The 57,318-nt window shown below is 68.5% G+C and carries 50 protein-coding genes and 3 pseudogenes (1 of these 53 only partly in view); 25 read left to right on the plus strand and 28 right to left on the minus strand.

Annotated features, from left to right (window positions below; genetic code table 11):
• The first annotated feature begins 2 nt into the window (after positions 1-2).
• The gene (locus tag DY245_RS01735; RefSeq protein WP_128502674.1) at positions 3-794 is read left to right on the plus strand and encodes an alpha/beta fold hydrolase; all 792 of its coding nucleotides are present in this window, start codon (positions 3-5) and stop codon (positions 792-794) included.
• A 75-nt stretch (positions 795-869) separates the two neighbouring features.
• Here the strand turns inward: DY245_RS01735 and DY245_RS01740 are convergent, their stop codons facing one another.
• The 8 genes from DY245_RS01740 to DY245_RS01775 form a co-directional block, all read right to left on the minus strand.
• Positions 870-1,604: a transposase gene (locus tag DY245_RS01740; RefSeq protein WP_128502676.1), complete on the minus strand. Its 735-nt coding sequence runs from the start codon at positions 1,602-1,604 to the stop codon at positions 870-872.
• Positions 1,605-1,856: 252 nt separating this feature from the next.
• A complete protein-coding gene (locus DY245_RS01745; protein WP_181923470.1) occupies positions 1,857-2,477 on the minus strand; it encodes a GNAT family N-acetyltransferase in 621 nt (206 codons plus the stop codon).
• Positions 2,477-5,500: a non-ribosomal peptide synthetase gene (locus tag DY245_RS01750; RefSeq protein ID WP_128502681.1), complete on the minus strand. Its 3,024-nt coding sequence runs from the start codon at positions 5,498-5,500 to the stop codon at positions 2,477-2,479. Before DY245_RS01750 ends, DY245_RS01745 begins: the two co-directional genes overlap by 1 nt.
• 8 nt (positions 5,501-5,508) lie before the next feature.
• The gene (locus DY245_RS01755; RefSeq protein WP_128502683.1) at positions 5,509-6,552 is read right to left on the minus strand and encodes an NAD-dependent epimerase/dehydratase family protein; all 1,044 of its coding nucleotides are present in this window, start codon (positions 6,550-6,552) and stop codon (positions 5,509-5,511) included.
• Complete coding sequence (locus DY245_RS01760; protein WP_244942763.1) at positions 6,549-8,537, minus strand: fatty acid CoA ligase family protein; 1,989 nt, start codon at positions 8,535-8,537, stop codon at positions 6,549-6,551. Before DY245_RS01760 ends, DY245_RS01755 begins: the two co-directional genes overlap by 4 nt.
• A 10-nt stretch (positions 8,538-8,547) precedes the next feature.
• Complete coding sequence (locus DY245_RS01765; protein WP_181923471.1) at positions 8,548-9,462, minus strand: beta-ketoacyl-[acyl-carrier-protein] synthase family protein; 915 nt, start codon at positions 9,460-9,462, stop codon at positions 8,548-8,550.
• A 17-nt stretch (positions 9,463-9,479) separates the two neighbouring features.
• The gene (locus DY245_RS01770) at positions 9,480-10,541 is read right to left on the minus strand and encodes a 3-oxoacyl-ACP synthase III family protein (RefSeq protein WP_181923472.1); all 1,062 of its coding nucleotides are present in this window, start codon (positions 10,539-10,541) and stop codon (positions 9,480-9,482) included.
• A gap of 941 nt (positions 10,542-11,482) precedes the next feature.
• On the minus strand, positions 11,483-12,052 hold the full coding sequence (locus tag DY245_RS01775; protein ID WP_128502689.1) for a PadR family transcriptional regulator: 570 nt from the start codon (positions 12,050-12,052) through the stop codon (positions 11,483-11,485).
• Between the two features lie 208 nt (positions 12,053-12,260).
• Between DY245_RS01775 and DY245_RS01780 the strand changes: the two genes are divergently transcribed.
• The 3 genes from DY245_RS01780 (at position 12,261) to DY245_RS01790 (ending at position 16,250) form a co-directional block, all read left to right on the plus strand.
• Entirely contained in the window at positions 12,261-13,631 is a 1,371-nt protein-coding gene (locus tag DY245_RS01780; RefSeq protein ID WP_128502692.1) for a carotenoid oxygenase family protein, read from the plus strand.
• Positions 13,632-13,739: 108 nt separating this feature from the next.
• Positions 13,740-15,065: an aldehyde dehydrogenase family protein gene (locus DY245_RS01785; protein ID WP_128502695.1), complete on the plus strand. Its 1,326-nt coding sequence runs from the start codon at positions 13,740-13,742 to the stop codon at positions 15,063-15,065.
• Between the two features lie 201 nt (positions 15,066-15,266).
• On the plus strand, positions 15,267-16,250 hold the full coding sequence (locus DY245_RS01790) for a hypothetical protein (RefSeq protein ID WP_128502956.1): 984 nt from the start codon (positions 15,267-15,269) through the stop codon (positions 16,248-16,250).
• Positions 16,251-16,399: 149 nt separating this feature from the next.
• Here the strand turns inward: DY245_RS01790 and DY245_RS01795 are convergent, their stop codons facing one another.
• A complete protein-coding gene (locus DY245_RS01795) occupies positions 16,400-16,963 on the minus strand; it encodes a PadR family transcriptional regulator (protein ID WP_128502698.1) in 564 nt (187 codons plus the stop codon).
• 125 nt (positions 16,964-17,088) lie between these two features.
• On the opposite strand from DY245_RS01795, the gene DY245_RS01800 reads away from it, so the two are divergent.
• The 4 genes from DY245_RS01800 to DY245_RS01815 all read left to right on the plus strand — a co-directional run bounded on the left by DY245_RS01800 (position 17,089) and on the right by DY245_RS01815 (position 21,847).
• A complete protein-coding gene (locus DY245_RS01800; protein WP_128502701.1) occupies positions 17,089-17,481 on the plus strand; it encodes a nuclear transport factor 2 family protein in 393 nt (130 codons plus the stop codon).
• Entirely contained in the window at positions 17,478-18,962 is a 1,485-nt protein-coding gene (locus DY245_RS01805; RefSeq protein ID WP_128502703.1) for a phytoene desaturase family protein, read from the plus strand. Before DY245_RS01800 ends, DY245_RS01805 begins: the two co-directional genes overlap by 4 nt.
• Positions 18,963-18,979: 17 nt before the next feature.
• Positions 18,980-20,116, plus strand: a complete 1,137-nt coding sequence (locus DY245_RS01810) for a 2Fe-2S iron-sulfur cluster-binding protein (protein ID WP_128502707.1) — start codon at positions 18,980-18,982, stop codon at positions 20,114-20,116.
• Between the two features lie 105 nt (positions 20,117-20,221).
• Positions 20,222-21,847 (plus strand): AMP-dependent synthetase/ligase, encoded by a 1,626-nt coding sequence (locus DY245_RS01815; protein WP_128502710.1) that lies wholly within the window; start codon positions 20,222-20,224, stop codon positions 21,845-21,847.
• A gap of 41 nt (positions 21,848-21,888) precedes the next feature.
• Here DY245_RS01815 and DY245_RS01825 read toward each other — a convergent pair.
• Together DY245_RS01825 and DY245_RS01830 are read right to left on the minus strand one after the other, a co-directional pair.
• Positions 21,889-22,612: pseudogene (locus DY245_RS01825) on the minus strand (IS5 family transposase); the annotation flags it as partial.
• Between the two features lie 182 nt (positions 22,613-22,794).
• Positions 22,795-24,270, minus strand: coding sequence for an MFS transporter (locus DY245_RS01830; RefSeq protein WP_128502713.1), 1,476 nt, complete (start codon positions 24,268-24,270; stop codon positions 22,795-22,797).
• 86 nt (positions 24,271-24,356) lie between these two features.
• Here DY245_RS01830 and DY245_RS01835 point away from each other — a divergent pair, with 86 nt between their 5' ends.
• Positions 24,357-24,743 carry a MarR family winged helix-turn-helix transcriptional regulator gene (locus DY245_RS01835; RefSeq protein ID WP_128502715.1) on the plus strand — a complete coding sequence of 129 codons (387 nt, stop codon included), beginning with the start codon at positions 24,357-24,359 and terminating at the stop codon, positions 24,741-24,743.
• Between the two features lie 217 nt (positions 24,744-24,960).
• On the opposite strand, the pseudogene DY245_RS45085 reads toward DY245_RS01835, so the two are convergent.
• The 4 genes and pseudogenes from DY245_RS45085 to DY245_RS01845 form a co-directional block, all read right to left on the minus strand.
• A pseudogene (locus tag DY245_RS45085) lies at positions 24,961-25,113 on the minus strand (IS5/IS1182 family transposase); the annotation flags it as partial.
• 45 nt (positions 25,114-25,158) lie between these two features.
• Positions 25,159-25,641, minus strand: coding sequence for a DUF5722 domain-containing protein (locus tag DY245_RS44060; protein ID WP_220377846.1), 483 nt, complete (start codon positions 25,639-25,641; stop codon positions 25,159-25,161).
• A 363-nt stretch (positions 25,642-26,004) separates the two neighbouring features.
• Positions 26,005-26,562 (minus strand): hypothetical protein, encoded by a 558-nt coding sequence (locus tag DY245_RS44065; protein WP_181923474.1) that lies wholly within the window; start codon positions 26,560-26,562, stop codon positions 26,005-26,007.
• Positions 26,563-26,699: 137 nt separating this feature from the next.
• Positions 26,700-27,989: an alpha/beta hydrolase family protein gene (locus DY245_RS01845; RefSeq protein ID WP_128502719.1), complete on the minus strand. Its 1,290-nt coding sequence runs from the start codon at positions 27,987-27,989 to the stop codon at positions 26,700-26,702.
• Between the two features lie 988 nt (positions 27,990-28,977).
• Here DY245_RS01845 and DY245_RS01850 point away from each other — a divergent pair.
• The 6 genes from DY245_RS01850 (at position 28,978) to DY245_RS01875 (ending at position 36,800) form a co-directional block, all read left to right on the plus strand.
• Complete coding sequence (locus tag DY245_RS01850; protein WP_128502722.1) at positions 28,978-31,314, plus strand: HAMP domain-containing protein; 2,337 nt, start codon at positions 28,978-28,980, stop codon at positions 31,312-31,314.
• A gap of 13 nt (positions 31,315-31,327) precedes the next feature.
• The gene (gene pgsB / locus DY245_RS01855) at positions 31,328-32,662 is read left to right on the plus strand and encodes a poly-gamma-glutamate synthase PgsB (protein ID WP_128502726.1); all 1,335 of its coding nucleotides are present in this window, start codon (positions 31,328-31,330) and stop codon (positions 32,660-32,662) included.
• Entirely contained in the window at positions 32,659-33,141 is a 483-nt protein-coding gene (locus tag DY245_RS01860; RefSeq protein ID WP_128502730.1) for a poly-gamma-glutamate biosynthesis protein PgsC/CapC, read from the plus strand. Before pgsB ends, DY245_RS01860 begins: the two co-directional genes overlap by 4 nt.
• Before the next feature lie 205 nt (positions 33,142-33,346).
• A complete protein-coding gene (locus tag DY245_RS01865) occupies positions 33,347-33,589 on the plus strand; it encodes a hypothetical protein (RefSeq protein WP_128502733.1) in 243 nt (80 codons plus the stop codon).
• A gap of 79 nt (positions 33,590-33,668) precedes the next feature.
• Positions 33,669-35,567, plus strand: a complete 1,899-nt coding sequence (locus DY245_RS01870; RefSeq protein WP_128502735.1) for an ArnT family glycosyltransferase — start codon at positions 33,669-33,671, stop codon at positions 35,565-35,567.
• Between the two features lie 666 nt (positions 35,568-36,233).
• On the plus strand, positions 36,234-36,800 hold the full coding sequence (locus tag DY245_RS01875) for a GNAT family N-acetyltransferase (RefSeq protein WP_128502738.1): 567 nt from the start codon (positions 36,234-36,236) through the stop codon (positions 36,798-36,800).
• A gap of 122 nt (positions 36,801-36,922) precedes the next feature.
• On the opposite strand, the gene DY245_RS01880 is transcribed toward DY245_RS01875, so the two are convergent.
• The 3 genes from DY245_RS01880 to DY245_RS01890 form a co-directional block, all read right to left on the minus strand.
• Positions 36,923-37,426, minus strand: a complete 504-nt coding sequence (locus DY245_RS01880; RefSeq protein WP_128502741.1) for a C40 family peptidase — start codon at positions 37,424-37,426, stop codon at positions 36,923-36,925.
• A 238-nt stretch (positions 37,427-37,664) separates the two neighbouring features.
• A complete protein-coding gene (locus tag DY245_RS01885; protein WP_128502745.1) occupies positions 37,665-39,947 on the minus strand; it encodes a trehalose-6-phosphate synthase in 2,283 nt (760 codons plus the stop codon).
• A 303-nt stretch (positions 39,948-40,250) separates the two neighbouring features.
• Positions 40,251-41,174, minus strand: coding sequence for a carbohydrate kinase family protein (locus DY245_RS01890; RefSeq protein ID WP_128502747.1), 924 nt, complete (start codon positions 41,172-41,174; stop codon positions 40,251-40,253).
• Positions 41,175-41,951: 777 nt separating this feature from the next.
• Here DY245_RS01890 and DY245_RS01895 point away from each other — a divergent pair.
• Positions 41,952-42,149: a response regulator transcription factor gene (locus DY245_RS01895; RefSeq protein WP_128502750.1), complete on the plus strand. Its 198-nt coding sequence runs from the start codon at positions 41,952-41,954 to the stop codon at positions 42,147-42,149.
• 232 nt (positions 42,150-42,381) lie between these two features.
• On the opposite strand, the gene DY245_RS01900 is transcribed toward DY245_RS01895, so the two are convergent.
• Complete coding sequence (locus DY245_RS01900; protein WP_128502752.1) at positions 42,382-43,212, minus strand: alpha/beta fold hydrolase; 831 nt, start codon at positions 43,210-43,212, stop codon at positions 42,382-42,384.
• A 57-nt stretch (positions 43,213-43,269) separates the two neighbouring features.
• On the opposite strand from DY245_RS01900, the gene DY245_RS01905 reads away from it, so the two are divergent.
• Complete coding sequence (locus DY245_RS01905) at positions 43,270-43,746, plus strand: MarR family winged helix-turn-helix transcriptional regulator (RefSeq protein ID WP_128502755.1); 477 nt, start codon at positions 43,270-43,272, stop codon at positions 43,744-43,746.
• A 142-nt stretch (positions 43,747-43,888) separates the two neighbouring features.
• On the opposite strand, the gene DY245_RS01910 is transcribed toward DY245_RS01905, so the two are convergent.
• Positions 43,889-44,656: a transposase gene (locus DY245_RS01910; protein WP_128502758.1), complete on the minus strand. Its 768-nt coding sequence runs from the start codon at positions 44,654-44,656 to the stop codon at positions 43,889-43,891.
• A gap of 279 nt (positions 44,657-44,935) precedes the next feature.
• On the opposite strand from DY245_RS01910, the gene DY245_RS01915 reads away from it, so the two are divergent.
• On the plus strand, positions 44,936-45,448 hold the full coding sequence (locus DY245_RS01915; protein ID WP_220377838.1) for a hypothetical protein: 513 nt from the start codon (positions 44,936-44,938) through the stop codon (positions 45,446-45,448).
• 433 nt (positions 45,449-45,881) lie between these two features.
• Here DY245_RS01915 and DY245_RS47440 read toward each other — a convergent pair whose 3' ends face one another.
• Positions 45,882-46,010 carry a hypothetical protein gene (locus DY245_RS47440; protein ID WP_280524940.1) on the minus strand — a complete coding sequence of 43 codons (129 nt, stop codon included), beginning with the start codon at positions 46,008-46,010 and terminating at the stop codon, positions 45,882-45,884.
• Positions 46,011-46,250: 240 nt separating this feature from the next.
• On the opposite strand from DY245_RS47440, the gene DY245_RS01920 reads away from it, so the two are divergent.
• Both DY245_RS01920 and DY245_RS01925 read left to right on the plus strand, forming a co-directional pair.
• Positions 46,251-46,586: a hypothetical protein gene (locus DY245_RS01920; protein WP_128502764.1), complete on the plus strand. Its 336-nt coding sequence runs from the start codon at positions 46,251-46,253 to the stop codon at positions 46,584-46,586.
• 164 nt (positions 46,587-46,750) lie between these two features.
• Positions 46,751-47,038 carry a VOC family protein gene (locus DY245_RS01925; RefSeq protein ID WP_128502767.1) on the plus strand — a complete coding sequence of 96 codons (288 nt, stop codon included), beginning with the start codon at positions 46,751-46,753 and terminating at the stop codon, positions 47,036-47,038.
• 61 nt (positions 47,039-47,099) lie between these two features.
• Here DY245_RS01925 and DY245_RS01930 read toward each other — a convergent pair whose 3' ends face one another.
• Positions 47,100-47,774, minus strand: coding sequence for a hypothetical protein (locus DY245_RS01930; protein ID WP_128502770.1), 675 nt, complete (start codon positions 47,772-47,774; stop codon positions 47,100-47,102).
• Between the two features lie 415 nt (positions 47,775-48,189).
• The gene (locus DY245_RS01935; RefSeq protein WP_342354160.1) at positions 48,190-48,486 is read right to left on the minus strand and encodes a cupin domain-containing protein; all 297 of its coding nucleotides are present in this window, start codon (positions 48,484-48,486) and stop codon (positions 48,190-48,192) included.
• 189 nt (positions 48,487-48,675) lie between these two features.
• Here DY245_RS01935 and DY245_RS01940 point away from each other — a divergent pair, with 189 nt between their 5' ends.
• Positions 48,676-49,500: a helix-turn-helix domain-containing protein gene (locus DY245_RS01940; protein ID WP_128502776.1), complete on the plus strand. Its 825-nt coding sequence runs from the start codon at positions 48,676-48,678 to the stop codon at positions 49,498-49,500.
• 61 nt (positions 49,501-49,561) lie between these two features.
• Here DY245_RS01940 and DY245_RS01945 read toward each other — a convergent pair whose 3' ends face one another.
• Positions 49,562-50,401 carry a class I SAM-dependent methyltransferase gene (locus DY245_RS01945; protein WP_128502779.1) on the minus strand — a complete coding sequence of 280 codons (840 nt, stop codon included), beginning with the start codon at positions 50,399-50,401 and terminating at the stop codon, positions 49,562-49,564.
• A gap of 425 nt (positions 50,402-50,826) precedes the next feature.
• On the opposite strand from DY245_RS01945, the gene rho reads away from it, so the two are divergent.
• Both rho and DY245_RS48085 read left to right on the plus strand, forming a co-directional pair.
• Entirely contained in the window at positions 50,827-52,008 is a 1,182-nt protein-coding gene (gene rho / locus DY245_RS01950; protein ID WP_425329336.1) for a transcription termination factor Rho, read from the plus strand.
• 226 nt (positions 52,009-52,234) lie between these two features.
• Positions 52,235-53,155 carry an RNA-binding protein gene (locus DY245_RS48085; protein ID WP_181923476.1) on the plus strand — a complete coding sequence of 307 codons (921 nt, stop codon included), beginning with the start codon at positions 52,235-52,237 and terminating at the stop codon, positions 53,153-53,155.
• A 106-nt stretch (positions 53,156-53,261) separates the two neighbouring features.
• Here DY245_RS48085 and DY245_RS45090 read toward each other — a convergent pair whose 3' ends face one another.
• Positions 53,262-54,020, minus strand: a complete 759-nt coding sequence (locus DY245_RS45090) for an alpha/beta hydrolase family protein (RefSeq protein ID WP_220377839.1) — start codon at positions 54,018-54,020, stop codon at positions 53,262-53,264.
• Positions 54,017-54,478 (minus strand): hypothetical protein, encoded by a 462-nt coding sequence (locus tag DY245_RS45095; protein ID WP_220377840.1) that lies wholly within the window; start codon positions 54,476-54,478, stop codon positions 54,017-54,019. Before DY245_RS45095 ends, DY245_RS45090 begins: the two co-directional genes overlap by 4 nt.
• A 282-nt stretch (positions 54,479-54,760) precedes the next feature.
• Between DY245_RS45095 and DY245_RS01965 the strand changes: the two genes are divergently transcribed.
• Together DY245_RS01965 and DY245_RS01970 are read left to right on the plus strand one after the other, a co-directional pair.
• On the plus strand, positions 54,761-55,504 hold the full coding sequence (locus DY245_RS01965) for a ribonuclease H family protein (RefSeq protein WP_128502781.1): 744 nt from the start codon (positions 54,761-54,763) through the stop codon (positions 55,502-55,504).
• 374 nt (positions 55,505-55,878) lie between these two features.
• Positions 55,879-56,400 carry a hypothetical protein gene (locus tag DY245_RS01970; protein WP_128502783.1) on the plus strand — a complete coding sequence of 174 codons (522 nt, stop codon included), beginning with the start codon at positions 55,879-55,881 and terminating at the stop codon, positions 56,398-56,400.
• Between the two features lie 45 nt (positions 56,401-56,445).
• Here the strand turns inward: DY245_RS01970 and DY245_RS45665 are convergent.
• Both DY245_RS45665 and DY245_RS01980 read right to left on the minus strand, forming a co-directional pair.
• Positions 56,446-56,589 (minus strand): annotated as a pseudogene (locus tag DY245_RS45665) (MerR family transcriptional regulator); the annotation flags it as partial.
• Positions 56,590-56,801: 212 nt separating this feature from the next.
• Positions 56,802-57,318, minus strand: partial view of a helix-turn-helix domain-containing protein gene (locus DY245_RS01980; RefSeq protein WP_128502786.1) — the 3' portion only. The gene runs 338 nt beyond the window's last position; only the last 517 of its 855 coding nucleotides appear in the window; the start codon falls outside the window, past its right edge; it ends in the stop codon at positions 56,802-56,804.

A 57,318-nucleotide genomic window follows, 5' to 3' on the forward strand; every position in this document is an offset into this window, starting at 1 on the left:
CCCTGCACTACGAGGTGCGCGGCCAGGGCCCGCTCCTGCTGCTGATCCCCGGAGGGGCGGGCGACGCGGCCTCCTACGACGGCGTCGCCGACGACCTGGCCGCCGAATACACGGTCGCGACCTACGACCCGCGCGGCATGTCCCGCAGCACGCTGGACGACCCTGAGGCCGAGCAGCACGTGGCCGAGCACGCCGACGACGCGTTCCGGATACTGGAACTGCTGTCGCCCGGTGAGCCTGCCCGGGTGTTCGGCGCCAGCTCGGGCGCGATCGCCGCCCTGCACCTGCTCACCGCCCACCCCGAACGCGTCGAACGCGTCGTGGCGCACGAGCCGCCGATGGTGGAGGTCCTGCCGGATGCCTCCGAACATCGCGCGCTCATCGCGCGCGTGCAGGAGACGTTCCGTACCCAGGGGCTCATGCCGGCGATGGCCGTGTTCGCCGCGGGGCTGAAGAAGGACGGTGACACCACCGAACCGGAGGCCGAGCTCAAGCTTCCGCCGCAAGCCGCGGCGCGGGCCGAGCGGACAATGGCCAACCTGCCGTACTTCGTCGGGCGTATCGTGCCCAGCTTCATGTCCTACGCCCCGGACATCCACCGGCTGGAGGCGCTGTCGGACCGGCTCGTGCTCGCCTGCGGTCACGACTCACGCGGCGAGCTGCCCTACCGTCCGGCCGCTCTCCTGGCCGAGCGTCTCGGCACGGAACTTCTGCACTTCCCCGGCGGGCACACCGGCCTGACCATGCACCCCGTCGAGTTCGGCGAACTCCTTCGGAAGGCATTCCTCGCCTAGACCCGGATCCGACTTGCCCTAAGGGCTGTCCCGTAAATGACCTACGACGTGTCCGTTGACCTGACTGTTCCTTCGTCACCCGGCGAGGGTGAGGTTGTGCAGGCGGGCGATGCCGAGCATGGCGTGGTGGACGCCGTCGCCCTTGAGACGGCAGTCGCGGAGGATCTTCCAGGTCTTCATGCGGGCGAGGGTGTGCTCGACGCGGGCTCGGACCTTGCGGTGGGAAGTGTTGTGTTCCTCTTTCCAGGCCGGCTGTTCGCTCTGGCCGGGTTCGCGGCGGTGCGGGATGACCAGGCCGGTGCCCCGGGAGCCGCCGTCCGCGATGACCGTGGTCTTGCCGATGGCGGCCTTGGCACCGGAGCGACCCCATGCCTTGCAGTCGTTGCGGTTGCCGGGCACCGGCCGGCCGATGGCCACGACGAGCCGGGTGTCGGCGTCGATGACGACCTGGTGGTTGGTGGAGTAGCGGTAGTTCTTCGACTGCTCGGCCACCTGGTGGTCGCGGGTGGGAACCAAGGTGCCGTCGGCGATCAGCACGGTGTCTTTGCGGAAACGCTTGCGTTGCTGGAGGGCGAGCGATGGCCCGAGGTGGTCGATGATGCGGTCGGCTGCGGACTTGGACACCCCGAACAGCGGCGCCAGTTGGCGCAGGGTCAGGTTCGTTGGCCAGTAGGCGGCGACCAGAAGCACGCGGTCCTCCAGCGACAGGCTCCACGGTCGGCCCTTGCGCACCGGATCTGCACCCTCGCGCCGCAGCGCGGTGATCAGCTTGCCGAACTGACGCGGGCTCAGCCCGGTAAACGGGGCTATTCAGGACGGCTCCGAAGTCGAGATCACACCAGAACAGCAAGATCATCTCGCCCGTGACCAGCAGTTACGGGACAGCGCTTAGGCCGCACCCCCTCCGCGGCCTGTCCTTCGACTACATCCGCATCAGCTACGGGTGCCGAGGCGGTGGATCACGGCGATCGCGTCCTGCGTGCGCCGGTTGACCGGAAGACGTAACTGCATGCCCAAAGTCCGCCTCGGAGATCTTCTTCAGGGGCGGATTCTCCTCGGGGCCTACGATCGAATTGCGGCAGGTGCGCGCATTCGCTCAAAGGCTGGCAGGCGACCGCTTCGGTCTTCGCGGCGTGAGATCATTTCGAAGCCGATCCGTTCGTACAGGCGTCGAGCGCCTATGTTCGTTGCGGAGACGTCGAGTTCTGCGGTGTCGAGCCCGCAGGAGCGTGTGTGGTCGATCAAGTGGCGAACGATTTTGGTGCCCACACCCTGGTTGCGGTGTTCTGGGGACACGCAGATATTCGCGAGGAAGAGTCCGCCCCGATCTGGCGTGGCGAAAAGGTCGCCCACTGCGGTTGAGCGTCGGCAGACCTCGGCCAATTCCCGTAATCGGTAATGCGCGACTACTGAGCCCAGGCTGTGGAGAGTGATCCTGTGCCAGCGGCGTCCCGGGTAGTGGGTCGCGGTGGCTACCACGGCGCCATTGGGCTCTATGGCGACCTTTTGGTTGCGCCAGCCGAACAGGCCCTCTCCTCTGAGGAAGTCGCGGCGCAGGAAGTCTTGCGCGGGCCGTCCATCGACGGAGAATACGGTGTCGATCAGTTCCCGGGATGACTCGTGAATCAGCGGCACGAGAGCATCGGCATCTGCCGGTCCGGCACGGCGGAAGTCCAGCTCCATCAGTTGTCCTCTCCCTTCGAGGTGGCACCGCGCACTACTGCGCATACTCGGTCGAATCGGGGCTGGTGAGCGATGCTCCGCAGCTCGGCCATGAGGCCGTGTTGGTGCTGTTCGCCGACCAGGTGGGTTACGCCGGCGAACATCGCCAGCAGGGACAGGGAGTCGCCTCCCATGAGGTAGAAGTCCGCCGTCTCATCGATTCGGGCTGCGTCCAGTGGGAGTACCTCGCTCCAGATACGTGCTATCTGCCGCTCGATTTCGTCCTGTGCTTCATACAGCGGTTGCTTCCCCTCAGCGTCGCCGTGTTGGGAGAAGGGGTCGGGCAGAGCGGCCGCATCGATCTTGCCGTTCATCGTGCAGGGGAACTCAGACATTTTGATGATCGCGGTGGGCACCAGATACCGGGGGAGATGTTCGGCCAGGTGTCGGGTGAGTGCCGCTGCGGTGACGTCGGCTCGGGTGGTGACATACGCGCACAGTGCGTGGTGGGTCTGCCCCGGTGGTCGGCGGGCAACGACGAACGCGCGGGCCACCGCTGGATGCAGCTCTAGTGGGTATGCGACTTCGGCCGGCTCGATGCGGTGTCCATGGATCTTGATCTGGTCGTCGACTCGTCCGATGTACTCCAGGACCCCCGAGGGCAGAAGGCGGGCCAGATCGCCGGTTCGATACGCGCGGGTACCGTCGGCGAGCCTGACGAAGCGTTCGCTGCTCAGCCGTGGCTGCAGCCGGTAGCCGCGGGCGAGTTGATCGCCGACGAGGTAGATCTCGCCCGTCTCTCCCGCTGGAACGAACCCGCGGTCGGCGTCGAGCAGGTGCACCTTGGTGTTGTCGACCGGGAGCCCGATGGGCACAACTGGCGATTCCGCGTCCCTGTGGGGGTCGAATTGGTGAACGACGCAGCCGATGGTGGCCTCGGTCGGGCCGTACTCGTTGATCACGGCGCATCCGGGACCGAAGAGCCGCTGGGTGCCGGCGGCCAGCGGGCCGGTGAGCTGCTCGCCTCCGACGATCAGCGTGCGGAAGCCCGATGGGTGAAGACCGAGGCGTGCGATCAGGTCCAGGTGGGTGGGTGTCAGCTTGAGCGCCGTGGCTTTGCATTCCTCCAGTGCATACCGCAGCGTCAGATGGTCGAGCGGACCGGGTACCAGCGCGACGGAGCCACCAGTGAGCAGGGGGAGGAATATCGAGGTGCCGGTGAGGTCGAAGGCGAGTGAGGTGAACAGTGCGAAGCGGGAGGTGCGGTCCACCTGGTAGCGCCTGGTGGCCCATGCGACGTAGTTGAGCAGGTTCCGGTGCTCGACCTCGACTCCCTTCGGACGTCCGGTCGATCCCGAGGTGTAGAGGACGTAGGCCACGTCGTCGGGACGCGGTGAGGCGTCCGCGGCGGGCACTCGGCCTGGCTGCTGCGGCAGTTCGTCGAGGAGCAGTGTCCCGTAGGGGACGATCCGGTCGGCGTGGCGTTTGTGGGTCAGGCACACGGTTGCCCCGGCGTCGTGGAGTATCTGGCGTATCCGGGTGTCCGGGTAGGCCGGGTCGAGTGGCAGGTAGGCAGCACCGGACTTCAGGACGGCCCACAGGGCGGTGATGGCGTCGGCCGAGTGGTCCATGAGCAGCCCGACCACCGAGCCGCGGCCGGCTCCGAGATCCTGCAGTTCGCAAGCGATCGTGTCGGAGCGCCGGTCGAGTTCGGCGTAGGTCAGCTCGCCCTGCGGATCAGCGAGTGCCACGGCGTCGGGGGTATGTGCGGCCTGTCTGCGGAACAGGTCGACGAGGCTTTCAGCGCTCTCCTGTGCGGCGGTCGGGCGCGCGGTGCGGTTTCCCTCCCAAAGGCGGGCTTGGCGGGGTGAGAGTGTTTCCTCGATCGCGTCGAGGAGTTCCTCGGCGTGATCAGCCGCTTGTGGGCCGTTGGGGTGGCACAGCGTGATCTCGGTGCGTCCGAGGCACTCGACGGCGACGAGGGAGAGGGGCACAAGCGGGGACTGCACGGGCAGGGAGTACACGGTGGAGGCGGTGAATTCACCGCTGGAGAAGGATTCCAGGTCTGTCCGGCCGAGGTGGGAGATGAGCGCGGTGCACAGGTAGCGGTCCCGGCGTTCACTCGCCGCCGTTACGGTACGAAGCACGTGGCGCAGTGCGCTCAGCGGAACGCGTGAGGCCAGTTGCTGCGGACCGGACGCCAGTTCCGCGTTGGCGGCCAGGGCGTCGAGTAGCTGTCGTTGCAGCTCTTCCCATCGTGTTCCGGGCCGGGTGTCCAGGAAGATCGGCAGCGTCAGGTTCGCGGTTGAGCTGAGCTCCGGGGCGTGGCGGCGCAGGTCCACGGGGACCATGGCGCGCTGTTGGGGCAGGCCGCAGGTCTCGGTGACGGCCGAGGCCAGCTTGGCGACCAGGGCCGGGTGAGTGCCGGCGATGGTGCGTTTTCGCCAGAGGAAGCCGTGCGACTGGCTCGTCGCGGTCGGCCAGGGTGCTTTGGCCGCCAGTGTGGTGCGGATCGGGTGGGTGTGGTGTGCGGGCTGATTCAGCTCCTTCAGCAGGGTGTGGTCGGTCATGGTGGAGCGGGCGGGGTGCGGCGTCTCGCCGCGCAGCGCGCGGAAGACTTCGCCGGCCCACCGCAGGACTCCCCGGCCGTCCATCACCGCGTGGTGGGCTCGGAAGACGACTGTGCCGGGCCTGGTGCCGTCGGCTGGGTGGAGCAGGACTTCACAGGTGGGGCCCTCGGGCGGCAGGGTGTGGCGTAGGAATCCGGGTGGGTCGGTGAATCGCTGTGCGTCGAGCGTGCCGGGTTCCAGTAGGTGCACGGTGGGGGCTCGGCCGCTGTCCGTCCAGAACTTGGCCTGGTGGATCAGCCGGGAGCCGGGGCAGGCTTGTGCTGCCTCGGCGACGGCTCGCTGCAGTGTGGCGAGTGGGAGGTCTCCGTAGCCTTCCACGGCCAGGTGAATGACCAGCGGGGATGTGGGTGAGGTGGCGGCCAGGTACAGCCGTTCCGTGGGTGAGATCGGCCGGCGGAAATGTTCTGGTGTCATACCTTGTGTCACTTCGCCTTCTTGGTGAACCGCTCTACACCGCCGGTCGACTCGATCCAGGCCAACAGTTCCCGCAGACCGGTGTCCTGGGTCTTGTGCGGTGTGAAGCCGAAGTCACGTTCGGCCGCCCCCGTGTTGTAGGTGCTGGACCGGGTGAGCAGCGCCATCGCGTACCGGCTCAGTGGCGGGGCGGCCCGGGCCGTCAGTGGGGGGAGCCGCCATATCAGCTCCACGGCTTGTGCCAAGGCGTTGGTGAGGGGCAGCGGGACGGTGCGGGTCGGCGGGCGGAGTTCGAGGATGTCGGCCAGCGTGGCCAGGAACGCCCACAGGTCGGTCCGCTCCCGGTCGGCGATGAAGTACGCCTTGCCGCCGACCCGGTCCGGTGGCGCCGCTGCCGCCCGAAGGCATGCGGCCACCGCGTTGTCGCAGTGGCACAGCGAGACCTGCACCTGCTTGCCTCCGGAGAGGTCGGGGAGTCGGCCGTCCCTCATCTTCGCGACCAGTTTGGGCAGGAAGCCGGAGTGGTCGCGTGGGCCCCAGACGCCGCGCGGGCGCAGTGCGCAGGTGGTGAAGGCGGGTTCGTTCGCGGCCAGGACCAGTTGTTCGGCGGCGGCCTTGGTCTGGGAGTAGTGGTTGAACCAGCGGTTGGGGTAGGGGGTGCTTTCGTCGATGTCGAGCCGGTCGCCGTCGCCCGGGCGCATCAGGGCGCTGGGGCTGCTGATGAAGACGAAGCGGTGTGCTCCGGCCGTGCGGGCGGCTTCCAGGAGGCGGCGGGTGCCGTCGACGTTGGTGTCCCGGAACTGGGTGTGGCTGCCGTAGTCGACCACCCGGGCGGCGCTGTGGTGCACGATGTCGATGTCCTGTGTGGCGCGGCGCAACGACTCGGCGTCGCGCAGGTCGCCGCGGACCACTTCCAGACCAGGTATGGCGCGCAGTCTTTCGTGGTTGCTGTTCTCCCGTACCAGGGCCCGAACGTGGTGGCCTTCGCGTAGGCAACCGTCCACGATATGGCCCCCGAGGAATCCGGAGGCGCCGGTCACCAGGACCTTCATGCGGCGGCCTCCTGGCGGGGTCGTGCCGGGGCAGGCTTGGGGAGTTGGCGCCACCAGGTGGCTCCGTAGAGCATGGTGAGCGCCACCGTGCCGGCGGTTTTACGGCCGGCGGCCCGGGCGCGCGGCAGGGCGTGGGGTATTTGGGCGGCGTGCACCACGATGCTCAGGAAGGCGTCGATCCACCACAGGCTCGCCGGCAGTGGCGAGTGGAACGGGTGGATCACTGCGGCTGCCAGGTAGGCCCACCCTGCCAAGGGGATCGCGCGTGGTGCCCACCGGTGGCGGCGGGGTACGCCGGTGGCGGCGAGTTGCTGCTCGGCCCAGTGGGCCAACTGCTCGCGTCCGATCTTCGCGTTGTGCCGCACGTCCACGGGGAAAGCCGGGTGGTGCAGGAAATCCCGCAGGTGCTCGGAGAGCGGCTGCGCAGCGGCCAGTTGGCGCAGTTCGGGAAGCATGGTCGCGAACTGCTGGGCGTCTATGCCCGGTTCGGTTTCGACGCACAGGACCGGCCGCTGGCTGCCTGGCTCTCCGATGCCGACCAGGGCGGTACGGCGGATGAGCGGGTGAGCGTTGAAGACGCCCTCGCACCGTACGGTGTGCAGGTCGCCGTGGGTGGTGCGTACCCGTTGGGCCTTGCGTCCGCAGAACCACAGTCGGCCGGTCGCGTCCAGGTAGCCCAGGTCGCCGGTGCGGTGCCACAGCCGCGGGGGGCCGTCTCCCGTGTCTTCGTGGATCTTGAAGGCGGTGTCCGCGCCCGGGGTGGCGTGGTAGTGGCGGCTGACGGACTCTCCCGCGACGACGATCTCTCCGACCTGCCCGGGAGGGGAGGGAAGCGAGGCATTCCAGCGTGGTAGCGGATCGTCGGTGACCTGGATGATCCGCACCTTGGTGCCGGGGATCGGGCGGCCGACGCAGGTGCCGTCGCCGAGCGCCGCGCGTGCCGCTGTCTCCTGCAGGATCTCGGCGGATTCGATCGAGGAGATCGGCAGTACCTCTGTGGAGCCGTATCCGACCTTGATCTCCACCTGCTCGCCCAGGGGGGTGCGCAGCGTGGTGAGGAGGTCGGGTGGCACCGGGGCGCCCCCGGAGACGAGGCAGCGCAGTGCCGGCAGGTGGGTGGGGTGCCGGGTCAGGTGCTCGCCGAGGACCCGCAGGAGTGCGGGGGAGGCGAACATGGTGGATACCTTGAACCGTTTCAGTGCCGCCACTACAGGTGCCGGATCTGCGGCGGCCACCTTGGCGGGGGCGACGGGTGCGAGGACCAGGGTGGAGCCGAAGACCAGGTCGAGCATGCCGTAGAGGGGCAGCGTGATGAGCGAGACCTCGTCCTGGTTGCGACTGTGGGCGGTCTTGACCTGGCGAGCCATGGCGGCGGCCATCCGGTGGGTGTACTCCACCCCCTTGGCCGGTCCGGTGCTGCCGGTGGTGAATCCGATCATCATCAGATCGTCAGGGGTCGGGCCTTCTTCCCCGGGTTGCGCTGAGGCCGGGGGCAGGCGATCCAGGGTGTGGCCGCCCCAGAACCAGCGGCGTCCCAACGTGACGCGGATCCGGATGCGGGCGAAGGTGCGGGGGCTGAATACCCGCACGGCGTGGGCGAGGGAAGGCCCGATGAACGCCTCCGCGCCCACCGCCCGATAGCAGTGGAGCATCCTTTTGACGCCCATGCCGGGATCGACGACGACGGGGACGGCGCCGATCCTGAACAGGGCGAAGGCGAGCGCGAACAGCTCCGGGCCGGGGGGCGCCATCAACACCGTCTTGGTGCCCTTGGCGACGCCGATCGCCAGGAGGCCGGCCGCCAGGTCCTCCACCCACGATTGGAGTGCGTCGTAACTGAGTTCGCTGTAGTGGACGTCTCCCGCGGCACCGCAGCCGTCCGGGTAGATGATGGCGGTCTTGGTGGCGAGGAGACGCGCGTTGCGTTCCAAATAGTCGGCGAGAGTGCGCCCTTGGGGCACTTCATGGTCCGTTATGGACATCATGGCGGCTCGGTCACCGCCCCTGCGGGTGGTAGCTCACGCAGGCGGTGCTGGGACCGGCGCCCGCGGCGACGAACAACATCTGCCCATAAGCCTCGGCAAGGCCACCCTCGACCGCCTGCAGGTAGCCGAGGACGGGCGCTGCGGTGTGCGGCTCACCCGAGTGAGGGCTCTGGCCACCCGGGAGGTCGGGCGCGACGACCGCCTCCGGGTCAAGAGCGAGGCGCTGCGCGAGTCGGGCCGCGAAGTCGGGAGTGGGACGGGAACAGACCACAAGGGTGCGGTTCAGGTCCACGTCCTGCGTGCGGGCGTACTCGGTGACCGTCGCGGCGGTCAGGTCGAGCAGGTGCTCGGCCCAGTCGGCGTCCCGCTGGACGGTGATCTGGTGCCGACCTCGCGGTCCCGCGGCCGAGATGTCCAGGTAACCGGCGGTGGTGGCACCGCAGTTGTCGGAGCCCCGCAGGAGGACCTGTCCGAACCCGGTGTCCGGTTCGGTGCCCTTCGCCAGCAGCCAGGCCGCGCCCAGGTCCGCGTACGGGTACGCGTCGTCCCGGCCGGCCCGCCCACCGGGATGAACGTCCGCTGCGGTCACCAACACCCGCTTGGTGCTGTTGGTTTCCAGCAGTGCCCGCGCGACCTGCACCGCGTTCAGCACTCCGCAGGCGCCGTTCATCAAATCGAAGGAGAATCCCCCACCGGGAACCGGGTGGGCAAGGTAGTCCAGGTTGATGCCCACCTCCTTCTGTACCAAGGCTGCCATGGCAGGTTCGAAGGTGTTGGACTCTCGGTAGACGCCCGTGTTGATCAGCACACCGACGGCCTCGGGTAACAGGCCGGCAGTGGCCAGGCAGTCCTGGGCGGCCTTCGCCGCGAGAGCCACCGACGAGGCGTCGGCGTCGGACTGCGGCACCGCGGTTGATGCTGCCATGATGATCATGCCCATGGTCAGACTCCCAGATTCGAGATCGTTGCGGACAGTGCGCCGGTCACGACGCCGGACGCTGCGGGAACCAGCAGGAACTTGGCGCCCTGGCGGGCGGTTCCGGCCTTCAGGTGCTGGTGCAGCACTAGAAAGTGGGAGGTGGTGGCGGTGTTGCCGAGCTCTTCCACCACCGCCAGCGACTCAGGCATTTGCGTGCCGAACTCCGATTCGGCCATCCGGTCGACGAACTCGATGAACCGGGTGCCGACCTGGTGCTGGACGATGTAATCGAAGCGCTCGTCGGCGAAGGTGCGGCCGTTCTTGGCCAGCAGGTCCCCGTGGAAGCTCGGCCACATCCTCAGCCGATCCTCCTTGTGCATCTGCCTGTTGTCCGTGTACAGGGCGATGCCCTGCGTCCGGTCGCTGGGCATGCCCATACACAGGTGCGAGTACTCGGCGCAGGTCATCAACTCCACGTAGTGGATCCGATCGGCCTCGTCCACCGACTCGTCGAGGATCACCGCGGCGGCAGAGTCGCCCACCGACAGGGACGCGAACTGCGGATCGTAGGAGTCAGCGATCTCCCGCGCCGCCGTCTGGGCCACCCTCGTGGTCTGCTCGCCGCTCACCACCAGACCGTTGCGCACCACGCCGGCTCTGATCAGCCGGTCCAGCAGGTACACGCCGGTCATCATCCCCGCGCACGCGTTGGACACGTCGAAGTGGATCGCTGAGCGAGCACCCAGCTCCCGCGCCAGCATGCGGGCGAACGAGGGCTCGAAGTACATGCAATCGCCGTCCTTGAAGCGTCCGATGGACGTCGAGATGACCACATCCAAGTCGCCGGCCGTGTAGCGGGAGTTGCCGAGACAGTCCTGCGCCGCCTTCAGCGCCATGCCTAAGGAGTCCTCGCCGGATCCCGGACTCGGGTTGTAGACCCTGCGCTCAGCTACCCCCGTGATCCGCTCCAGATCGAATTCCGGCGCACCGGTCATCTGCGCGACCAGATCAGTCGTGGCGAGCACAGTGCTCGGCAGATACGCCCCCAGCGCCTCGAAGCGACTGCTTGGTGTTGTTCGCATCATGAGCCCTCTCTCTGTTTTGGCCTTATCAGCGGTTTTCTTGCATTGCAGAACCCCCGTGCTGGTCAGTAGGCATGCATGGCCAACCGGAACCAGGAAGTTCGAAGACGCGATATGGCCGATTGCGCGGCAGGATCCCTGCTCGGATCTGCGGGGCGGGCGCCAGAGCAGCCCGTCGCATAACACCGCCCCAATTCTCCCGAGTTCACCATCGGGTGCGGGGCGACTACGTGAATCACGTTATCCCATGACCTGTCATGCCCTCGCCATTCTGTTGGGTGATGGCGGTCACTCAGTCACATTCCGGCCTATGCATCCCTCGGTCCAACGGGCGGCGCACAGCGGAGATCGGGATCGTTGGGGCAGCCCACAATGAACGCAACCTGCAGTGACGGCTATCCGGCCGCCAATAGGCATGCCTGCCAACGCCAATGGGCCACACAAGGAGGGCCATTCGGTACTGCATCGCCAGGGGCGGAGAGCGTCTTCCTCGGCGCGCTCGACACGGCACATTGCGCAGGCTCAAGGTCGTCGGCCGGGGGAAGCGAACTTACCGACGTCCCCGCCCGCCACGCCGGTCGATATTGGTCAAGCGTCAACATTTCGACCGTCAGGCCAAATTCCGCCGACCGAATCGTGATTGGACCCCACCCCAAGGCACGCAAACCGAGGTCAGGACTTGTGAGGGGCGTGAAAGGCGGTCGAAGATGGCGAAGGTGCCCTCTCTCCTTTTCATCCGGGAGAAACAATCCGGTTCAGGTCGCGACAGGCCCTCACCGCACCCGGAGTAATCCGCGGGCGCACACCCACGTGTCAATGACGGGAACAGCTGACTCGTCACGCTCGCGGATTCCGCCGACACGAGGATGCGTCGATCAAGAAGCGGCCCATGCCCGCACTGAAGCCGGTGCCGCCGCACTACTGCCGGGGCGCCGGCATCACGGTCACGCGTCGGCGCCGACGCCGTACCGGACACGGAGGATCTGAGCGGTCTGTCCGCACCAGTCGGCCGTCTCCTGCTCGAAGCGAAGGCCGCGCATACAGGTCAGATATGGCCCGATCCGGTCGCCGGAGCTCAGGAATGCCTGCTCATCGACGTCGCCGCGCTGACGATGCAAGTACCGCTCAAAGATATCGATCTTGGCAGCGGCAATGAGTGCCCGCTCCTCAAGCTGTTCGATCACCGCCTTCGCGGACAAGCTGTCCACGGCCCGCACCTTGACCAGAAGGTCGTCGCGGATGAAGGCCGGCTTGGCGCTGGATTCGGCGAACCGCTCCAGCTCGGCAAGGCCGGCGTCTGTCACCGAAAAAAGCCGCTTGTTCGGGCGGGTCTCCTGAATCACGGCCCGGCCCTGGATCAGGCCGTCCTTCTCCAGTTTGGTCAGCTCCAGGTACAGCTGCTGAGGCAGCGCATGCCAGAAGTTGGCCATGCCCGCGTCAAACGCCTTGGCCAGTTCGTAGCCGCTGGACTCGCCGTCCAGCAGTGCGGCCAGCACCGCATGTCGCAGAGCCATGATCGTCGGTCTCCTGTCCGTGTCGCGCCGGTGGGTCCGTGGGGTGCCGGTGGGGGTGCCGGCCTTCTCACTCTACTCTTCTTCGTGATTACTCATAATGTTGAGTATGCTCAGTGTGGCGCAGACCCCGGCGCTCCTCGTGACCGGGCCTGCCGTAGAAAGCCCGGCTCGCCAGCGCCGGACGGAACGCCATCGTGAGAGGACTGCGATGAACCCCGAGAACCCCTTCAAGGGCGCCTTCACACCGGTCACCGAGGAGGTCACCTCCTTCGACCTGCCGGTCACCGGCACCATCCCCGCCGAGCTCAACGGCCGCTACCTGCGCAACGGCCCCAACCCCATGGACCTCGACGAGCCCCGGCTTCACCTGTTCACAGGTACCGGCATGGTGCATGGCGTACGACTGCGCGAGGGCAAGGCCGAGTGGTACCGCAACCGCTGGGTGCGCTCGGCCCGCGTCGCCGAGGCACTTGGCGAACAACCCCGCCCCGGCGCCTCCGTGCGCCGCGCAGACACCGGCCCCAACACCCATGTCATCGGCCATGCCGACCGCACCTTCGCCCTGGTCGAAGGCGGCTTCCGGCCCTACGAACTCACCTACGACCTGGATACCGTGGGAGCCTGCGACTTCGACGGGACCCTGCGCGACGGCTTCGTCGCCCATCCCAAGCTGGACCCCGCCACCGGAGAACTGCATGCCGTGACCTATGTCAGCGGCGGCGACACGCTGACCTACCTGGTTGTCTCTCCGCTCGGCAAGGTCGTGCGCAGCGTGGACATCTCCGCCCCGCACGCGCCGATGATGCATGACTTCGCGCTGACCCAGAAGTACGCGGTGCTGTACGACCTCCCGGTCACCTTCAGTCAGGCCGCCGAAGATGCCGAAAAGGCATTCGCGATGGGCTGGAACGAGGCCCGCGGCGGCCGCATCGGCTTGCTGCCCCGAGGCGGCACCGAGGTGCGCTGGTTCGACGTCAATCCATGCTGGGTCTTCCACACCCTCAACGCCTATGACCAGGGCGACATGGTTGTGGTCGATGTCGTGCGCTACCCGCGGATGTTCGCGGGGGCCGAGCTGATGGGGAACAGCCTGCCCACACTCGACCGCTGGGTCATCGACACGGTCACCGGGAAGGTCACCGAGACCCGCCTCGACGACCACCCGCAGGAGTTCCCCGTGGTCAGTCCGGCCGTCGTCACCGGCGCCCACCGCTACGGATACTCCGCGGTCACCCCGGACCTGCTCCGCTACGTGGGTCCGGCCGGCACCCTGGACGGTCTGCCCGTCGACGCGTTCAGTGACTCGCTGATCAAACACGACCTCGACAAGCAGACCACCACGGTCCGCGCCTTCGGCACCGGCCACTACACCAGCGAGGCGTACTTCGTGCCCGCGCAGAACGTGCAGGCCGAGGATGACGGATACGTCCTCGCTTACGTCTTCAATGCCGACCGCGGCGCCACCGATCTGGTGATCCTCTCCGGACAGGACTTCACCGGCGACCCGATCGCCACCGTGCACCTGCCCGCGCGCGTGCCGCTCGGCTTCCACGGCAGCTGGATACCCGACCCCGCCTGACCTCCCCGGCCTCCATCAGACATCCCCGCCGACCCGATCACCACCCCGGGGCGGGCCCCTCATCCGCGTGGTCCCGCCCCGGTTCCTGAAGGGAAACGGAAACACCCCATGTCCATACCCGGCACCCCCGAGCAGCCCGCCGACCTGGTGGCCAGGCTGCGGTCCACCTTCCGGACCGGCCGTACCCGACCCCTGGAGTGGCGCATCCGGCAACTGCGGCAGCTGCAGGCCCTCCTCACCGACCACGGCGGGGAGATCGCTGACGCGCTCCACACCGACCTGCGCAGGAACGAAGCAGACGCCCGCAGCGGGGACATCGACAACACCCTGCGCGAGATCGGCCACACCTTGGCGCACCTGGAAGAGTGGCTGCGGCCGCGGCCGGTCGACGTCTCCGGGATCTTCGGCCCGACCGCCACCGCCGCCACCCAGTACGACCCGCTCGGCGTCGTCCTGATCATCGGGCCCTGGAACTACCCGGTGCAGCTCACCCTCGTCCCCCTGGCCGGGGCGCTCGCAGCCGGCAACACCGCCGTCGTCAAGCCCAGCGAACTGGCGCCGGCCGCCTCCGCGATCCTGGCCCGTCTGTTGCCTGCCTATCTGGACACCGACGCGGTCGCGGTGGTCGAAGGTGGCGTCGAAGAGACCACCGCCCTGCTGGCCGAACGCTTCGACCACATCTTCTACACCGGCAACGGGACGGTCGGCCGCATCGTCATGAAGGCCGCCGCCGAGCACCTGACACCCGTAACCCTCGAACTGGGCGGCAAGTCACCGGTGTTCGTGGACCGCGACTGCGACCTGTCCGCGATCGCGGCACGGCTGGCCCGCACCAAGTTCCTGAACGCCGGGCAGACCTGCGTGGCACCCGACTATGTACTGACCGACCCCGACACCGCCCGAGCCCTTGAGCCCGCACTCATCGAGGCCATCGCCGACCTCTACGGGCCGGACCCGGCGGCCTCCCCCTCGTACAGCCGCATCATCAACCAGCGCCACTTCGACCGCCTCGCGGCCCTGCTCGACTCCGGGCGCCTGGTCACCGGCGGGCAGCGGGACCGGGAGGACAAGTACATCGCCCCGACCGTGCTGGCCGCCGTGAAGCCGGACGCCCCCGTCATGCAGGAGGAGATCTTCGGACCCATCCTGCCGATCGTGACCGTACCCGGGCTCGACGAGGCAATCGACTTCATCAACAAGCGCGACAAGCCCCTGGCCCTGTACGCCTTCACCGAGAACGAGACCACCAAGCAGCGGCTCGCCGCCGAGACCTCCTCCGGAGCCCTGGGGTTCGGCCAGCCCATAGCCCATCTTCGCGTCCCCGAGCTGCCGTTCGGCGGCGTCGGAGAGAGCGGCTTGGGCGCCTACCACGGTCAGTACTCGGTCACCACGTTCAGCCACCGCAAAGCGCGCCTCGACGTGCCTCTGGGCTGACAACCCGCGCCTTCGGACGACAGGCGGGAGCGCCGCTGCCCCCGCAGGTCAGGACCTGCCCCCTGTTCCAGATGAGGGATAGCACGGACCATGCCCACTTCCCACGGGGCCCACGCGGCCCTACCTGAGCGATCGCACACCGACCCCGACCCGCGTCGCTCCCTCAAGCACGTCTGCGTGCACCTGCTCACCCCGCTGCTGATGTGCCTCGGCATGGCCCTGGCCTACCTGGGCGCCTTCCACCAGCCGGAGCCCCACCACCTCAAGGTCGCCGTGGTCGGCACCGGTCCGCAGGCCAAGGTGCTCGCCCAGACCGTCAAGGACGCAGCAGGTGACCGCCTCGACGTCACCACCCTCCGGTCCAGCCACGACGCGCAACGGCAACTACTGGACCGAGACCTGGTCGGCGCGTTCCTCCCGGACGCCACGAGTCCCGAACTACTCGTCGCCACGGCGAACTCCGACACCTCCACGACGGCTGCCGAGGCCGTCTTCCAGCAGGTCACCGCCGAACAGGGCACACGGCTGAAGGTCTCCGACCTCGCCCCGTCGGCCCCTGGCGACCCGACCGGTCAGGGACTGTTCTTCCTCCTGATCGCGCTGAGCATCGGCTCCTACGCCGGCGTCGCGGTGATCGGCGGGGCGGGCGCCGTGCTGCCGATGCGAGTGCGCGCCCTGGTCGCCCTGGCCGCCTCGCTGGCCATCAGCGCCATCGGCATCGTGGTCGCCGGACCGGTCTTCCACATCGTCGACCACGACCGCCCTGCCATGTGGGCGATCAGCTGGCTCTACTCGGCGGGCATCCTCGCCATCGGTACCGGGCTTCACACCTTCGTCAAGCGCTGGACGACGCTGACGATGATGGTGCTGTTCGTGATGGTGAACTTCACCAGCTCCGGCGGCGTCTTCCGGCCGGACCTGCAGAACGGATTCTTCGGCGCACTCCACGCCTTCTGGAACGGCGCCGGCTTCGTGGAGGGTGCCCGCAGCCTGCTCTACTTCGACGGCCGGGCGGGCCTCAGCGGCAACCTACTGGCCCTCGCGCTATGGCTGGCAGCAGGTCTGGCCCTGCTCATCGCCGCGGGCCGCTCCGAGCAGCGACATCGCGGTGCGGAACTCGTCAGCACGGACGACGACATCGAGGAGGAGGTCGAGGAGAATATGGAGGAAGCCGTCGGAGTCTGACGAACCTTCTGGCTGACGCACCAACAGGACCGGCGGCATCGCTTTGCCGACCCACCGCTCTCAGGGGCTCCCGGACCTGGGGGGCGAAGGGCCGGCTATTGCCGGCAGATAGCGGATCAGAGCAGGTCGGAGCTCTGTGGTCCCCTCTGTCAGGTCACCGAGGCCGAGCGTCGCTCCAGGATGGCCAGCACCTGCTCGCTCCAGCGGATGTTCTCCTGCTCGAACGCCAGGCCGCGCATCAGCGTGAGGTAGGGACCGACCCGCTGCGCGTGGGCAAGGTGCTCGGCCTCGGTGCGCCCCTCCAACAGCCGATCGCGCAGCCGTTCGTACCGGGCCAGCTTCGCTCTGGACCATTCCAGCCGCTCGGCGACGGCCTCCCGCACGGCCTCGGTGTCGCCGCCATCGACCGCTTGGACCTTCACCAGCAGCTCGTCGCGGATCGCGGTCGGCTTCGGCGGTTCGGAGGTGAAGTCGTGCAGCGCCGCCCGCCCGGCCTCGGTCAGCGAGAACAGCCGCTTGTTCGGCCGACGCTCCTGAATGACGACGCGCGCTGAGATCAGGCCCGCCGTCTCCATCCGGTCGAGCTCCCGGTAGAGCTGCTGCGGGGTGGTCATCCAGAAGTTCGCCACCGACGCGTCGAAGTCCTTGGCCAGGTCGTACCCCGACGCCTCACCCTCCAGGAGGGCCGCAAGAACCGCATTGCGCAATGCCATGGGCGTCAAGCTACCACTCAGTGATTACTCAGAAAATTGAGTAACCGACCTCTGGACACTCGCGCGACATCGTCACTAGTCTCCAGGACACCTATTCGTGAAGTTGAGTAGTCATGGAGGAGACCATGCACCCCTTCCGTCGGGCCGTGGAGGCCAACGACCACGACGCGATCGAGGCGCTGCTCGCCGACGACGTCGTTTTCACCAGCCCGGTGGCGTTCAAGCCGTACCCGGGCAAGGCGATCACCGCCGCGATCCTGCGCGGTGTCACGCGAGTGTTCACCGACTTCCACTACGTCCGGGAGATCGCCGGCGCGGACGGCCGCGACCACGCGTTCGTCTTCAAGGCGAAGGTCGGCGACAAGGAGGTCAACGGCTGCGACTTCCTGCACTTCGACGAGGACGGCCGGATCGACGACTTCACGGTGATGGTCCGGCCGCTGTCGGGCGCGAAGGCGCTTGCCGAGGCCATGGGCGCGCAGTTCGACCGGATCACTCGCGAGGCAACCCAAGGATGAACGACTACGACGCGGTCGTCATCGGCGCGGGCAACGCCGGGCTGACCGCCGCGGCCACCCTGCAGCGGGCGGGCATTCGGACGCTGCTGGTGGAGCGGCACAACGTGCCGGGCGGTTGCGCGACCTCCTTCCGGCGCGGTCGGTTCGAGTTCGAGGTGGCCCTGCATCAGCTGTCCGGGCTCGGTGTGGAGGGCCAGGCGTTCTCGCTGCGCGCCCTGTTCGAGGGTCTGGGTGTCGCCGACGAGCTGGAGTTCGTCCAGGAGCATGACCTGTACCGGGCCGTGGTGCCCGGCGTCGTGGACGTCACGCTGCCCGCGGACTGGTCGGGCGCGGCCGATGCCCTGGAGGCGGCCTTTCCCGGCAACCGGTCCAGGGTCGAGAGGTTCTTCCAGCTGATCCGGGATGTCACCTTCTGGCAGATCGCCGCGATGCGCGGCCTGCCTGCGGAGCAGATCGACCCGGTGCTGTTCCAGCAGGGGCTGCGCTCGCTCAAGGACGTGCTGGATGACCACTTCGACGACGAGGGCCTCAAGTGCGCGCTCGGCACCTACTGGTGCTACGTCGGCCAGCCGCCGTCCCGCCTCCGGTTCCAGGATCTCGCGCTTACGCTGTTCGCCTACTTGGAGTTCAAGCCCTGGCACGTCCGCGGCGGTTCCCAGGCCATGTCCACCGCCATCCTCGGTTCCTTCTTGAAGGCCGGCGGTGAGGCCCGGTTCAACACTGCGGTGGAGCGGATCCTCACCCGCCGGGGGAAGGTGGTCGGCGTCCGGCTGGACGACGGCCAGGAGGTCAGCGCCGGCGACGTCGTCTCCAACGCCTCGTTGCCGCTCACGTACGGGATGCTCGACGCCGGCACCGTCCCGGCAGCCGTCCGTGACGACTTGGCGACCCGCCGGATCGGCGTGTCGGGGTTCGTCTTGCACATGGGGCTGGACGCCACGCCCGCCGAGCTCGGGTTCACCACCAGTACGACCTTCGTCAACGTCGACACCGACGACGACCGCACCTTCGCCTCGATGCGCTCCCTGGAGCCGGCCCGCGGAATCTGCGTGTCCTCCTACGACATCGCTCCGATCGGTTTCGCGCCCACCGGAGCCACGCACGTCAGCCTGATGACCCTTCAGTACGCCGACGCGTGGGACAAGGTCGCTCCGGCCGACTACGCGCGAACGAAGTTCGCCTACGCCGAGACCCTGCTCGATCTGGTCGAGCACATTGCCCCGGGCATCCGCGACGCGATCGAGGAAGTCGACGTCGCCACGCCGCTCACCATGGCCCGCTACCTCGGCCACCCCGGCGGCGCCATCTACGGCTATGACCAAGACGCCACCGAGAGCTGGCTGTTCCGCAACAGCGAGCGGCAGACCCACGTACCCGGCCTGCACCTGGCCGGCTCCTGGGCGGGCATCGGCGGCTTCCAGCCCACCCTGGAGGCCGGCACCCGCGTCGCCCGCCGTCTGCTGCGGTCCAAGGCCGCCTGAACTCCGAGGGAGAGCCCGTGAAACACCCCATCGCCGACCTGTTCGCCGGTGCCGAGCAGATTCAGGCCGAGATCGCCGCCCGCCCCGCCGACACCACCGACCACACCGCCTGGACCCGCCGCACCATCGACGCCCACCACCCCAGGCGCCTTACCCTGACGGTTTCCCAGATGATCGCGGAGACCTCAACCACCCGCACCCTGCGGCTGCGCCGACCGGACGGCGGCGACCTGCCACCGTTCCTGGCCGGCCAGTACGTGACCGTCTTCACCGATGGCACCAGCCGCCCGTACGCGATCTCCTCCGGCCCCGCCCGCCTCGACCACTACGACCTGACGGTGCGCCGGGTACCGGGCGGCCGGGTCAGCAACCACCTGATCGACGCCCTCGCCGCCGGTGACACCCTGACCACCACCGGACCGATGGGCACGTTCCACCACAACCCGCTGTTCCACGGCGAGGACGTGGTGTTCCTGGCAGGCGGCTCCGGCGTCGCCCCGGCGATGAGCATGATCCGCGACATCCTCGCCCGCAGCCTCGAACGCCGCTTCCACCTGATCTACGGATCGCGCACTGCCAAAGACGTCATCTTCCGCGACGAACTCAACGACATCGCAATCGCTCACGCGCAGGTCCGGGTCGACCACGTCATTCTCGATCCCGACCCCAGCTGGAGCGGCCCCACCGGACTGCTCACCGCCGAACTCATCGACACCCTCGCCGGCCCACTCGACAACCGGATGGTCTACGTCTGCGGCCCGCAGGCCCTCTACCCGTACGCCCTCGACCAGCTCACCCGACTCCGGCACCCCGGACGACGGATCCGCTTCGAGGCCAACGGCGCCCCCGCCGACCCCACCACCCAATCGCACTGGCCCACGGACAAGGCCCCGGACGAGGAGGTCACCGTCACCGTACGGGGCACCAGCTTCCGCACGCCCCGCAACCGGCCGCTGCTGGATGCCCTGGAGGACCAGGGCATCCGCCCCGAGGTCGCCTGCCGCTCCGGCGAGTGCAGCCTGTGCCGCGTCCGCGTACTCACGGGCGAGGTGCACAACGCCGAGGAGGCCAGGCTCCGCCTGTCCGACCCGGGCGCCGGCTACACCCACTCCTGCGTCGCCTATCCGCTCACCGATCTCGAACTCGACCTGTGACCGGCTGATCGATCTCTGACCAAGGTGAGGGCCGCCGGTCCGGTCGAGGAGCGGCGGGCCTGGCCATGTCCCACCACCTCGGACATTCCAAGGAGAGCCCCCACCATGACCTCGCTCAACTCTCCGACCGTCGCCCAGCTCCCCGTCCTGGCCGCGCAGGCGTACGGCGACCGCCGCGCGCTGCGCTTCAAGCGCGACGGGGCCTGGCACACCCTCAGCTACCGCCAACTCGGTGCCGCTGTCGAGCAGATCGCGGCCGGCCTGCACCGGATCGGCGTCCGACCTGGCGACCGGGTCGGCCTGCTCTCGGAGACCCGCCACGAGTGGACGCTGTGCGACCTGGCGATTGCCCGCACCGGCGCGGTCTGCGTCCCCGTCTACCCGACGAGTTCACCGGAGGAGTGCGCCTGGGTACTCGGCCACAGCGGCGCGAGGACCGTCATCGCGGAGAACGCTGCCAAGGCCGCCGTCGCCGCCGCACTGCCCGGTGTGGAGGCCGTCGTCGTGATCGAGGCCGCCGAACCGTACCTGGCGCTGGAGGAGCTGCGGCGCGGGTCCACGCCGCAGGAGCTGGCGGCCGTCGAGGCGGCCACCGCCGCAGTCGAGCCCGACTCGCTCGCGACAGTCGTATATACCTCGGGGACGACTGGGCAGCCCAAGGGCTGCATGATCACCCACGGCAACTGGCGGGCCGCTTTCACCGCCATCGGGGCCCTGCTGAAGGGGCTGGACGCCGACGAGGAGGTGTTCGTGCACCTGCCGCTCGCCCACGTCATGTCGCGCTCAGTACAGCTGGTCGCGCTGGAGCACGGCGCCGGCCTCGCCTACTTCGGCGGCGACATGCGCAATGTCGTCGCCGAACTCTCCGAGGTCCGCCCCACCATCCTGCCGTCCGTCCCCCGGCTGTTCGAGAAGGCGTACGCGGTCGCCCGCGACCTGCCGCCCGAGACCGTGGCGCAGGCCTTCGGCGGACGGCTGCGCCTCGCGGTCACCGGAGCCGCCCCGATCGCCCCCGAGATCCAGGAGTTCTTCGCCTCCTGCGGCATCCCGATCCACGACACCTACGGCATGACCGAGTCCACCGCCCTGGTGGCCGCCAACCTCCCCGGCGCTGTCCGACCCGGCACCGTCGGCAGGCCCCTGCCCGGCGCGCAGATCCGCATTGCACCGGACGGCGAAATCCTCGCCCGCGGCGCGGGCATCTTCGCCGGCTACCTCGACAACCCAAAGGCCACCGCGCAGACGGTCGTCGACGGCTGGCTGCACACCGGCGACCTCGGCCGCCTCGACGCCGACGGCTACCTCACTGTCACCGGCCGCAAGAAGGACATCATCATTACCGCGACCGGCAAGAACGTCACCCCCGCGCACCTGGAGAACAACCTGCGCCGCCTCCCCTGGATTTCCCAGGCCGTCCTGCTCGGCGACCGACGCCCCTACCCGGTCCTTCTGCTCACCTTCGACGCCGAGGCGGTCCTGTCCTGGGCCGCCCAGCGGGGCCTGCCCCCCGACCTCACCGAACTGGCCCGCCACCGCGAGGTGCGGGCCGCCGTCCAACGCGAACTGGACGCCGCCAACGAGCGATATGCACCACCCGCCCGCGCCCGCCGGTTCGCGATCCTCGACCACGAGTTCACCGTGGATGCCGGAACACTCACCCCCACGCTCAAGATCAGGCGGCAGGCCGTCATCGACCGCTACGCCGGCGTGATCGACGAGCTCTACGCGTAGGGCAGAGGGTGGCCGGGCAGGCGGCATGGACCGGCAGCAGCTGTGGGCGCTCGGCCGTGCGGCCGTCGCCGGAGGAGCGGCCGCGTAGGGGCCTGCCGATCCATGGGCCGAGGAAGGCGGCGGCCCGGCGCAGTTCGGCGGGCGCCGAGCACCAGTCGGTTGGCGGGGTGACCGGCTGCGCCGGGAGGGCGTGGGGGCGCGGATGCCCGCCACTCGGACGCGGGACACGGATACGGTCGAGGACCGGGATCAATTGCAGGGCATCACCCCGCTGACCTGGGGTGATAACGAAGGCGAGTGGATGTCGGCCGCCCTCGCCGGCCAAATAAATCTTGCAGCTGAGTCCGCCCCGGGAACGACCCAGGGCCTCGTCGGGACGGTGATGAACAGGCCGACCGCGTCTGCGAGGGATGCGGGGCGCGCAGTGCGGGCGCCTGCGGAGTGCTGATGGGCCGGGCAGGAACTCGAATCCACGCTGACCATGCTCCGGTAAATCCGGCCTTCCGTATCCGCGTCGCCCAAGACTGCCCGCAGAACCTTCTCCCACGTGCCATCCGTCGACCACCGGCGATGGCGGTCGTAAAACCGTCTTCCGCTTCCCGAACCGTGCCGGAAGATCCCGCCATGGGGTACCGGTCCTCAACCGGAAGGGAATGCCGTTGATCACCCTGCGATGGCTCTTCCAGCGCCCGCCCCGCCCCACCTGCTTCGGCAGATACGGCCCCGGTCGAGCCCACTCTTGATCGACAGATCACCCCGCCGCACACCGGCAGGAACGATGTGAACGCCGGCCGGGTCACACGACCCATCGGACAGTGCCCAGCCCTGGTGGGCTGGGGACCCCCACCTTCCCGAAACTGGGGCTGCACTCCAGACCCCGTGGGCCAAGGGCGGAGCCCCTGGTCACGGGAAGGGGCGGGACAGGGCAACGATCCACCGGACAGGCCTTAGTCGACGAGGGCGAGCTCCGGCTCGTCCGATGACTTCTGCGCCGACTCGTCCGCCGGCTTGTCGATCTTGCGCCGTCCGAGCACTCCTGACAGTCCGATGAGCAGGCCGATGGCCGAGAGGACAGTGACCGTGAGCAGCGCCGGGGTGAAGCCGGCGAGCAGGGCGTCGGGGCCGGTCTTGCCTTCGCCGCCGGCGGTGAGGACCGCGGTGACGATGGCGAGTCCGATCGCGCCGCCGACCTGCGTCGAGGTGTTCAGCAGGCCGCCGGCCAGGCCCTGCTCATGGTCCGGGATGCCGGCGGTGGCCTGGATGTTGAAGGACGCGAAGGCCAGGGTGAACCCGATACCGAGCAGGATCATGCTGGGCAGCACACCGACGACGTACGGGGCGTCCCGGTCGATGACGAGGAAGAGCACGTACCCGATGAGGTGAGCGAGGACACCGCCCGCGATGGTGCGCGAGGTGCCAAGCCGTGCGATCAGGGGCTCCATCTGCGGCGAGCCGAAGGCGACGATCAGTGCGGCCGGAAGGAACCCGAACGCGGTCTGGATCGCCGACCACTGCAGCACCGACTGGAAGTAGAGCATGACCACGAACTGGAAGCCGATGTAGCCGCCGAAGAACACCGATATGCCCAGGTTGGCCCGTGCCAACGAGCCCGAGCGGAGGATGCCGAGACGGACCAGCGGATGCGCACTGCGGCGTTCGATGAGGATGAAGGCGAGCAGCAGCGCCGCGGCGACCGCGAACTGGATCAGTGTGTTCGGTGCGGCCCAGCCGGCCTCCGGCGCCTCCACGACGGTGTAGACGAGCAGCAGCATCGCACCGACCGAGGTGATCGCGCCGGGGATGTCGTAGCCGCCGGAGGAGCGGGGGCCGTCCTTGGGCAGCAGGCGGCTGGCCGCGATCCACGCGATCACCGCGACCGGCACCGGCAGGAAGAACGTCCACCGCCAGCCGACCTGGGTCAGCAGGCCGGAGAGCACCAAGCCGGCCGAGTAGCCACTGGCTCCGAAGACGGAGAAGACGCCCAGCGCCCTATTGCGCGCGGGCCCTTCGGCGAACGTGGTGGTGACGATGGACAGCGCGGCAGGCGCGGTGAACGCCGCCGCCATGCCCTTGAGTATGCGGGTGGCGATCAGCAGGGTTCCGTCGTCGACCAGGCCGCCGAGCACGGAGGCGGCGGCGAACACGGCTACCGCGGTCAGGAACACCCGGCGGCGTCCGAGCAGGTCGGCGGCGCGTCCACCAAGCAGCAGCAGCCCGCCGTAGCTGAGGACATAGCCGCTGACGATCCACTGCAGCGCGCTGGTGGACAGGCCCAAGTCGGCCTGGATGGAGGGGAGTGCGACGCCCACCATCGAGACGTCGAGCGCGTCGAGGCCGATGACGAGGGAGACCGTGAGTAGAACTCCCCAGAGTTTTGCGTTCCACGTGGATGTGGTGGCGGACAGTGGTGCGGACGAAGTCATGCCGCGACTCTCGCATGCACACGCATCGAATGCAAGCGCATTTAATCTTGATGCATCAAATGCTGGCGCATGCTATCCTTGGCCCCATGATCGGTGGCACGGAGCAGGAATTGGTCGAGGAGTGGCATGGGCTTCTCGCCCGTCATGCCGCTGTGCACAACGCTCTTGAGCACGATTTGCAGGCACAGCACGGCATCAGCGTCAGCGAGTTCGAGGCACTCGAACTCCTCGCTTCCTCCGACCACGGCAAGTGCCGGGGCCAGGACCTCACCAACGTGGTGCACCTGAGCCAGAGCGCCGCATCCCGGCTGGTCGCCAGGCTGGAACGAGGCGGCCTCGTCGAGCGCGTCATGTGTGATCTCGACCGCCGCGGCATCTTCGTCGTCCTCACCGACGAAGGCCACAAGCGTTACAGCGACGCGAAACCGACCCACCGCTCCGCACTCGCACGGACACTCCGCGCAGACGACTGACCAGCCCCCCCCGCAGCAAGTCGATAACGGGTTAGAGGTACTGGAGTCTGCGCCGTAAGGCTGCTCCCTGGTGGCCCTGCTCCGGTGCTGCCGCGCCCGCGAAAGCAGCGCCTGGAGCCCGCCGAAGGCCAGCAGGTTGTCCGCCTCACGCCCCGTCAGCGCAGGTAGACGAGGCTGGCTGTGAGTGTCCCGTGCCCGCGGAGGCCAAGAGCGTGTCCTACATGGTGAGTTCGGTCAGTCGCATGTAGCAGGTGAGGGCTGCGGCGAGGCCGAGGAAGGCCAGGTAGTTGCGGGGATGGCGTTCGTAGCGTGGTGAGAGGCGGCGTATGCCCGTACCGTGCGCTCTCGTCGCCCAGCGCCTCTGGGCGACGATCAGTCCCGTGTCATGGGAGCCCTCACGATGACTGTCTGTCTGTCAGGGCCGGTCCCAGCCAGGTTCGGGAGGTGTTACGCGAACGCGTAGCCGAGCACGGACTCCCTGGTGTGGCCCTCGCATGACCGTGCCGGGCGCCTGGTGACGCAGCAGCTTCCAGCTCTGCTCGCCGGTGAATCCGGGCGGAAGCAGCCGGGAGGAGGCGACGTGTCCCCGGTCGGGACCGTAGCCGCGGCCAAGGAGCGTGTAAGGCAGGTGCCCGAAGCCGCAGGAGAGCTGGGGCGAGGGCAGGTCGTTGCGGTTGGCCGGCGCCCAAGTGGACCACGCGGGCTTGGCCGAGCCGTCCTGCCTCCGGAGGCCGAGCTTGAGGCCGCCCTCGGCGGGGTGGTCCTGCATCCGGTGGCAGCTGTAGCTCTCGATGCCCGGCGTGCCGAGCACATTGCGGAAGGAGTCGCACACGGCTGCGGCCTGTTGTGACTCGCTGGGCTGGTCTCCGGAGTTGATGCCGCTCTCGGTGAGCTGGATCGTGCAGGCGGAGGGGGTGCGGGAACTGCTGGCGCAGCCGGCCCACCACTACGCCGATGTTGCCGTAGGTGCCCTTGGGGAAGTCGTCGGCAGAGAAGGCAGATGTGAACAGGTCCGGGGCGCAGGGGTGGTAGGCGACGCGCCATTGGCGCGATCCCGTCCGGGCGGCCAGGCCCTTGAGCACGGTCATGCCGGACAGCGTCGCGTCGTGGTCGGAGGGGCGGTCGTATGCCGTACCGAAGTGGTGGTCCAGTGAGGTCAGTACCTTGGCGGTGGGCTGTTGGGCTGTTGGGCTGCTGGGCGGTGACGCGGTCGTAGGCGGCGTTGCAGTTTGCCGCGATCTGATCGAGCCATCGCGCGGTGTCAGGGCTTGCCCCGGCCGCAGCCGATGTTGAACCACGTGGTGGTGTTGACCTCGTTGTTGATCACGAAGTCGGCGATCCGGCCGTTCCCGTGGGGGCCGTCGTGACGCCGGGCCAGCATTCCGGCGAATCGTCCGAAGTCGGCAGGGTCGTTGGGTACGCAGAACCACTCGTAGCCGGGTGCGGGCTCGCAGGGTCGGCCCTGACGGGCCCAGCCGGGCGTGCCGTAGACGATGGCGGTGACCACCAGGCCGCGGTCGGTCCACTCCTTGATGGTCGAGTCCACCTCGGGCCGGACGGTGAAGCAGCGGCCGTCGAACGCCTGCTCACCGGCAGCGCACGGGGCCGCCTCGGCGCTCCGTTCCCAGTCCGCCCGGACGAGGTTCATGGACACGCCGCCGGCGTTGTTGCCGGCGACCTCGTCCTTGCCGGACCAGAAGTCCGGCTGGATGCCCTTGATGCGGCAGTCGGTTCGCGTCGGGTACGGCGGCGGAGCCGTCTCAGCACCGGCAGTGAGCTGGAGAGCCTTAGGAAGGACGGGGGTGACTATGAGCAACACGAGGGCGGCGAGATACCGAGCCGCCTGGCCATGAATCTCCTCATACCCGCCTGGCGACCGTCCGCGTTCCGGGCCCGCATCTGCACTCGCAGTCTTACGGCTTGGCCGGACCTGCCGCAACGGCATCGGAACGGCGTTCAGCGCACGAAGTCGATCTCCGGGAAATGGCGCGAGGGACCGTCGAGCAGGCGGCTGTGCCGGTGGCGCAGATGCTTGTCGAAGAAGGCCGCGAGGTAGGTGCGTTGGATCCCGATGGAGCGGTTGGGGTCGATCGTGCCGAGAATCTGCACCAGTTGCTCAGGGGTCAGCCGGAACGCGCCCGCTGCCTGGGGGAGGAGGACCTGGTTGTCAACGAAGGAGTTGTGCCCGGAGCCGAGCAGTTTCAGGTCGAGCCGCTCTCCGTGCAGGTGGTCCCAGAACTTCGCCCAGCTCCGGTCGGTGTTGCGGTTGTGGTTCTGGGAACTGAACAGCAGGAAGGGGCGTTTGAGCGGCTGGTTGATCGACGGCCCGAAGAATTGGCCGTCCAGGTTTGCGCCGGCATCGATCCTGGAGTCCGTGTGCATGGCTGCGGGCACCGCTCCTCCGCCAAGGGAAGCGCCGAACATCCCGATGCGGTTCACGTTCACGGCCTTGGACAGCCCGCGGGGGAGCGGCTTGTGGTCCACGTCCGGGTTGTGGCCGCGGGCGAGCGACGCCAGCTGGTTGATGACGAAGTGGGTGTCCGCCGCCCGGACGGCGATCGTGTCGGACGAGTGGGAACCCGGCGGCATGGTGTTCACCTCAAGCCGCCCGCCGGGGAACTCCACCTCGCTGGCATCGTGGGTGTGGTCGATGGTGACGACCATGTAGCCGCGACTGGCCAGGTCCTGAGCGAGTGCGGTGCCCATCGCGCGGGGCGAGTGGAGCCCGGTCGAGTACAGCAGCACCGGCAGTTTGCCGGCCCCGCGGTCAACCGGTGCGCCGATGTGCCCGGCAGTGGTGGGCAGGGTCACCGAGCCCGGCGGCACCTGCGAGCGGGCCAAATAATGTGCGGCGGCGGCGGGTTGCAGCCAGGGCGCGGCGGGATAGCGGTCGGTGTCCGTGGCCGGGTACCACACCGAGACCATCAGCTCGCGCGGCTGGTTTCCGGGCACCCACGGATCCGCGCGTGTCGAGTCGCGCAGGTGGAGGTCGACCGTTCCGACGCGATGGCGTCCGGTCGGGGCGGGCAGAGTCAGCTCGCCCGGGGCCGGCGCCGTGTTCAAGGGCGCTGCTGTGTCCGAGGATGCCGCTGTATCCGGGGACGCTGCCGTGGTCATGGGCGCAGTGGTGGTCTTCTCCGCGGCGGTAGCCGGCGCGATCCCGGCGCCCAGGGCGAGGGTCAGTAGTCCTGTGGTGCCGGCGACCCGGGTGCGCAACCGGCTCTGGCGCCTTCGTGCGTGTTTCATGGACAGCCCCCTCCATGGTGGTGATCGCCACGTGATCGGCGATCGGCCGGCGATCATCGTATAGGCAATTTGCCATGGTCGCGCCAACCCCTCTGATTGTGCCGGGAGTTATGTCCATGGCGGTTGGTGAGTTGGGCGCTGCTGACGCGTCCGGAAATACATGGTGTCGGCTTCGTGCCCCGTCCGTTGCCGGGCCTCTGTGACCGGCCATTTCCCTGGACGTATACGCGCTGGGAACGGTCTGTCGGCGCTCGTGGAGTAGGCCACCGAGTTGAGCGGCCTCGGGTGCCGACACGGGGCACGTGCGGGAGAAATACCCTGGTGCGGCCGGTGGAAGTTGTCAATGCTTGACAACTCGACATCCTCTGGGAACCAGTCGCAGCAGCAAAGGCCCAAGCCGGCAAGGGGTCGACATGAGCGGCTGTTCCGTTGCCTCGGCGCGGTGGCTGACGGGGCACCGTCCCCGGTCAGGAGGCTTCTGCGGGAGATGGCTGATTCACGCCATCGCCGGATGGTGGTCATCGGGTCCAGAATTCGCCGGCGTTGCTCGCGTTTTCACTGAGCGTTTTTGTTACGCGTCAGTTCGTGATCGCTGAGCCTCGCCAACCATCCCCTGTGGGTTTGCGGATTCCTCGCGAAGGGGCAGTTTCGGGGGCGGTCTTGAGCGGCCCCGCGACTGTGCGTGACGCGGCGAATGCGGACGGGGAACGTGCGGTCAATCGCCCTGGTCGGCAGGGGGGTTGGGAATTGCGCCACGCCGGGGTGAGATCGGAGATTTATAAGCGACCTCTCCCAAGGGCGAGTTGAGCGCAGTTCCTGTGAGCCGGTATACAGGGGCCCAGCACGAACAGACTTGTGATTATCCTGTGCTCCCCGTATTCATACTGGGCGAGTTGCCGCACGGCCATCCCCCACATGCCGAGAGGACGCTGTCCTGCACGCTGTTGCCCGCGCGCCCCGTCCGCACCGCACCCGACGCCGTGCCGACATGCCTCTGCTCGGAGGCGTCCGCCCACCGATCGCCGCACTGCTCTGCGCCCTGCTGGCAGTTGCCGCGTTCACCGCACTCGGTCTCGGTACCGTTCACGAACAGGATGTCCCCCAGGCCTTACGCGACGCGGAACGCCAGATCGCCGAGGATGCCGCCGACTCGGTCGGGACCTCCATCAACGCAAGAGCCACGGCAGTGCGCCGCGCTGCGGCGTCGGACGCGCCCGCCGGCAGCAGCGCTCCGGTGGCACTCCTGCGGTCCCTTCACCCGACCGGGCACCCTGCGGGGGGCGGTGTGCTGCTCGACCCGCGCACCCGCAGACCGCTGGCGGCCAGTGGCGAAACGGTGCCGCTGACCGGGGTGGATGTGGCGGCGCTGGTGCGGCCCGATACCGCGAACATCGCGCCCCGACTGGTCCTTTCGGGCCGTGGCGAACCGCGGCTGTTGCTCTTCGCCCGGGTGGCCGTCCCCGCTCCGGGCGCCAAGCAGCAGGACGAGAACCACGATCAGGCAGGCGACCTGAGAGGGGGTCAGGGCGCTGAGGAACGCGAACTCCTGCTTGTCGTCTCGGAAAAGGTCGTTGCTCCAGCGGTGTACGGAGACGGACGCACCGGTCACCTGGTGGACCGGAACGGAAAGGTGCTTGCCACCGCCGCCACCACCGGCACGGCCCTGGCGCCCCGTACCGACCACCGCGCTCTGCCTGCCGCTGCGGCGAACGCCGCGAACGCCGGTCTCCACACCGGCGACGTCTCGGGCAGCGTGCTCGGTGAGGGTCTCAAAGGGCTGCGCAGGGTCACGGGGTGGGCCTCGGTCGCCGCGGCGGACGGTAAGGACGACACCTCCGGCCTGGGGCTGACTGTCCTCACGGTCAGGGATGTGCCGCCGGCGAAGGAGGGAGCCGACCATACGTGGTTTGCCCTCGTGGCCGCGGGTGCGCTGGTGGTGATCGCCGTGCTGGTCACCCTGGTGCTGTGGGGCAGCATGCAGCGTACGCTGCTGCGGCTGCACCTGTCCGCTGCCCGGCTGGCCAGGGCCGTCGCCGAAATACCCGGCGACCGCGAGGAGTTGGCGCGGCCGGTGCCGGTTGGCGCGTTCGGCGAGCCCGCCAGGGTCGGCCGGGCACTGGAGTCGATACGCCGCCAACTGCTCGGCGAGACGGGCCCGGAGCCCGTGCGGCCGGTGCGGCGCCGCCCCGGTGTGCGGGCTCTGGTCCTCGTCTGCGTACTCGTGATCGCCGCGTGGGGAATGCCGCTGCTGTTCCTGCTGAACCGCGTACCGGCAGCCAAGGCCGTACCGGCAGCCGCCGTCGCCGACCAGCAGGCACGCACCGAGGCCGCCGCTGACCGGGTGCGGCGGTCCCTCGGCCGGAGCTGCACCGACCTCGCGGCGGCGGCGTCAGCCCTCTCCGGTGCGTCACGCGAGCGGGCGACGGAGGCGCTGCGGCGCGAACACGCCGACCACCCCACGTTCCGGTCGCTGTATGTGCTGGACCGCACCGGAGCCATCGTGCTGCGGGTGGGCAAGCAGCCACTGCGCACCCTCGACCATGCGCCAGCCGGCGACGGAATCACCCAGGTCAACACGTCGGGCACGATCCCCGCGATCGCCGCTTACGCCCAGATCCCGGCGGCCCGGAAGGCCAGGAACGCCAAGGACGCCGTCCCGGCCGGGGCCGTCGTCGTCGCCGAGATCGGCGTGAACGCGCTGAACTCCCTGGTTGCGCGGCAGGGGCTCGGCAGTGTGTGGCTGACCGACGAGCGCCACAGGGTGCTCGCGGCGAGCGTCGGCTTTCAAGCCTTCCAGCCTCTTCCCCACCGGGGCCTCACCCGTCTGGTGGCCAGGACCGAGGCAGCGCCCGGCAGCGTGGGCAGCCCGGCATCGGCAGTACTGCACGCGGGTACGGCCCCGGGCGGGGGCCCGTCGGTCGCGGCCGCAGCGCCACTGGCACAGAAGGGGCCTGTCGCCGGACTCGGCTGGCGGGTGGTCTCCGCCGAGCCTGCCGCAGCGCTCAAACTGGCGGCATATCAGCTGCAAGCGCGCACCATGCTGGCCGGTCTGCTCGCCCTGTCCGTGGGCGTCGCATGCCTGAGCTGGCTGCACATCGTGGTGGTCAGGCCGCTGCGCGCCGTCACCGGATGGGCGGAGCGGCTGGCCGGCGGTGACCGTCGCACCGTGCTGTACCCGGTCCACCACGATGAGTGCGGCTCGGTCACGCGCAGTCTGGAACTGCTCCGGCAGGCGCTGGTGGAGCGGGACCGTGGCGGCGGGAGAGCTTACGTGGCCTCTGTCCCTGCCCCCTCGTTCCAAAGCGGCGGCCCGCCGCAACAGTGAAGGACCAACTGACGTGCTGTTTCTCTATGTTGTGGTGCTGTTGAGCTGTGCCGTGCTGCTGGTCGCCGGCGTGCTGGAGCAGCGTCGCCACTACGCCGCGCTGGCGCAGATCCCCACTCGGGTGCTGATCAACGGCATTCGCGGCAAGAGCTCGATCACGCGGCTGTGCGCGGGGGCGCTGCGCGGCGGTGGTCTGGTCACCGTGGCCAAGACCACCGGCACCGCTGCCCGGTTCATCCACCCGGATGCCACCGAGGAACCGGTGTACCGGAAGTTGGGCATCGCCAACGTCGTCGAGCAGATCGGCATCGTCCGGCGCGCGGCGGCATACCGGCCGGACGCTCTGGTCATCGAGTGCATGGCGGTGATGCCTGCACTTCAGGAGATCAACCAGGAGAAGCTGATCCGTTCCACCATCGGCGTGCTGTGCAACGTTCGCGAGGATCATCTCGCCGAAATGGGGCCGACGTTGGACGATGTGGCTCGCTCGCTGTCCCGGTCGATGCCGGTCGGAGGGGTCTGTGTCACCGCCGAGCAGGAGCGGCTGCACATTCTCAAGGAGGAGGCGGACAAACGGAGGTGCCGCCTGATCGCGGTGGATCCGGAGTCGGTCACGGATGAGGAGCTGCGCGGGTTCAGTTGGTTCACCTTCAAGGAGAACGTCGCCATCGCGCTGGCAGTGGCCGAACTCCTCGGTGTGGACCGGGCGACCGCACTGCGCGGTATGTGGGGCGCGCCGCCGGACCCAGGCGTGCTCTCCGTCGAGCGCTACCGCACACCGGACGGCAAACGGCTGCGCTTCGCCAATGTCTTCGCCGCCAACGATCCCGAGTCGACGTTGATGAACGTCCGTCAGCTGGCGGAACTCGGTGCGATCCGCCGCCCGCTGAACGTGGTCATCAACTGCCGCCCGGACCGGGTCGAACGCAATGGGCAGATGGGAGCGATCGTCCCCGACCTGGACCCGGAGACGGTCTTCCTCATCGGGCATCCGACCAAGAGCGCCCGCGACGGCATCCCGCCGGGCTGGTCGGGCCGGGCGGTGGACCTGGGCGGCGACCGGCGCGACGCACAGGACTTGACCCGCGCCATCCTCGCCGAACTGGGCCCGGATTCCTCGCTGGTGGCCGTCGGCAATATCCACGGCCAGGGCGAGCTGTTCCTGGAGCACCTCGGCAAGCTGCCCTCCGACGACGCCGACGAGCCGCTTCCGGTCGCGCACCCGCCCGAGCCGGAGCCGTACAGCTGGGTGGCGTCGCTGAACCGCCCCGTGCCCGGCCCGTATATCCCCAGCCCCGCCTCTGCCCCTGCCGACGCCCTGTACCAGCCGACAAGGAACTCGCTGTGATCCCCGTCAACGTCACTCCGCAGACCATCGCGCTGGGGATAGCCCTCGGACTGGTCTTCTCGCTGGTCTGCTATCTGACCACCAACCTCTCTCCCGGCGGCATGATCACCCCCGGCTGGCTGGCGCTGACCCTCGTCACCGATGTCGTCCGAGCCGCAATGGTGATCGGCGTCACCGCGCTCACCTTCGTCGCGACCAAGGTCCTGCAGCGCCATGTGATCCTTTACGGGAAGCGGCTGTTCGCCGCCGTGGTGCTGTCCGCGGTGCTGCTCCAGACCACGGTGCTGCTCGCGCTCCAGCACGAGTTCCCGCTTCTGTACACCGCCCAGACCCTGGGCTTCATCGTGCCCGGCCTCATCGCATATCAGTTGGTCCGCCAACCGTTGGCCGCCACCGTGATCTCCACCACGGCCGTGACCCTCGGCACGTATGTGGTGCTCGTTGCCGGGTTGCTGCTGGGGGCGCTGCCCATCGGCTGATCTCGCCTTACCGCCCGCGTCCGCCACGCCCCTCCGCACGCCGAAGAGGTCATCATGGGCACCGTCCCCACCCCGCGCCGCCGGCCCGGTCACCCTCAGGTCCCGGGCACCACCGCCGGCCTGCCCGCCGGGGGAGCTGTCGGCGGATACCCATGGCACCGCCCCCGAAGCGGCGGACCGGACAGCGGCTTCCCGGCATCGACCGGTGGCTACCGCTTCGAACGCCGCCTCGCGCCCGCCCCTACGCGTTCAGGGCGAGCAGCGAACCCACGCCCACTCCTCCCTCGGCATCGGCACACCGCACGGCATCGACCACTGCGGCAGGTACCTGGGGCCGGACAACGACGGGCATCGGCGCTGCTGCTCGTGCCGCTCGAAGGACAACGCGCCCACCAAGGGCGACCTGCCGGGCCGCGCCACGCTCGACGGCGACGGCTTCCCCGCCTGAGGTTGCGCAAGGACCGCCGCCCGTGAAGCCGACGAACGATCACCGCACCCCAGCCCGACGTCCCCTGAGAGACCCCGCCATGGCCACGACCGCCCTCGCCCGGGACCCCGCCAACCGCCGCCGGCGCACCACCGGGTTCCGTCAACGGACCACCGATCGCCGGGAGTTGTCCGCCCTTCTGCTGATCCTGGCCACTGCCGCGGTGCTCTACGCCTGGGGCATCGACCATGCCGGGGTACACCCGTACTACAGCGCGGCCGCGCGGTCGATGGCGGCGAACTGGCACGCCTTCGTCTTCGGCGGGCTTGACCCGAGCGGCTCGATCACCGTGGACAAGATCCCCGGTGCGCTGTGGCCGCAGGCCCTTTCCGTCAAGCTCCTCGGACCGCACAACTGGGCGGTGGTGCTGCCGCAGGTGCTGGAGGGCGTACTGGCCGTCTGGGCACTGCACCGGATCGTCCGTGCCTGGGCCGGCCCATGGGCAGGGCTGCTCGCCGCGCTGGCACTCACGCTCACCCCGGTCACCGTCGTACTCGACCGGCACACCATCCCCGACACCCTGCTCGTCCTGCTGCTGGTCCTCGCAGCGGGATCGCTGCAGAAGGCCGTCGCCACCGGGAGGCTGCTGCCGCTGCTCCTCTGCGGGACATGGGTGGGACTGGCCTTCCAGGCCAAGATGCTCCAGGCGTGGCTCGTCCTGCCGGTCTTCGCCGCGGTGTACCAGATGGCGGCGCCTGGCACCCGGTGGAACCGGGCCTGGCGGCTGCTGCTCGCCGGAGCCACCGCACTCGTCGTCTCCTGTTCCTGGCTGCTGCTGGTGTGGGCGACCCCCGCACCGAACCGTCCGTACATCGACGCGACCACCAACAACAACCCCTTCACCCTGGTCTTCGGCTACAACGGGCTGAGCCGCTTCGGCCACGACCCGAACGCGCTGGGCGCCGTCGCCGGCACCGCAGCCAGCCGCACCACCGACAACACCGGTTGGACCATGCTGGTCAACCAGAGCGTGGGCCCGCAGATCGCCTGGCTCCTGCCGCTCGCCGTACTGGCCTTGGCGCTGGGCGTGTGGTGGCGCACCGGACAGCCGCGCACCGACGGGCCGCGGACGGGGTTCCTGCTCTGGGGAGGCTGGCTGGTGGTGCACGTCGTGGTCTTCAGCAACTCCAACGGCAACCACGGCTACTACACCGCCGTCCTCGCCCCGGCCCTCGCCGCGCTGACCGGCGGCGGAGTCGTCCTCTTCTGGGCCGAGTACCGCGCCGGTGGCCGACGTCGAGCGGCGCTGCCCCTCGCCATCGGGCTCACGGCGCTGTGGGCTGTGGCAATTGAAGGCCCGCACAGCGAATTCGCGCCCTGGCTGCTGCCGATGGTGCTGATGCTCGGCCTGTGCGGGACCGTCGGCCTGTGCACCCGCGGACCACGCACCACGCGACGGGCGGTGCACAGTGCCCTGGCAGCCTCCCTGGCGTCCATACTGCTCGCACCGGCGGTCTGGGCCACCTCCTGCCTGGACCCGCGGTATGCCGGCTCACCGATGTCGCCGCTGGCCGGACCGGTGGGACCCGACTACCGCGAGAGGCACCACCATCGGGCCACGTTCCGGCGATACCCCTTGAGCAAGCCGTCCGCGCGGGACGCCGCACTGCTGAACTACCTTTCCGCGCACCGTTCCGGGGAGAAGTACCTGCTCGCCACCCAAGCCGCCTACGGTGCCGAGCCGCTGCTGCGCGCCACCTCCCAACCCATACTGGTCATGGGCGGCTTCACCGGCCTGACCCCCTATCCGGCCGCACGACGGCTCAGTGACCTGGTCTCCACCCACCGACTGCGCTACGCCCTGCTGACCACGCGCCGCCCGCCCACACCGGCATCGGCCTGGGTGAAGAGAAACTGCACCCCCATCTCCCCACGCGCCTACGGTCGAACCTCGGACGGAAGCTTTTCCCTCTACGACTGCGCTCGACGAGCCAACTGACCGTCCGGATGCGGCGAGTTCTGCGGCAAACACCTGCCTCACCGGTTCACGACGATTCGTTCAACACTTCACCACTTCACCACTTCATCACTTCACCACGAACAACACACCCCGTAGCCCTCGTACCTCGAGGCGATCCGGCTGGGCGGCATCAACCCGGCGACCCTGCGCCGCCTGGTCAGCCTCGGCCCGAACCGGGACCAAGGGAGACAAAGACCCGGTCGAGTGGATGCCGCCAGCCCCGGACGCCACCTGCACCTGCGCCACAGGCCTGCTGGCAGCGGCCCGAGGCAAGTGGCGCCGGTGTGGCGTGCGGGTACACAAGGGCACTGGATCCGTTGAGTCGCGGCGCGGAGGGAGCTGCACGCGGCTTGCGACGATGCCGACTATTGCTGACTTCTCAGGTCGAGTGCTGCCCTACCCGAAAAAAGTTCCACTGTGTTGACGATGGAGTCCATGTGTCAACAGCATGAAATGGCAACTGAGTTGCTGCATTTCTTCGCCGCGCGAAGAGTTTGTGATCTTCGAAAGATGCCTAATTTACATCTTCGTCGAGGACATGGCGGCATATGAAGCGTTACCGCGAGGGATTTAGGACCGACGGATGGGCCCTTGAACCTTCCACCTGGACCCCTGAATCCGTGAACGCCCTGAAGCGAAGGCAGCATGAAGGCCATGGAGACCGAGGCCATCCCCACCGCTCGGCTGACTCTTCTTCCGCTGCTCGTCGAGCACGCCGAAGAGATGGCCGAGGTACTGTCCGACCCGGACCTGCACACCTTCATCGGCGGCGCTCCGTCCAGCCCGGAGGCCCTGCGCTCCCGCTATGAACGCCTGGTCGCCGGTTCGCCCGATCCCACCGTCTCCTGGTGCAACTGGGTAATTCAGCTTCGCGACCAGGGTCACTTGGCAGGCACGGTCCAGGCTACGGTCACTGCCACTGCCGACGACCACGGCAGCGGATACGGGGACGAGTGCGGGCACGGGTGCGTCGCGGAGATTGCCTGGGTAGTGGGGACTGCCTGGCAGCGACGCGGCATCGCGAGCGAGGCAGCCCGGGGACTCGTCAGCTGGCTCGGGACGCAGTCTGTGCAGGCCGTCATTGCCCATATCCACCCCGACCACCACACCTCCGCTGCCGTCGCCACCGCCGCCGGGCTTGCTCCCACCAGCCACAGGCACGAAGGCGAGACCAGGTGGCAGCGGACGATGAGGCGCGTCCCGTCCCCGTAACGCGATGGTGCGGCGCGTGGTGAGCAGCTGTACGTACCCGGTGATACGCCCGGCGGGCCCTCGCAGCCAAACTCAGCGAGAACCCGCCAGGGCATGGGCACGCACCCTGCCCCGCTCCCGAATCAGCGGGCCAGCAGCTCGTACAACGCCATCGGCGTCACATAGCCGGGCCAGCGGCCGTCGGCGAAGAGATGCACACCGGCGTCCTGATAGCACTGGTCCACGAGTTGGGAGCAGATCATGTGCCCGGTGGCGGCGATGTAGCGGCGTAGCCCCGGGACGGGCAGATGGAATCGGTGCGTGGCGATCGCGGCGTAGTCGAGGAAGCTGTACGGCACCCCGACATAGCGGGTGGCCGCCTTGCAGATGCCGCTGCGCTGCTGCTCGGTGAGCCCTTTCGGGCAGACGTAGAGCACATCGGCGCCGGCGTATTGGCTGAGCGGTCTGATGCGGGCGCCTCCCGGCTCGGCTTCCAGCAGCCGGTCGTCGGGCAGGACCAGGAAGGCGTGTTCGTAGTTGGCGAAGCCGTCTCCGTTGATCCACTGTCCGAAGCGGATCAACCGGCCAGTGACGCCGGAGATTTGAGTGAGTCCGATGTCGCCGGGCAGGGGATGGGTGTGCTTCATGAGCAGCTCCCGGGAGCGCAAAATGCGGATTCTGAGGAGTGATACCCGCTGTTCGGCCGCGCGCACCGCATCCGCGCGCACCGCATCCGCGTGCGCCGCATCCGCGTGCGCCGCATCCGCGCGCACCGTATGTGCGGGCAGCAGTGCATATGGACGGGCAGTGCGCACGGACGGCAGGGCGTGCGTAAGGGAGTTGTGCGGCGAGGGGTTCGTACGGTCCGTAGCCGGCGGTAGCAACTCAGGCGCCGTCGTCAGTCGTGTATGAGCCTTCTTCCGTTCCCGCTGCCACCGAGGCCGTTCGCCCGATGGCGGTGATGATCTGGCGGGCCCACCGAGCGGGGGTCTGATCCTCGTGGAGGAGAGTGGCGAGGCGGGTGAGGTGGGCCGATCGCTCCTGGGGTGTCATGGCCAGTGCGCGGCGCAGGGTGTTGACGAGGTCCTCGGGGGAGTTGGGGTCCGTGAGCAGGGCGGCGGTGCCGAGTTGGGAGGCGGCTCCCGTGTGACGGGAGAGGACGAGCACTCCGGACCGGCCGGTGGCGGCGTGGGCGGCGATGAATTCTTTGGCGGTGAGGTTCATGCCGTCCTGCAGTGAGGTCACCCAGAACACATCTGCTGCGAGGTAGTGATCGACCACCTCGGCGAAGGACAAGGAACGGGGGATGTAGTCGACGGGTTCCCAGTTTTCGGTGCGCCAGAGGCGGTTGAGGTCAGTGATGGCGCGTTCGAGGTCGGCGCGTGTGGTGTCGTGGACGCGGATGCCCGGTTCGGGTGGTGGGCATACAAGGCGGAAGGCCAACTGGCCACGCAATTCAGGGGTTTCGGCCAGGAGAGTGGCGAGGGCGCGGACCTTTTGGAGCGGCGCCTTGGCGTAGTCGAGACGCTCTACCGACAGGATCAGGGTGGGCCGGCGTCGTCCGTGGTGGTCGTGTCGGGGTGCGGGCGTGATACGCGTGCGGGCAAGTTCTTGGACGGCTCGTCGGTCGATGCCGAGGGGGTGGACGCCAGTGCGGGGGGTACGGCGGGCACAGGCGAGCGCTTGCCGGAAATGAGCGGCGAACGTGGCGGTGTGGAAGCCGGCCCAGTCCAGGCAGGCGAGAGAGTGACGGAGCTGCTCGGCGGCGGGGATGCGGGCGAACGTGTCCGGCGGCGGGAACGGCGTGTGGTGGAAGAGTCCCAGATGCAGGTCCGGGCGCGCGGCGTGCAGGATGCCGGGAACGAGCCAGAGGTTGTAGTCGTGCAGCCAGACCGTGGCACCACGGGCCGCATGGGCGCTGATGTGGTCGGCGAAGCGCGCGTTGAACGTCTCGTAGTGCCTCCACGCCGAGGCGCTGTCCCGCATACGGTCGGGCTGGGACATCAGGGCGGGCCAGAGGGTTTCCTTGCACGCTCGGTGGAAGTACTCCGTCCATTGGGCGGAAGCCACCGGCAGGAACGCCAGGGGGAGTCCGGTTTCCTGTGGGAGTCCGGTTTCCCGTGGGAGTCCGGCCTCGTGCAGGTGACCGGCACGGGGGCGGGGGCCCTCATCGTCCTCGACCAGCGCGGTGGCCCAGACCGCGTCAAGGCTGTCCGTACTGAACATCCCCTGCAGCGCGGGCAGGACTCCGTTCGGGCTGAGGGGCTGTTGCCACTGCCCGTCGGCCCATCGCACGGGTGGACGGTGGTAGCCGATCACGATGGGGCGCGGGCGTTCGGTCCATCCCAGGTTTTCCAAGGCGGACAGGATGCCGGCCGCCCCGGGACGGTCCGGCCGATGAATGGTGTCGATGCCGATGCCGATGCCGATGCCGGTGCCGGTGACGGTGCTGGTGCCGGTGCCGTGGTCAGGTAACTGTTCACGGAGCGCAGGCTCGGCGTTGCTCATGATGACGCCGTGGGCGCCGAGCTGGAAGAGCGACAGATCGTTGAGCGAGTCGCCGGCCACGAGGACCGAGTCCATGGGCCACTGGTGCTTGCGGGCGAGCAGCGCGAGGGCGTTGCCTTTGCTCGCCGGGGCGGGCAATACGTCGAAGTACCGGTCGGCCGAGTACGTCCAGCCGCAGCCCAGCTCCCGCACCGCATCGGTGAGCTCCTCGGAGAGCTGCTCCGGGCGGAGGAAGAACGAGCAGCGGCCCTCCTGGGCCACCCCGTCCTGGTACACGAGCTCGGGGAAGCGCGACAGGCGCTCGCGTACGCGCTGCTGACCGGGCCAGCCGTGCCGCAGCTGGTTCTGCAGGATGTCGACGTGGCTCCGGTCCGTCCCGTCGATCACGCTCGCTCCGACATCCGCGATGATCCACCGGGGGCTGGGGACGAGTGGGTCCTGGCGAAGGATCCGCTCGATGGACGGCAGTGAGCGGCCGGTCGCGAACACCACGGTCACTTCGGGGTGCCGGTCAAGCGCCTGCCGCAGCCGCCGACGGTCCGTGCTGTCACCACCGAGCAATGTGCCGTCAAGGTCGGTGACCAGCACCTTGACGTCCCCGCCCCCGCGTGCGGTTGACGGCTCCTGCGAGGCCTGCTCGTCGGAGACCAGCGATGCCATCCTTGTGCTCTCCCCGGTTGTCGTGGGATGTGTGTCCTTGTGCGGCGAAGCGGCTGTCATGTGGGGTGTCCGCCGTACGGAGTGCCCGTCATGCGAAGTCTCCGTCGTACGTCCTGCCTGTCATGCGAAGCACCGGCCGCACGGAGTGTCGGAGTGTCTGTCGTACGGAGTGGCTGCCGTGCGGAGCGTCGGTCGTACGGAGTGCTGCCATGCGCCATGCGGAGTGTCTGTCGTACCGAGTGAGTGAGTGCCTGTCATGTGCAGTGACCGGTCACACGGAGTGCCAGTCACGTGGAGCGATCGTCATGCAGAGAGGCGCGCGAGCCACTGCCTCAGCCCCGCCGCATCCAGCGCGCCGCCCGATCCCGCGGCGGTGACGGACGCCGCTCCGCAGGCGACGCCGGCGGCCAGACACTCGGCGAGCGTTCCGCCTGCCAAGCGGCTGTGCACGAAGCCGACGTTGAAGCAGTCGCCCGCGCCGGTGGTGTCCACCACTTCCACCGGCACCGACGGCTGTACGACCCGTACGCCGTTCTCAGCAGCGACGGCGCCCTTGCTGTCCTGCTTGATGACCACTGTGGGCACCAAGCCCGCCAGCACCTCGAGCGCGTCATCGACGGAGCCGGTCCCGGTCACCCGCAGCGCCTCCGCCGCATTGGGAGCGAACACACCGACCTGACCGAGCGCTTTCGCCACCTCGGGCATGTCGACACTGCCGGCAAAGTCCTGGCAGTCCATGAACACCTCCGCCCCCGATCGCGCGGCGAGATCCAAGGCATCGGACACCTCGGGCCCGTACTGGAGGAACGGCAGCATCACCACTGCCGGCCGGTAGGTATCGATCAGCTCCGCGAGCGGGCGGGCGACGACCGGATCCCCGTAGGAGACCATCGCCCGGTCACCCGGATGGGACAACGCGACCGTGACATTGCGCTGCGGGCGGGGGTGGTGACGGAAACCCCGCTCATCCAGATCCTCATCCCGTGCGGCCGCGAGAACAGCCTCGCTGAACGCGTCATTGCCGAAGTCCGCAGCCCACACCACGTCGCGGCCCAGCCGCCGCAGCCCCATGGCCAGCGTGTACGCCCCGCCGGGCACCATGCTGAACCCCTCGGCCCACACCTCCGTTCCGTACGCGACCGGCCCTGTCAGCCCCTGGAACACGAGATCGACCGAGTACGCGCCGACCACCAGCACCCGACCGCCGGCTGCCGTCGCCGCACTCATCGGCTCAACCGGAACGTCGGATCCGCCACCTGCCGGCCACCCCGACAGCGCACCGCCCGCCCGACGGACACCGTATGCAGCAACGTGCCCTCATATGCGGGCAGTTGCAGGGATGAGAGCTGTTCAGAGCGCTGCCCAGAGAGCAGCGAAGCGTAATGACCATGCGTCATGGCGGGACTGTAAGTGGAACACCCAGCGCATCGGGCCGGTAACCGAGGGAGATGGCCGAAAGGAACCGCTGCTCGCCGTTGCAACGCCGCCGTCGGCCAAAAGTCACTCCGTGTTCGCTCAGTTCGCCTGGCGCCCCGCCTGGCGCCTGGCGCCCCGCCCGTGTCGGCTCCACGTCGGTCAGGGCCTGCCAGCGGGCAAGCTCCCGTTCATGAGAGCCCTTGCTGGTGGCCTCGGTGACTGCTGCGGTGTCCGCGTCGGTGCCCGGCATTCTCGACCGGGCCAGCAACGCCAACGGCCCTACGGGAACGTCTGGTTCGTCGCCGTCCAAGGGTCACCAGTCCCAGGGGCCGTCGAACCGCCATGCCCGCCCCGCCGCGTCCGCGACTTCATCGCCCGCCTTTAGGAAGGCATGCGGTCTCAGCACCAGCTCGAAGGCGACGGGGATGTCGTCATCAGGGTCGAACTCTTCGCCCTGGTCAATCCATTGCGGGTGGGCGGGAGGAATGGCTGGCCCGAGCAGAACGACCCGCAGGCGCAGGCGCAGGCGCAGACGCGGGCGGGGGAGACGGCCGTGCGGCTTGCGGTGAGGCGGTGCCCTCCCCGTCCGTGGCGCGCACACTGATGCGGCAGGCGGCGGCGGGCTCCGACACCCGCGCGGAGCAGGCCCGCAGACGGCTCGCCGTGCTGTCGAACCGGGGGCGGGAGTTCGCCGCCGCCGTCGCCGAAGGGTCGTCCAACGGCGAGACCGGCGCGCGCCTTCACGTCTCGGTGAGAAACGGTCAAGGCTCACCTCCAGCGCACTGAGCAAGCTGCGCCTGGAGAAAACGCATCCGGGTGGCCCTCGTGACCCACGATGCGGAGCCGCGGTAAGCCGGGGCACTGCCGGCTGCCGGCAGCGGGTCCGCTGGGAGATCCACGACGTCATCCACGACGACACTCGTGACGTCATCCACGACGACACTCGTGACGTCATCCGCGACGCGTTTCTCCAACCAACCTGTTGCGTCATCACCTGCCGACGCGACAGAGCCCTGCGTCAGCTCTCGTGAGCGAATACGGTCTGCAGGAATTCCCCAAGGATCGTGTTGAAGGCATCCGGTCGCTCCATGTTGGGGTAGTGCGCGGTGTCTTCGACCGTTGCCGCACGGCCGTTGGCGACGGTGTGTACGAGCCGTTCCGCCATCCCGATGTGATCGTCCGCATCGATGCCGCCATTGATGGCCAACACCGGGATCGTGATCTTCGCTGCCCGCGTCCAGGTCTCGGTCACGGGCACGAGCTGCACCGGTTCGGTGCCCGTGTGCTTGGCGATCGTCCGCTCGGCCATCTCCCGCAGTCGTCGTACGACGTTCGGGTCGACGTCATCGAGCGTGCGGTGCGGGCCGGCCGCGAACAGCAGATGCGCGTTGACGAAGCCTTCGGCATCGCCGGCGGCCGTGGTACGGGCCCACTCGGCCTGGATGCCCTTGACCCAGGGGTCCTGGAACTCGGGCTCGCTGGTCCCGGCGCCGCTGACGACCAGCGCACGTACCAGATCCGGGTGCTCCAGCGCGGTATCGACCGCGATGCTCGCACCCATCGACAGTCCGACGAGGACGGCGGGGCCGACGCCGAGGTGGCGTAACAGGGCGGCGAGGTCATCGGTGTGACGGAACGGGCCGCTCGCGTTCGAGGATGCTCCGTGGCCGCGGGCGTCCGGCACGATCACCCGGTAGTCCGGTGCGAGGAACGGCACTTGGTCGTTCCACATGCCGTGGTCCAGGAATCCGCCGTGCAGCAGCACCAGCGGCGGGCCCGCACCGACGTCACGGTAGGCGAGGTGGCCGTCCCCGGTCTCGAACGAGCACAGGTCAGAATCAGCTCTCATGACAACCAAGGTTCCATCTCTCTTCGGAAATGGCAACCAAGGTGTCATCATGGTGGAGTGACCGACGACACTGACCTGCCCCTCGCGCCCGATGACCTCGCCGACCGGCTGACAGAGGTGTTCGCCCTCGTGGGTCCGCTTTACCGCCGCGTGCAACGCAAGGTGGAGCAGGCCGAACCGATCGAGGGACTGTCCGTCGGCGTGCGCGCCGTCCTGGACCTGCTCCGCGAAAACGGGCCCATGACCGTCCCTCAGATGGGCCGTGCACAGGCGCTGAGCCGGCAATTCGTGCAGCGCATGGTCAACGATGCCGCGGCAGAGCAGCTGGTCGAGATCATCCCGAACCCCGCTCACCAGCGGTCTTCGCTGATCCGGCTGACCGACCGGGGCAGGGCGGCAATCACCGCTGTAATGGCCCGCGAGCGTGCCTTGCTGCGCCAGGTGGACGGGGACCTGACCGACGCCGACGTGACTGCTTGCGTACGGGTTCTCGCGAGGATGCTGGAGCTTTTCGACAACGTCGATGTGAACTGACGTCCGCGCCGAGTTGTGGCCGGTTGACCGGTCGGCCTGACCGGTCGGCCGATGCCGTCGATGGCCCGCCGCCCTAAGGACTGTCCCGCAACTGATCTTCGCAGGATGGGCGGCGGCTTGATTGCAGGAGCGGCTCAGCCTGCTACGCAGCCTGGAGGAGGTTGTGCAGGCGGGCGATGCCGAGCCTGGCGTGGTGGACTCCGTCACCCTTGAGGCGGCAGTCGCGCAGGATCTTCCACGTCTTCATCCGTGCGAAGACGTGCTCGATACGGGCGCGGACCTGTTTGTGGGAGCGGTTGTGCTCGCGCTTCCATGCGCACAGCTCGCCGCCGGCCGGGCGGCGGTGGGGGATGACCAACCCGGTGCCTGGGTAGCCGCCGTCGGCGGTCGTGGTGGTCTTGCCGACGGCAGCCTTTGCGCCGGACTCGGACCAGGCCTTGCAGTCGTTGCGGTTGCCGGGCACTGGGCGCCCGACGACAACGACCCGCCGGCTGTCGGCGTCGACGACGACCTGGAGGTTGGTGGAGTACCGATAGTTCTTCGACTGCTCGGCGACGGCGTGGTCACGGATGGGCACGAGCATGCCGTCCAAGATGAGCACGGTGTCCTTGCGGAACCGCTGCCGCTGCTTGAGTGCTAGCAGCGGCCCCGTGTGGGCGACGATCCGGTCGGCCGCGGACTTCGAGACGCGGAACAGCGGGGCGAGCTGCCGCAGTGTCAGGTTGGTGCGCCAGTATGCGGCCACCGGCAGGACCCGGTCGTCAAGCGGCAGCGACCACGGATGTCCCGGGCGGGCCCTGTCCGCGCCCTCACGGCGGAGCGCTGTGATCAGCTTGCGAAAGAGCCGCGGGCTCAGCCCGCTGAACGGGGCTATCCACGAAGGCTCCGACGCCGTGATCACTCCAGCCACGGCGAGATCGTCTCATCTTGATCACCGTCGTGGGATCGCCAGTCTCTGGCGGGACACATCTCGGGTGCCCGGACGGTTGCGGCATGAGAGCCTCACGTCCGTGGCCACTGAAGCCGAGGTAGGAGAGTTGTTGCACCAGCGCGGCTGGCGGATGGCATTCACGGTCGCTGAGAGGGTGAACGCGTGGGCCGTCCTGGTGAGCGTCATCGAACGCGGCTACGGCGACGACATCTCGGTATATGTCATTCAGCGAGGTTCAGGATGTGGATCGATCGACTGGTGGAAATCACCCATTGGGAACCGCGCCGAGCGGACATGTCGTGGGGTGAGACCGAGGAGCGGCTCGGTCTGTCGCTGCCCGAGGATTACAAGCGCCTCGCCGCGACCTTCGGCAGGGGGCTGTTCTCCGATTTCCTCCAGATCCTTTCCGTCGCTCCTGGGGGCGCCTTCGATCTCGCCACCACCTGGCAGGGCTTCAGCACCGACGCTCCGGCCGAGGGGGACGACCCGCTGTACGCGCCATACCGGATCTACCGACCTGGTCGGACGGGTCTCATCCCGTGGGGATTCAGCCAGATCGAGTGCGAGTATCACTGGCTCGCCAACGGGAAGGTGGCGGAGGAGTGGCCCATCGTGACGCGGGGCGGCGGGTACCGGGAGTGGCGCCAGTTGAACATGTCCACACCCGAGTTCATCTATCGGGTGGTGGCGGACCAGGAGTTCGAGCCCTTCTCCATCACCGCTCTGGTGCCCGAGCCGTTCTTCGCGCCGGCTCCGGAGACCACGTTCTGAGCGGACACGGACGGGAGTGACGCTCCAACACAGTCCGGGTCTGCAGCCAGCGGCCGAGGCCTGCTCAGCCACCGTCAAAGATCGATTGCGGGACAACCCTTAGCGTTGACGGCGTGATCGAAAGTCGTGCACGTCGCCATGGGCGCGGGCCGGCAGCTGTCCGCCTCGGGTCGGCGGTTGCCCTGTTTTTCCTGGCGCCCTTGTTGGGCGAATTCCTCCTCGGCAACCAGCCGATCACCGCGCTGCCCGCGTCGCTGTCCTCGCGCCCATGTACGGCGGCGCGGCGCCCTGCTGATCCGGGAGGTCGCCCTGCGCACGGGGCGCGGCTGGCCCACGATGGCGCTGCTCGCGGCGCATACGCCCTGTTCGAGGAAGGGCCGATCCACCAGATGCTGTGGAACCCCCACTGCGGTGGCGTCGACATGGGTGCTGCCTACGCCCAGACGTACGTTCCGGCGCTCGGCACCAGCTTCGCGCTGATCCAGGGCGTGGTGTCGATGCGCGCGGTCTGGAGTATCTGCGTACCGATCGCGATCACGGGGGCCTTCAGGCGCGACCGCACGCGCTCCCTGGCTGGGCGACGCCGGATTGACGCTCACCGGCGTGGTGTTCGTGGCGGGCTCGGTGTTCCTTGCCGTCGCCCAGCACGATGCCAAGGGTTTCATGGCGTCGCCGGCGCAGTTCGCCTGAGCGGCGGTCGCCAACACGGTGCTGATCGTGCTGGCGTTCGCGCTCGGCCGGCGGCCGGTGTACCGGGTGGACGCCACCGCGCCGAGCCCATGGGCGGTGGGTGGTGGGCGCCATGGCGTTCGGCGGATGCAGCCTGTACTGGATCGGCGACACGCTCTTGCGCGACGGCATCTCGGGCTGGGCACCGGTCGGCCGGTGGTTCGTACTGACCCGAGTCCTCGTGACCCTGTGCGTACGCTGGTCGCGCAGCCGCGGCTGGGGCGCCGCACAACGCCTCGCCCTCGCCGGTGGCGCGCTGCTCACCTACATCTGGGTGGGCTTCCTGCGCGTGCGGGAGATGGACGTCCCACGTGCCACCGGCGTGCTCGGCAACGTCGCCTTCGTCGCCGGCGCGCACTCATCCTGTTGGCAGTGGCCGCCCGCACCCGTGACAGTAAAGTCAACATGACTGACCGCGCTGCCGGTGAGCTCGCTGCTTACTGACCGACAGGTCATGAACGGTCAAGGGTTCCGAGACCGAGATCAAGACGGAGACCGAGATCAAGACCGGGACCGAGCCCGCCCCAAAAGGGCGTAGTGATACCGCCCCAGCCCACATCCCAGGAGCTCACCATGCGCGCCCATCTCATCGTCATCTACACCGAACGCCTCGAAGCGTGCCGTGACTTCTACGCCGGTCTTGGCCTCGTCTTCGAACGGGAGCGGCACGGCGACGGCCCCGAGCACTATGCAGCCGTACTCGACGACGATGTCGTCCTCGAGCTGTATCCGGTGAGCCCGGGGCGGCCCGCGACGGGCTCACTCAGGCTCGGGCTCTGCGTGGAGGACGCGTCACGGCCGGCCGGTCGACAGGTCCTGACCGACCCCGACGGACGTGCGGTGGACCTTCTGGTCCGGTAGCGGGGATGTGTGTGTCTCCCGGCCCGCTACTGAGCCGGGAGGCACACTGGTCACGCCGTGGTCAGCGCTTCACCACGAACGCCCGGTTTTTCTTCGTCTCGGAGGAGCACGAGGCCTTCTCCGCCGCGGTCATCTTCCGTGACTTGACGGTCACCGCATTGCTCTGCCCGTCCGTACCGTTGGCCGCAGGGCCGGTGACGGTGTCCGGTACGAACCAGAAGTAATGGCCCCACTTCGGGCTGTCGTAGTGGGTCTGCCAGGTGCCGGAAACCGTCTGCATGACCTGCGCGCGGGAGATCCAGCCCACCTCGCCGGGCTTCACCGTCATGTTCAGGGAGCTGTTCTCGGTGTGCGAGCTCGACCATGTGTGACTGTAGGTCGCGGTCACACTCAGGTCGATGAGGTCGGCGATCTTTCCGCCGACGGTGACCGAGACGCCCGCGGAGTCCGTCGAACCCACCGTGTCCGTCCAGCCCATCGACTGCGTGGCATCCGAAGTGCTGCAGTTGTAGAGGGAGTTGGAGACCTGACGGAAGTCTCCGAGGTACGCCTTGCCGAGAGTCGGCTCGTTGAAGGTGCACTTCCCCTCACCGGAAGCGCAGTCACTTATGAGCTGCTCCCGGGTGGGTCCGTCATCCGCGGCAGCGGGCATCGCCATGGCCGCGACCAGTCCCAGTGATGCCGCGGACACCGCCATCAGCCGGCTCCCAAAGCGGATCTTACTGCTCTTTATCATCTTGCTGTTGCCTCTCGCCCAGCCTTGTGACAGCGACGAATCCGGAATGTTGCGTTCGCCGCTGTTGCGTTCGAGACTGGTGTGAAATTTGATTCAACTACACCAAGAGTCGGCAAAGTTGTAGTTGATGGCGAAACGGACCCTTTGGGGAGGGAGGGTGGTGGAGTGGAAGCGGAGGCAGCGTCAGGTCCTGACTCGGTCAGCTGAGTCGGCGGCCGGTCCCAGCTGGGCCAGCCGACATCGCCGCTGTACCCGGCCGCAATTGCCCGCCCGAGGACCCCGTCAGCTCAGCTCAGCGCATCTACTCCACCGCACCTCAGGTCACTTCGGTTCAGCTCGGCTCAGCTCAATTCAGGTCCGCGCTTCACGAGCTGAACGACCGCCTCCACCACTCTAGTTGAGAATCTCGACTGCTCTAGCTGAGAGTCTCGGCCGCCTTGGTCATCGGCCCTCCCGCGTCACCGGTGTTGAGCGTGCCTGCCGGTTCGAGCAGCAGGACGGCGGTCTCTTCGTCTGCCACCGGGCAGTGCTCGACACCTCGGGGAACCACGAACAGCTCGCCGGGTTCGAGCACCACGTCGCCGTCCCTGAGCTGGATGGTGAGCCGGCCGCTGATGACCAGGAACAGTTCATCGGTGTCGTCGTGGGTGTGCCAGACGAACTCCCCCTTGAGCTTGGCGAGCTTGACCTCGTAGTCGTTGAGGTCAGCCACCTTCTTCTGCGACCACAGGTCACTGAACTGTGCAAGCTTGTCAACAAGGTTGATCGGAACGCGAGAAACGGGTGACTGGGACATGTGATGTCCTTCCGGAAGGTCGGTCAACCCGGGGACGTTCGTCTCCGGGCGGTTGCGGCATCAGCCTGCCGCCTGCGAACTCCTCCGGTCTTGTACGTTCCTGGCATGACAGATGGCCGGCTCCGCTCAACGATCAGCGCCTGGAGGCCATCGGTCCCAGGAATCACCGAGGTCTTCCACGCGCACTTCACCGATCATGCCTATCCGGCCCATACCCACGACACATGGGCCCTGATGATCCTCGATGACGGCTCGGTCGACTTCGCGCTCGACCGCCACCGTCATGGCGCAACCGGTACCGGCATGGTCGGCCTGCTGCCTCCTGGCGTCTCCCATGACGGCAGAACGGTCACGGAGTCAGGCTTCCGTAAGCGCGTGCTCTATCTCGATATGACAGTGCTCCCAGAGCAATTGACCGGCAGCGCGGTGGACCGTCCGATACTTGACGACGCACTGCTGCGCCAACGCATCCACCAACTGGATACGTCCCTTGGCCACGCCGGCGACGCGTTCGAAGCCGAATCCCGCCTCTCGCTCATCCGTGAACGGCTTCGCTTCCACCTCGACGCGCCCCGAACCCGTACACCGGGCCAGGAGGCACCCGGCCTGGCCGCCGCCTTGCGGGAACTGCTCGACTCCCGCATACCCACCGGCATTTCGCTGCACGAGGCCGCCGGCATCCTGCACGCTCATCCCACCCACCTGATCCGCTGTTTCAAGCGGACCTACGGCCTGCCGCCGCACGCCTATCTGACCGGCAAGCGCATCGAACGGGCCCGCCGACTCTTGCTCGACGGCCGACGACCGGCCCAAGTCGCAGCAGCTGTCGGCTTCCACGACCAAGCGCACCTGAACCGGCACTTCACACGCCATGTGGGCACGACACCCGCGCGCTACGCGGCCACGCGAGGACGTGCCGCGGCCTCATGAAGGGGCCGGCTTTAAGAGGATCGGCGAGAGGGGCGGTGATGAGAACGCACGAGTTTCCCGCTCACAAGGCCCGGGTGGCCACCACCAGCCGGCACCGCGGGCTGCCGTCGGGGCGTCGGCCGAGCTCCGGCAGTGCGTGCAGCTCTACCTCGAATCCGGTCCGAGCCAGCTCCGCGCGTACATCTGCGAGCCGGAACGCCCGGTAGTACATGACGAAAGGCGGGTGCCAGAGCGCATTGCGGACCCGCATCGCCGCATCGAAGGCCAGCAGCGTCCAGTAGGCGGACGACCCCGGGCGGGGAGGCGCTCCGATCGGGAAGACGAACCGGCCGCCGGGGCGCAGCACGGAGTGGACCTGCGCGAACAGCCCCGGGCGCTCCCGCGGCAGGAAATGCCCGAACGCGCCGAAGCTCACCGCGAGATCGAAGACCGCCCCGAACGGAAGGGCTCGCGCATCCGCACGTACCCACTCGACGCACGGTCCGTCCTGCACAGACGGTCCGGACTCCACGCAGGGTGCGTCCTCTACCGGCGGTTCGGCCTCAACGGGCAGCCCTGCCTCCCCTTGTGGAGCGGCTTGCCCGCGCGATGCGGCCGCGGACATCCGTTCACGGGCACGGCCCACGGCGAGCATCCCCGCACTGATGTCGACACCGGTCACTCGCTCCTTGCAGACCTGCCGCAGTACGTCCATGCCCGCGCCGGTACCGCAGCACAGGTCAAGGCCGCTGCCGAACGGTCCGAGTGCCTGCAGGGCAATTGACACGGGAGTCAACACCCGTTCCGGTGTCCGGAACGGAGTGCGGTCAAATTTCGGTGCGAGCAGGTCATAGCCGCGCTCGACGGAGGACATCGCCTGGACGGCGAGCTCACGGAATGTAGGGCCCTGGGGTGCGAACATCGCGCCTCAGCATAGGGCCCATCCACACCTCGCCCGATCGGCCGCGCCGAGTGGTACAGTGCGATGGGAAAGCACTTGTGTTCGCCGAAATCCCGGCGCCGGTGCCAGTTTTCCCTCCCCATAACGCTGACGCGCCCGTCCCTTCCGACCGGCGATCCAGCACCGACTGTGTCGACACTCGCAGTCCAGTCCGGCGATCCAGCGCCACCTTCTTTTCCGGCAGCGGGCCTTCTTTGCCCGCCGGCGGGCGTGATGTCACCGCCCTTGCGCGCCGGCTTCCCCCTTTCCACGCCTTCCACGCCTTCCACGCCTTCCCAAGTCTGAACGTCCCGAGAGGACACCAACTCATGCCCACCAGCACCACCACCGGCACCAAGCTCAAGGCGAACGTCAATGGCAACGCCAACGCCAAGGCCAACGCCGCCATCAAGGCCAGCGCCACTACCGCTCCCCCTTCCACCACAGTGGAACGGCTCACTGCCTCCACCCCGCCGCAGCTCTCCCTCCCAGCAGCCGGAGTCCTGGACATCACAAACGAAAGGGGGCAGGAATTCGGCTTCCTGCGCGCGGAAGGCTGGCTCCCGTCATCCGGCGACGTCCGAGTGCCGACCGCCCTGATCCGCACATCACACCTGCGCAAAGGCGATTTCGTCGTAGGGGTGTGCGGCCGGCCGCGTTCGCTCACCCATGTCGAGTCGGTCAACGGGCGTCCGCCGGAGGCATTGCGTGGCCGACCGCACTTCCGTGACCTCACGCCGCTTCACCCACGGCACCGTATGCGGCTCGAAAGTGCGGCAGGCGGGCTGACACCGCGCATCGTCGACCTGGTGGCACCGGTCGGCAAGGGGCAGCGCGGGTTGATCGTCGCGCCACCGAAGACGGGCAAGACGATGCTGCTGCAACAGCTCGCTGCCGCTATCGCTGACAATCACCCCGAATGCCGGCTGATGGTGGTGCTGGTCGATGAACGACCGGAAGAAGTCACGGATATGTGTCGTGGCGTACGCGGCGAGGTCCTCGCCTCGACCTTCGACCGGCCGCCGAAGGAGCACATCGCACTCGCCGAACTGGCGGTGGAACGAGCCAAACGGCTTGTCGAGCAGGGTCAGGACGTCGTCATCCTTCTTGACTCCCTCACACGTCTCTGCCGGGCGTACAACAACGTGGCCGTGTCGGGCGGCCGTACCCTGAGCGGAGGGGTCGACGCCGCCGCACTGCACGGTCCCAAACGGCTCTTCGGAGCGGCGCGTCTCGCGGAGGAGGGCGGTTCGCTGACCATCCTCGCCACGGCCTTGGTGGAGACGGGGTCACGGGCCGATGACTACTTCTTCGAGGAACTGAAGAGCACCGGCAACATGGAGCTCCGCCTGGACCGCGCGCTAGCGAGCAAGCGGCTCTACCCGGCGGTCGACATCACCAGCTCCGGGACCCGTCGCAACGAACTGATGCTCTCGGCAGCTGAGTTGACGGCTACCCGTCGACTGCGACGCGCCCTCCAGACCGGCGACGGACCGGCGAACATGGAGGCCCTGCTGGACAAGGTCCGGCAGACACCCGACAACGCGACATTCCTGCGACAGGTGCAGAGCACCATCCCGGGCACATGACCCGCCACCGTCCACCCGCCACCGTTCACCCGCCACTGGACACCAGCAATCGGGCACAGCATGAACAGCGATCCTGCGCGGGTCGGCGCCGATAGCTGATGCAGAGAGCAGATGGCTGGCCGTATGCCACGACGGCACAGTGAGATGATCGCGGCCGGGCTCCACCTCCGTGTCGGCCTCGGCGTCGGCCTCGGCCTTGCCGCCGGTCGCCCAGAGAGGTGTTGATGTGCTGTCCCATTGCTACCGCATCACCAAGTACGATCCGGCGGACCGTGACGAACAGGGTCGGTACACGGGTAGCGAGGAGCCGGTCAGCGACCGCGGTCCGATAGAGGCAGCCCATCTGCGGGCTGTCGCCGCCTTCGCCGTGGACAGCGGCGTGGGCCGCCTTGTCATCCGTGAGCCATCGACTCCCGGCAGCGCCTCCCTGGGCGCGGAGCCGGCCGCGGAAAGCTGCGGCTTGGCCGGGCTGTTCCCTTCTGGTCTGGCGGGTTACCACGATGGTGCCGAGGTGTCGTTGGAAACGGCGCTTGAGCTGGTACGCGTCATGCTGCGCGAGGACGGCGCCTGGTGCCGCCTGGAGGCCGAGGGCATCTTCACGGTCCATGTCGGGTGGGACCAGTACTTGTACGTCGGCAGCGCCCGGTCGTGCGAGCGTGCCGTGGCGCTCCCCCGCAGCCTGGGTCTGTTCCCGGAGAGCATCGCTGCTTCCCCCTACGAGTGGGCCGACGATGACGATCTCGATCCGCAGCAGGCAGCCGACGACGACTTCTGGCACTGGCTGTATCTGAACATCCCGCGGAACGGGGCGCTGCTCCTGGAAGAGGAGCCCCTCGACGGTGTCTGCCGCTGGCATCGCGTCACCAGGGACAATGGCGACCACCTCCGCGCCGGGCTCACGCCGCGCGCCCGGCTGGCCGTATGGCCGGATCTGCTCCACGATGCACCGCGCAGGGCGTCCTCATCACCCCGCATGTCGCGGGCGGTTCGGCCGCGTTCCGCCCACGAGCGGAACTGCTGGTGGCAGAGCAGGTACGCCGCTTCGCGTCCGGGGAGCCGCTGCGTAACGCTTACGTGGCCTGACGGGGGCCCTGTCGGGGGAGGGGTGGAAACTCGGGCAGGGGCAGGGGCAGGGGCAGGAGCGTAGGGCAACTGCCCTTGTCATTAAGGGACTTGCCTCGCTGCTATAGGCCGACCTCCCCGCCGCGGCCAGCTGTCGGGCCGGCCGGCCGGCTTGCCTCTTCGGCGAGCCCTCAGGCCGGCGCCCCCAACGCCAGCCGCGCATCCAGCCAGTCAAAAACCCGCTGCTCGAACAGCGCGCGGCCCATCGGCTCGCAGTGCAGATGCGCGCCTTCGGCCTCGGAGAAGCGGACCAGCTCCTTGGGGCCCGGCAGGGCGTCGTACAGGCGCCGCGACGCGCCGGGCCAGAAGCGCTCCCCGTCGGGATCCGTGATGAGCAGCGGGGTGGTGATCTGGTGCGCCACGGGCTCCACCGTGTACCGGGAGACCTCGGTGAGCAGGTCGAAGGGGGAGGGGATGCCGTACGGTTTCGCCCGCCAGCGCCACATTGCGGCCAGTGCCGGGTCCTGCTCCAGGGCCTCGTGCATGACGCGGTCGAAGGTCTCCCGGTCACCGGGATCCCACAGTCCGCGCAGCTCCGGGCCGAGGTTGTGCCACCAACTCTCCGCGACGTCGCTGACACCAGGATCGGCTACGGCGACGGCGATACGGTGCTCGAACGCGAGCGCGCGCGGCACCCAATAGCCGGCCTGGCTGATGCCGGCCAGCGCCATGCGCCGGGCGTCCACGTCGGCGCGGGCGGCCAGGAAGCCCGTGACCGGCGTGATGACCTTTTCCCAGTCGGGGCGGAACGTGACCCCGTGCTCGAACAGCATGGACTGCTGCCCGGGACCGTCGAACAGCAGCGCACGGTACCCCCGGGCCACCGCCGGTGCGCCGAGGAGTGTCCAGGCAGCGGAGATCGGGCCGTCGCTGCCGTTGTTGACGATCATCGTCGGCAGGGGGCGCCCGGAACGGCCGGGCGGGCTGACGAGGTACCCCGGGAGCGAGATGTCCTCGTACGGATCGCGATCCGCTCGGCGGGCGGTTCCCACGCGGCCGCGAAGCAGTCGAAGCAGTCACGGTGCCCGGCGAAGAGCTCACGCAGCCGCGCCCCCGGGGCGAAGCATGCGTCGACGGCCACCAAGGCCGTGCCGAAGTATCCGGCCGCCCGCAGGAACGCGTCCCGAGCACTGATTGTCCGCCCGTTGGCAGCGCACTTCTCGGCCTGCTCGCGGACCCGGCGAGCGAGCGTGGCCCACGTCGAGACCCAGGCCTCCCCGTCGCCGTCCGCCGTGGCGGACGCGGCGGTCAGCACCTCGCCCACGTCCGCGCCCTGCTGCCACGAGAAACCCAGGGCGAGCAGGATCTCGTAGTTGAACCGTTCGTTCTCGCTGAACCGGTAGGTCATGACGACTCCGGTAGGTCATGACGACGTTACGACTCCAGGTTCGCCGTACGCACGAACCCTGCCCCGCAGCCGCCCCGCCCGGGAACCGAAGCTGTCCCGCCTGGGACCCGAGGCCTCAGCTCCAGCGTAGGAGCGGCCACCGCGGATCCGCACGCCGGACCCGCCCCGGCCGGGCGCCGGGGGCGCCGTGGTGCCGTGGCAGCCCGGCACGCGATGCCGGGCGTCGCAAGGGGGCGGGAGCCGCAAGTACGGCGAGTTTCGCTCGGCGAGTCGCCGCCTGGCATGATCGCGCGCATGGCTGAACGCGTGATTGCCGCATGTGACGGCGCCTCGAAAGGAAACCCCGGGCCCGCGGGCTGGGCCTGGGTCGTCGCCGACGGCGACGAAGCTGTCGTCCGCTGGGAGGCCGGCCCACTGGGTACCGCGACGAACAACGTCGCGGAACTCACCGCCCTGGAGCGTCTGCTGTCGGCCACCGATCCGGCCGTCCCGATGGAAATCCGGATGGATTCCCAGTACGCCATGAAGGCTGTCACCACGTGGCTGCCCGGCTGGAAGCGCAAGGGCTGGAAGACCGCCGCGGGCAAGCCGGTCGCCAATCAGGAACTCGTCGTGCGGATCGACGAGCTGCTCACGGGCCGCTCCGTGGAGTTCCGGTACGTGCCCGCGCACCAGGTGGACGGCGACCGGCTCAACGACTTCGCCGACCGGGCCGCCAGCCAGGCAGCGGTCGTCCAGGAGGCCGCCGGCAGCGCGCTCGGTTCCGCGGAGCCGCCGGCCGCGCCGGACACCGTACGGTCCGGGGGCACCCGCCGCCGCGCCGCCGGCTCGGCCACGAAGACGGCGCCCTCGTCGCGCCGGAGCACCTCGGGGAACTCCACGCGGACACTCAACGCCAAGTTCCCCGGCCGCTGCCGGTGCGGGCGCTCCTACGCCGCGGGCGAGACCATCGCCAAGAACCCGGACGGCTGGGGCCACCCCGAATGCCGCGTGGGCGCGGGTGCGGGCGTGGGCGGCGAGGACTAGGCCGTTTGGTTCGGATCACCGGACCGATGGTTCGGTGCGCCGTTGACTGGCGAACAACGAACGTCTCGGCCCCGTACCCGCTGTTGTGAGCGAGTAGTACGGGGCCGGGGCGTTGATGATGCCGGGCGTTCGTGTCAGGTTCAGTCAGCCCTGCGCGGCCTTCGGCGGATCCACGCGGTCGCGCACACGCTTCGCCGGTCCCAGTGGCGTCGACACCACCAAGCCCGGCCACGAACCTGCCACTACCAGCGCCAGGCGACCGTACAGATGCGACCCTGAGCACAAGAGTGCGTCGCCGATGGCACCCCAAGACCTGGCCCGCCGCCCATAAGTAGGGTCACCTCACCTGCCCGATCTCTTTCCGAGGTGGCCCCATGAGCGAAACGTACTCACCGATACCTGAGCTGAATCTGCTCAAAGAGTTTGACGACCAGTACACGGACTTCTACTCGCCAGGATTCGAACTGCGCGAGTACAACAACGATTCATCCTGGTCGGATTCGGCGAGCCCGGAGTTCTACGATCGGGTGATCCCCTTCGCTCAGGCCACCTCGTCCGGTTCCTTTTACGCGCTGTGGCGTTGCGACGACCGGGCCGATCTCGCCACCCTGCCCGTCATCCTCTTCGGCGACGAGGGGGATCTCTATGTCAGCGCGCACACTCTGCTGGATCTGTTCCATGACCTCGCCGACGAGGATTTCGATGGTCCCGCTCCCGTACGCGAGGAGTACCTCACCACGCGTCGGGCGTACCTCGCCTGGTTGGAGCGGAACTTCGGGCCCACACGGCCCGAACACGAGCTGAGTCCCATGGAGGAGTACGGCCGGCGGTTTGCCGACTGGCTGCTGAGCGTCGGATCGGAAGATGCCGCCGATGTCGTGATCGAGAATCTTTGAGTGTTGCGAAGTGCCCCGCGCCTAGGAGTTGTCGTCAAAGGGTGGGGTGGGCGCGCTGAGCCCGGTGTACGCCGCGACCTCGCTGATCGTGTAGCGGTCCTGGCCGTCGGGGCGCGGATGGTCCGGCCCCGTGGAGACTCAGATGTCCACGGCCGGGGACTTCACGGGGGTGCTGTCGATCACCGTCATGCCAGCCATGTTGGAACGTTCAAGGGCACTTGAAGCAAGTGCCCTCCGCGCGGAGCCTCCTGGGCCGGCCGCGTCCGCCGAACCGAACGCTCGGCGGACTCCGCTGCCATGCGGTACCGGTCGACGGCCGTGATCCACCATCCGAGATCACTTTGACGACAGGGCCTGGGTCGAACGTCGGCGGGCGGCAGTTGCCGTCGGCGGGCGTCCGGTTACGCGTGCTCGGTGAGCTTCCGTACGGCCGTCTCGGCGGTCGCATCGTCGGGCAGGTAGCACAGGAAGTGGTGTCCGGGCTCGTCGAGGGCGGCCAGCTTCACGTACCGCAGGCGAAGTTCGCCCGCCGTAGGGTGCCGGAAGTGCCGCACCGCGGGTTGGTAGACCGCTGTCTCCCGCCGGCCGTACCAGCGTGCCGCGTCCGGATCCTGGGTGATCTCGCCGGCGATCTCCGCGTAGCGCCGGTCGTCCGGGTGCCGGGCGGCGTGGGCGCGGAACTGGCCCAACAGGCCGCGTGCTTCGGACTCCCAGTCCACGAGCAGGGCGCGCGCCGGTGCCCAGCGGAACACCAGCCACGGCAGGTTGCGCTGCTTCGAGGGAAGGCGCGCGGGGTCGGTCAGCAGCGCGGCGTATCCGGCGTTCCAGGCCAGCAGGTCCCAGTGCGGATCGATGACCACGGCCGGATTCGGCGATACCGACTCCACCAGCGACCGCAGGTTCTGTGAGACCCAGCCC

This window comes from Streptomyces inhibens, assembly GCF_003389455.1.
Lineage (GTDB): Bacteria > Actinomycetota > Actinomycetes > Streptomycetales > Streptomycetaceae > Streptomyces > Streptomyces inhibens.

Coding starts and splice junctions, on each gene's coding strand:
- DY245_RS01795 (WP_128502698.1), bottom strand. CDS start 16,963: ATGGCATTGCGCAATGCGGTTCTTGCGGCCCTCCTGGAGGGTGAGGCG.
- DY245_RS01765 (WP_181923471.1), bottom strand. CDS start 9,462: ATGGCAGCATCAACCGCGGTGCCGCAGTCCGACGCCGACGCCTCGTCG.
- DY245_RS01745 (WP_181923470.1), bottom strand. CDS start 2,477: ATGGAGCTGGACTTCCGCCGTGCCGGACCGGCAGATGCCGATGCTCTC.
- DY245_RS01890 (WP_128502747.1), bottom strand. CDS start 41,174: ATGAGTGCGGCGACGGCAGCCGGCGGTCGGGTGCTGGTGGTCGGCGCG.
- DY245_RS01925 (WP_128502767.1), top strand. CDS start 46,751: ATGCGCGCCCATCTCATCGTCATCTACACCGAACGCCTCGAAGCGTGC.
- DY245_RS01970 (WP_128502783.1), top strand. CDS start 55,879: ATGAGCGAAACGTACTCACCGATACCTGAGCTGAATCTGCTCAAAGAG.
- DY245_RS01760 (WP_244942763.1), bottom strand. CDS start 8,537: ATGATGTCCATAACGGACCATGAAGTGCCCCAAGGGCGCACTCTCGCC.
- DY245_RS01930 (WP_128502770.1), bottom strand. CDS start 47,774: ATGATAAAGAGCAGTAAGATCCGCTTTGGGAGCCGGCTGATGGCGGTG.
- DY245_RS01835 (WP_128502715.1), top strand. CDS start 24,357: ATGATCGGTGGCACGGAGCAGGAATTGGTCGAGGAGTGGCATGGGCTT.
- DY245_RS01945 (WP_128502779.1), bottom strand. CDS start 50,401: ATGTTCGCACCCCAGGGCCCTACATTCCGTGAGCTCGCCGTCCAGGCG.
- DY245_RS01805 (WP_128502703.1), top strand. CDS start 17,478: ATGAACGACTACGACGCGGTCGTCATCGGCGCGGGCAACGCCGGGCTG.
- DY245_RS45095 (WP_220377840.1), bottom strand. CDS start 54,478: ATGACCTACCGGTTCAGCGAGAACGAACGGTTCAACTACGAGATCCTG.
- DY245_RS01790 (WP_128502956.1), top strand. CDS start 15,267: ATGTGCCTCGGCATGGCCCTGGCCTACCTGGGCGCCTTCCACCAGCCG.
- DY245_RS01880 (WP_128502741.1), bottom strand. CDS start 37,426: ATGAAGCACACCCATCCCCTGCCCGGCGACATCGGACTCACTCAAATC.
- DY245_RS01965 (WP_128502781.1), top strand. CDS start 54,761: ATGATCGCGCGCATGGCTGAACGCGTGATTGCCGCATGTGACGGCGCC.
- DY245_RS01830 (WP_128502713.1), bottom strand. CDS start 24,270: ATGACTTCGTCCGCACCACTGTCCGCCACCACATCCACGTGGAACGCA.
- DY245_RS01780 (WP_128502692.1), top strand. CDS start 12,261: ATGAACCCCGAGAACCCCTTCAAGGGCGCCTTCACACCGGTCACCGAG.
- DY245_RS01815 (WP_128502710.1), top strand. CDS start 20,222: ATGACCTCGCTCAACTCTCCGACCGTCGCCCAGCTCCCCGTCCTGGCC.
- DY245_RS01850 (WP_128502722.1), top strand. CDS start 28,978: ATGCCTCTGCTCGGAGGCGTCCGCCCACCGATCGCCGCACTGCTCTGC.
- DY245_RS01900 (WP_128502752.1), bottom strand. CDS start 43,212: ATGAGAGCTGATTCTGACCTGTGCTCGTTCGAGACCGGGGACGGCCAC.
- DY245_RS01845 (WP_128502719.1), bottom strand. CDS start 27,989: ATGAAACACGCACGAAGGCGCCAGAGCCGGTTGCGCACCCGGGTCGCC.
- DY245_RS01755 (WP_128502683.1), bottom strand. CDS start 6,552: ATGAAGGTCCTGGTGACCGGCGCCTCCGGATTCCTCGGGGGCCATATC.
- DY245_RS01870 (WP_128502735.1), top strand. CDS start 33,669: ATGGCCACGACCGCCCTCGCCCGGGACCCCGCCAACCGCCGCCGGCGC.
- DY245_RS01785 (WP_128502695.1), top strand. CDS start 13,740: ATGTCCATACCCGGCACCCCCGAGCAGCCCGCCGACCTGGTGGCCAGG.
- DY245_RS01800 (WP_128502701.1), top strand. CDS start 17,089: ATGCACCCCTTCCGTCGGGCCGTGGAGGCCAACGACCACGACGCGATC.
- DY245_RS01885 (WP_128502745.1), bottom strand. CDS start 39,947: ATGGCATCGCTGGTCTCCGACGAGCAGGCCTCGCAGGAGCCGTCAACC.
- DY245_RS01770 (WP_181923472.1), bottom strand. CDS start 10,541: ATGATGCGAACAACACCAAGCAGTCGCTTCGAGGCGCTGGGGGCGTAT.
- DY245_RS45090 (WP_220377839.1), bottom strand. CDS start 54,020: ATGATCGTCAACAACGGCAGCGACGGCCCGATCTCCGCTGCCTGGACA.
- DY245_RS01750 (WP_128502681.1), bottom strand. CDS start 5,500: ATGACACCAGAACATTTCCGCCGGCCGATCTCACCCACGGAACGGCTG.
- DY245_RS01875 (WP_128502738.1), top strand. CDS start 36,234: ATGAAGGCCATGGAGACCGAGGCCATCCCCACCGCTCGGCTGACTCTT.
- DY245_RS01940 (WP_128502776.1), top strand. CDS start 48,676: ATGACAGATGGCCGGCTCCGCTCAACGATCAGCGCCTGGAGGCCATCG.
- DY245_RS01920 (WP_128502764.1), top strand. CDS start 46,251: ATGGCGTTCGGCGGATGCAGCCTGTACTGGATCGGCGACACGCTCTTG.
- DY245_RS01775 (WP_128502689.1), bottom strand. CDS start 12,052: ATGGCTCTGCGACATGCGGTGCTGGCCGCACTGCTGGACGGCGAGTCC.